Origin of the sequence: Burkholderia aenigmatica (assembly GCF_902499175.1) — a bacterium.
GTDB classification, from domain to species: domain Bacteria; phylum Pseudomonadota; class Gammaproteobacteria; order Burkholderiales; family Burkholderiaceae; genus Burkholderia; species Burkholderia aenigmatica.
The window spans coordinates 1-55,782 of sequence record NZ_CABVQC010000060.1 but is presented as its reverse complement, the minus strand read 5'-3'; the positions used below and the strand labels follow the sequence as shown (position 1 = coordinate 55,782).

Below are 55,782 nucleotides of genomic sequence, written 5' to 3'. Positions count from 1 at the left end.
CGTGCTGACCTCCGTGTGCGGGTTCGCGTCGATGCTGTTCTCCGGCTTCCCGGGCCTCGTGCAGCTCGGGCTGTATTCGATCGTCGGGCTGACGGCCGCCGCGCTCGTCACGCGCTTCGTGCTGCCGCACCTGCGCGGCGAACATGTCGCGATCCGCGACGTGTCGCGGGTCGGCGCCGTACTCGCGCGCGCGGCCGACGCCGCACCGCGGCTGCGCTGGCCGCTCGCCGTGCTGGTGATCGCCGCGGGCGCGACGCTCGTGCTGCATCGCGACGGCCTGTGGAGCCGCGAACTCGCCGCGCTGAGCCCCGTGCCGGCGCAAGCGCAGGCACTCGACGCGCGGTTGCGCGCCGATGTCGGCGCACCCGACGTGCGCTACCTCGTCGTGATTTCCGCCTCGACCGAACAGGCCGCGCTCGAAGGCGCCGAAAAAGTGGCCGCGCAATTGCAGCCGCTCGTCGACCGGGGCGCGCTCGCCGGCTTCGAAAGCCCCGCGCGCTACCTGCCGAGCGACGCCGCGCAGCGCGCGCGCCTGGCCAGCCTGCCGGATGCCGATGCGCTCGCCGGGCGGATGCACGATGCCGTCGCGAACCAGCCGATCGCGGTCAAGCCCGACCTGTTCGCGCCGTTCATCGCCGATGTCGAGGCCGCGCGCCACGCACCGCTGCTTGCGCGCGCGGACTTGCACGGCACGTCGATGGCGCTCGCCGTCGATGCGCTGCTGACCGAACGTGACGGCCGCTGGAGCGCGATGCTGCCGCTGCGCGCGCGGGACGCCGCCCGCACCGCGCAACCGGCATCGAGTCTCGATGCCACGCCGATTCGCGCGGCCGTCGCGCGCGCGGGCGTGCCCGATGCGCTGTTCGTCGACATGAAAGCCGAAGCCGATCGCCTGTACGTGAGCTACGTGCACGAGGACATCCGGCTGTCGCTCGCGGGTTTTGCCGCGATCGCCGTGCTGTTGCTGATCGCACTGCGCTCGCCGCGCCGCGTCGTGCGCGCGCTCGCGCCGCTCGTCGCGGCCGTGCTGGTCGTGACGGCCGGATTCGTGCTCGCCGGCGTGCAACTGACAATCCTGCATCTCGTCGGGATGCTGCTGATCGTCGCGGTCGGCTCGAACTACGCGCTGTTCTTCTGCAAGCGCGACGACGCGCAGCCCGTCACGCCCTACACGCTCGTGTCGCTGCTGATCGCGAACCTCGCGACGGTCGCCGGCTTCGGGCTGCTCGCGCTGTCGCGCGTGCCGCTGCTCGAAACCTTCGGGCTGACCGTCGGCCCGGGCGCGATGCTCGCGCTTGCGTTCGCGGCGATTCTCGCGCCGCGCGCGACTGAGGTCGCGGCCGTCAACCATCATCAAGGAAGCCGCGCATGAACGCGCCGTCGTCCGTTCCATCGCGACCGCCCGGCGACACGCGCCGCTGGAAACCCACGCCGCTGATCGCGGGCACGGCCGCGCTGCATGCAGGCGCGGCCGCCGCCGTCGTTGCGCAACCGGCCACGTGGCCGTGGGCCGTCGGCGGCGTGGTCGCGTCGCATCTCGCGCTGACCGCCGCCGGCCTGTGGCCGCGCAGCACGCTGCTCGGGCCGAACTGGACGCGCCTGCCGCCCGGTGCCGGCCGCCGGATCGCCCTGACGATCGACGACGGCCCGGACCCGGACGTCACGCCGCGCGTGCTCGACCTGCTCGACCGTTACGACGCGCGCGCGACGTTCTTCTGCATCGGCGATCTCGCGCGCCGTCATCCGCGCTGGATCGAGGCGATCGTCGCGCGCGGTCACGTGATCGAGAACCATAGCCAGCGACACCGACACACGTTCTCGCTGTCGGGGCCCGCCGCGCTGCGGCGCGAAATCGCGGCCGCGCAGCAGACGTTGACCGAGCTCGCCGGTACGCGCCCGCTGTTCTTCCGCGCGCCGGCCGGCCTGCGCAATCCATTTCTCGAGCCGGTGCTGTGCGAACTCGGCCTGCAACTCGCGAGCTGGACGCGGCGCGGCTTCGACACGCGCGCGCGCGATGCCGCGACCGTCACGCGCCGCCTGCTGCACGGTCTTGAAGCGCGCGACATCCTGCTCGTGCACGACGGCCACGCGGCGCGCGACGCACGCGGCGAACCGGTCGTGCTCGACGTGCTGCAAGCGGTGCTGCGCGCGGCCGCCGACGCGCAGTTGCACTGGACCACGCTGCGCGCGGCGCTCGCGCCGGAACTGCCCGGCAGGCCGGGCGAGCCGGCCGGTTCGGCACCCCCGTTTGATAAAATCTGACCTCGAACGGCGCGCCTGCCAGCCCTGCTGCGGCGCCCGTTCCGGCCACCGGATGCGACCCTCGTGAAACCTCTCCTGCTCTCGCACTTCACCGCCACCAGCTGCATCGGCCGCGGCCTCGATGCGACCCTCGATGCGCTGCGCCACGCGCGCGGCGGGCTCACGCGCTGCGACTTCGAGCGTGCGGATCTCGACACGTGGATCGGCGCAGTGGACGGCGTCGACGCGCAGCCCGTGCGTGCCGACCTCGCCGACTTCGAGTGCCGCAACAACCGCCTCGCGCAGCTCGGCCTCACGCAGGACGGCTTCGACGCAAGCGTCGCGGCGGCCGTCGCGCGCTACGGCGCGGCGCGCGTCGGCGTGTTCATCGGCACGAGCACGGCCGGCATCCTCGAAACCGAGCACGCGTACCAGCGCCGCGATCCGGCGAGCGGCGCGCTGCCAGCCGACTTCCGCTACGCACACACGCACAACCCGTATTCGCCGGCCGCATTCGTGCGCGCGTTTTTCGCGCTGCGCGGGCCGGCGATGGCGATCTCGTCCGCGTGCTCTTCCGGCGCGAAGGTGTTCGGCTCCGCGCGCCGCATGATCGAGGCAGGCTTGATCGACGCGGCCGTCGTCGGCGGCGTCGATTCGCTGTGCCTGACGACGCTGTACGGCTTCAATTCGCTCGAACTGCTGTCACGCCAGCCGTGCCGGCCGTTCGACGTCGCGCGCGACGGCATCTCGATCGGCGAGGCCGCCGCGTTCGCGCTCGTCGAACGCGTGCCCGACCGGCCCGCCGCACTCGACGCCGACGCGATCCTGCTGCTCGGCATCGGCGAATCGAGCGACGCACATCACATGTCGTCGCCGCATCCGGATGGGCTCGGCGCGCGCGTCGCGATCGAGCAGGCGCTCACGTCCGCCGGCCTCGGCGCGACCGACATCGACTACGTGAACCTGCACGGCACCGCGACGCCGAGCAACGACGCGGCCGAAAGCCGTGCGATCGGCGCGCTGTTCGCCAGCACGCCGTGCAGTTCGACGAAGGGGGCGACCGGCCATACGCTCGGCGCGGCGGGCGCGCTCGAGGCGGTCGTCGCCGCGCTCGCGCTGCGCGCGCAGTTCATGCCGGCCGGCGTCAACACGACGCAACCCGACCCGGCCCTCGCCGCCGACTACGTGCTCGCGAGCCGCGATGCGCGCGTACGCGCCGTCCTCTCCAATTCGTTCGGCTTCGGCGGCACGAATTGCAGCCTGATCCTCGGCCGCGCCGACCACGCCCGCCGTTGAGGCCCGCCATGACACTCACCGCCTTCATCGAAAGCATCGGCCTCGTCGGCCCCGGACTGCCCCACTGGCCGCACGCGGCCGACGTGCTCGCGGGCCGCACGCCGTATGCGCCGGCCCGCACCGAACTGCCGCCGCCGGCCGGCCTGCCGTCGGCCGAACGGCGCCGCACGGGCCCCGTCGTGCGCGTGGCGCTCGCGGCCGGCCACGAAGCCGTAGCCGCGAGCGGACGCGACGCCGCGACGCTCGCGACCGTGTTCAGCGCGTCGGGCGGCGACGGCCAGAATTGCCACGCGATCTGCGAGACCCTTGCCGGCGACGATCGCCAGCTGTCGCCGACGCGCTTCCACAACTCCGTGCACAACGCGCCGGCCGGCTACTGGAGCATCGCGACCCGCGCGATGGCGACGTCGAACGTGCTGTGCGCGCACGACGGCAGCTTTGCCGCGGGCCTGCTCGAAAGCCTGTGCCAGGTCGCGGTCGATCGCGTGCCGACGCTGCTGATCGCGTACGACACCGACTATCCGGAACCGCTGCGCGCGGTGCGGCCGATCGGCGACGCATTCGGCGTGGCGCTCGTGCTCGCGCCCGACGCAAGCGAACGCGCGCTCGCCCGCATCGACGTGCAACTCACCGACGCGCCCGCCACGACGCTCGCGCATGCCGAACTCGACGCGCTGCGCGCCAGCAATCCGGCCGCGCGCGTGCTGCCGCTGCTCGATGCACTCGCCGCGCAGCGTTCGACACGCGTCGTGCTCGACTACCTCGCCGACACACGCGTGCAGGTCGATGTCGCGATGCCGGATACGTTCACGGAGCGTGCGTGATGACCGCGACGATCCCGCTCGCGCCGCCGCTCGACCACGCGTGGATCGCCGCGCACATTCCGCACGACGGCGCGATGTGCGTGCTCGAGACGGTCGATGCGTGGAATGCCGACCGCATCCGCTGCACCGCGACGAGCCACCGCGATCCGCACAACCCGCTGCGCACGCACGGCCGGCTCGCATCGGTCTGCGGCATCGAATACGCGGCGCAAGCGATGGCCGTGCACGGCGCGCTGCTCGTTACGCACGACGCGCGCCCGCGTGTCGGCTATCTCGCGAGCGTGCGCAACGTCGATGCGTTCGTCGACCGGCTCGACACGTTCGCGCAGCCGCTCGTCGTCGAAGCGGAGCGCGTGAGCGGCGACGCCCGCTCGGTGCTGTACGGCTTCGCGCTGCGCTGCGGCGAGCGCGTGCTGCTGTCCGGCCGCGCGGCAGTGATGCTCGACGCGTCGGCAGCCGGCACGTTTCGCCCGGCCCCAGCCGGCAATGCGCATCGTCGATGAAGCCGCTTACTCAAGAGAAGGAAACCTGGTCGTGAAAATTCGTCAGTTCATTGGGACCGCGCTCGTTCTGGCGCTGATCAGCCCGATCGCGCACGCGGACATGTCGGAAGTGAAGCAGGACATCAAGCGCGATTCGAAGGAAGCTGCGCACAAGACCGGCGAGGCGGCCCGCAGCTTCGGCCACGCGACCGCGAGCGCCGCGAAGGCGGTCGGGCACGGGGTCGCACACGCGTCGCGCGAAGGCTGGGATGCCACCAAGCGCACGACGAAGCGGATCTTCCACAAGAACGACTCGGGCGAGTCGGGTGGAAAGAGCGATTGATCAAGGGCATCGCGCGCCTCGCCTATGGCATGCGCGCGATGCGTGACCGCTCGTCAATCGTGACGCGTCACTACCGCAATGCGGTCGTCAACGCGCGCCGCGCAGGCGGCGTGCCGGCCAGGCCCGCACACGCGCGAAGCACCTGCCGTACGCGACGAGCCAGCAATCGCGATGATCGAAGTTCCGCAGCAGCCGCGCACGGCGCCGCTCGAGCCAGTAGAGCGAGATCGCCATCGTCAGCGCGACGGCCAGTGCCGTGCCGCCGATCGCGAGTCCCATCCAGGTGTCGCCCATGCCTTCTCCGGAATGCAAAGCCGAAGCGGCGCACCTGCCGCCGCCCTGGCGCTGGATAGTGCGGAACGCGGCCCGGTACGTGCGCGCACGCCGCCGGAGCGCCGGACCGCCGCGCCACTGCGCGTCAGTGCATGTGCTGCCCGCCGTTGATCGCGATGTTGGAGCCCGTCACGAAGCCGGCCTCCTCCGAGCACAGGTAAGCGACCAGCGCCGCAACTTCCTCGGGCTTGCCGAGCCGGCCCGCCGGAATCTGCGGGAGGATCTTCGAGTCGAGGATGTCCTGCGGGATCGCCGTGACCATCTTCGTCGCGAGGTAGCCCGGCGACACCGTGTTCACCGTCACGCCCTTGCGCGCGATTTCGAGTGCGAGCGATTTCGTGAAGCCGTGCATGCCCGCCTTCGCGGCCGCGTAGTTGGTCTGGCCGACCGAGCCTTTGGAGCCGTTCACCGACGAGATGTTGACGATGCGGCCCCAGCCGCGCTCGACCATGCTTTCGCAGACCGGCTTCGTCATGTTGAACACGGAATCGAGGTTGGTGCGGATCACCGCATCCCAGTTGACCTTGTCGAGCTTGCGCAGCGTCATGTCGCGCGTGATGCCCGCGTTGTTCACGAGAATGTCGACCGGGCCGACGTCCCGCACGATCTTCTCGATGCATTGCTGGCACGAATCGTGATCGGCCACGTCCACCGGGTACGCGTGGAACTCGCGGCCGGCCGCATGCATCTCGGTCAGCCAGCGGTCCGCGCCGGTGTTGTTCGGCGAATACGTGACGACTACCCGGTGGCCCGCGTCGTTCAACCTGATGCTGACCGCTTCGCCGAGGCCGCCCATTCCACCAGTCACAACTGCAATTCGCTTAGTCATCCTATAAATTACCGACAGAAAAGTAATCGATGAAGGCGGGGCGACGGCATCGCACCTGCTGCCGCCCCGCCGCTTCGATGCGAGCCGCCCGCATCGCGGGCGCGGCACGCACCGGCACCTCGCGCTTGTTGTTCACGGCTTGTTGTGCGCGAAAACCGCTTCGCCCGCATGCGGCGCCGGCAGGCGCCACACGCGGGACGTGTGTCAGGCCCTGCTCACGCGCGCTCGACCGCGAGCGCGACGCCCATCCCGCCGCCGATGCACAGCGACGCCAGCCCGCGCTTCGCGTCGCGCTTGGCCATCTCGTGCAGCAGCGTCACCAGGATCCGGCAGCCCGACGCGCCGATCGGGTGCCCGATCGCGATCGCCCCGCCGTTCACGTTCACCTTCGACGTGTCCCAGCCCATCTGCTTGTGCACCGCCAGCGCCTGCGCCGCAAATGCCTCGTTGATCTCCATCAGGTCCAGGTCGCCCGGCGTCCAGCCCGCGCGCTCCAACGCACGGCGCGACGCCGGCACCGGGCCCATCCCCATCACGCTCGGATCCACGCCCGCGTTCGCGTACGCCTTGATCCGCGCCAGCGGCGTCAGACCCAGCGCCGCCGCCTTTTGCGCCGACATCACCAGCACCGCCGCCGCGCCGTCGTTCAGCCCCGACGCGTTCGCCGCCGTCACCGAGCCGTCCTTCGAGAACGCCGGCTTCAGCCCGGCCAGCGAGTCCGCCGTCACGCCGTGACGCACGAATTCATCGGTGGCGAACTGCAGCGGCTCGCCCTTGCGTTGCGGAATCGCCACCGGCACGATCTCGTCGTCGAAGCGACCGGCCTTCTGCGCGGCTTCCGCCTTGTTCTGCGACAGCGCCGCGAATGCGTCCTGCTCTTCGCGCGTGATCCCGTATTCCTTCGCGACGTTCTCCGCCGTGATGCCCATGTGGTATTGGTTGTACACGTCCCACAGGCCGTCGACGATCATCGTGTCGACCAGCTTCGCATCGCCCATCCGGAAGCCGTCGCGCGAGCCCGGCAGCACGTGCGGCGACGCGCTCATGTTCTCCTGGCCGCCCGCGATCACGATCTCCGCGTCGCCCGCGACGATCGCGTTCGCCGCCAGCATCACGGCCTTCAGGCCCGAGCCGCACACCTTGTTGATCGTCATCCCCGGCACGGCCGTCGGCAGCCCGGCCTTGATCAGCGACTGGCGCGCCGGGTTCTGGCCCGAGCCCGCCGTCAGCACCTGACCCATGATCACTTCGCTGACCTGCTCGGGCTTCACGCCCGCACGCTCCAGCACCGCGCGGATCACCGTCGCGCCCAGCTCCGGCGCCGCAATCTTCGCAAGCGAACCGCCGAATTTGCCGACCGCGGTCCGCGCGGCCGATACGATCACTACATCCGTCATGTCCAGTTCCTGCATTGAAATCAGTTCGTCGTTCCGACACCGGCTCTGACACCGGCGCGAGCCGGCCTCGGCTGGCGCTCGCGCATCCCGGGCCATCCGGCGCGAGAGCGGTCGCACGCCGCCGTACGGGCGAGCGGCACCCGTTCGCACGGACGGCACACCGGTACGGCTCGCCGGGTCACCGGCGCGTTGCGGCAAACCGGACGTTCGCCGAACGCCACGCGGCACACGCGGCGTCCGGCGCCATCCGGCGCCGATCAATCGTGTCGCGCGCGTGCGCGACACGTGCTTGCGTGGCTACGCGATTACGAAGCCGATTCGCGTGCGGCTGCTGCGTCCTTGCGTGCGGCGGCAGCCGTTTGCTTCGCGCCGCGCGTTGCCGTTTCGCTGACCGCATCGAAGCCGCTCTGGGCCGCTTCGATCGCCTGGCCCGTCGCTGCGCGCACGGAGTCGGCTGCGGCCGTCGCCGCGGACAGCGCCGAGTTCAGCGCGGCCACCACCGGCGCCGAGCCGGCCGGTGCATGCTTCGACAGCTCGCCCAGCACGTCCTTCAGGCGCTTGTCGTTCTGTTCGTATTGCGCTTGCGCGACCTTTGCCCATTCGGACTGCGTCGACACCGCGATGTCGAACAGATGGCGGCCATACGACACGGCCTTGCCGGCCGCTTCCTGCGGCGCGGCGACCTGCTGGGCGAAACCCGCGGCCGGATTGCTGCTGTTGAACGCGTTCTTCAGCTTGTCCTCATATTCCTCGAGCGCCGTCCGGGCCGCTTGCAGGTTGAGTTCGACGACAGCCTCGAAACCTTGGATCGCCGGACGGGCAATCGCGAACCACGCGGCGATACCGGATTGATATTCGGCGTTGAGTTTTTCGGGGGCAAATACGGACATCGGGCACGCTCCTGTTAGCAATGCGAGAGACGACGTAAAGAAAATTGGAAGCCGGATCGACAGCAGACTTCCTTATTGACAACCCGTCACTTATTTGAGTACGGGAAGTTGAAGGAGCCCATTCTAGATCGATTAATTGTCAATTAAATGGCATTAATACTAGGTGTAAACCCTTATTTATATTCGAGGCGACCGCTGGAACGCGCGATGCGCCGATAGCGCAGACAAAAAACGCATACCCCTCTGTCCCGCAATGTATTTTTACCTTTTTACAGGATAGCGGATCATGACGTCGCGCAACATTTACCAATCCATTATTCCATTTATTAGAAAACCGGGACGTATTGAAAATGGAGCGGTCGCTTATGTAATCGTTTTTTTCTGGATTTATTATGAAACCGTTTCCGCGATTATTAATGACGGGATCAATGATCGGATGAATTGCGGGTCGTAATGGAAAACGGCCGCGTGATGCAGCCGCGTCTCCAGCGGGCAGGCGCGAAATCAGCCGGCCAGTTCGCGATGCAGCGCGAGGAACTCCTGCGCGAGCTTGTGCCCGGGTTCCAGATGGATCACCGGCTTCGACTGCTGATGCGACTCGCGGATCTTCACCGACGCCGACAGCCTCGACGCGAGCACCGGCAGCCCTTCTTCGACGAGCTCGTCGACCAGCCGCTGCGGCAGGCTCGCCCGCGGCTGGAACTGGTTGATCACGATCCCTTCCACCTCGAGCGCCGCGTTGTGGTCCTGCTGGATTTCCTTCACGTTCTCGAGCAGCGTGTACAGCGCGCGGCGCGAGAAATCGTCGCAGTCGAACGGGATCAGGCAGCGCTCGACCGCGATCAACGCGGAGCGCGTATAGAAATTCAGCGCGGGTGGCGTGTCGATGTACACGGCGTCGTAGGTGTCGAGCTCGTTCAGCGCGTCGCGCAGCTTGTAGATCTTGTAACGCGATTCGAGCTTGCCGTGCAGCGTGTCGAGATCCGGATGCGCGGGCATCACGTCGAGCCCTTCGAACGGGGTCGGATGGATGAACGATGCGACGTCGACCGGACGGAAGTTGAAGGTCAGCGCGGTTTCGAAGAAATCGGCGACGCCCGGCTGCGCGTCGGCCGCGGCATCGCCGAGCAGGTAGCGTGTGGAGTTCGCCTGCGCATCGAGGTCGATGACGAGCGTGCGCAGCCCTTCGCTCGCGCTGATCGCCGCCAGGTTGCAGACGATCGTCGATTTGCCCACGCCGCCTTTCTGGTTGAATACGACCCGCCGCATGGTGTCCCCTCGATCGAACGTCGAAAGAACCAGCTTAGCCGGTCAATCATGGCGGCCGCGTGACGCAGGTCGAATTGCGTGCGACTGTGTACGGCACGCATCAGCTGCGCGGCAGGGCCCCCGACACGTACCGGTTGCCAGGCACGCACCACCGCCACGGAAGATCCTGGCCGACGCGAATGCCGATGCGCGGCCCGCCCGCCAGATTCGCGGGCGGCGCCATGCCGTCGTCGACGATCGCGAACCCTTCGCGCGCATCGACCAGATCGACGCCGTCCTGCGCGCCGCCGATCCCCATCGCCTGGGTCAGCCGCGCCGGCCCGCGGCACAGGTCGCGATCGGGCGTCTGCGGCGGCCGCGCCGCCTGCATCTGCTCGAGTCCGTGCAGCGGCTCCAGTGCGCGAATCAGCACACCCGTACCCGTGCCGTCCGGGCCGCACACACAGTTGCAGCACCAGTGCATGCCATACGTAAAATAGACGTACAGGTACCCCGGCGGCCCGAACATCGTCGCATTGCGCGGCGTCCTGCCGCGATAGGTATGCGCGGCCGGGTCGATCGCGCCGGCATAGGCTTCCACTTCGACGATGCGGCCGGCCCGGCCGTCCGCTGCCGCGAGGATCTTGTTGAGCAGTTGCGGCGCGACGTCGGTAGCCACGCGGTCGAAGAACGCACGCGGCAGCACGGAGCCCGGCCAGAGCGAAGCGGGCTTATTGCGCCGCATGCTGCGCCGCCGTCGTCGCGGCCAGATGAAGCTGGCGGTACGCATCGACCAGTTCGTCGAGGCTGAACGCGAGATTTCTCCCGCTCGGATTGGGAAGCACCCAGACACTCGCCCCCTGCATGCGGGCCGGTTGCAGCCCCCAAGCGATTTCGCGCTGCCCCGACAGCGTCGAGTACGCAACCTTGCCGAGAAAAGCGACGAAGCGCGGCTGGTAACGCCCGATCTTCTGCTCGAACGCCGCGGCCGCGGCGACAAATTCCGCGCGCGAAAGCTGATCGGCACTCGCGGTCGGCCGCTTCACCACCGCCGTCAGGCCGCAGCCATACCGGAGTATCGCGTGATCGTCCTGCGGCGAAATTTCCGCCGGCGTGAAGCCCGCGAGATGGATCACGCGCCAGAAGCGGTTGTTTCTCCCCGCGAAGTGATGCCCGGTCGCGGCCGCGGTCAGGCCCGGGTTGATCCCGCAGAACAGCACGTCGAGATGCGGAGCGATGAGGTCGGGGAGTTCGTCAGCCACGGTTTGCCTGGCGCGCAAGAAACATCGACGTAAACGAAACAAGGCCCGAAGACCCGGGCCAAGCAACTGGCTTGACTCGGACATTCGGGCCCATCGTGATGCTGGATGCCGGCTTGCCGATCAGAACGGGATATCGTCGTCCATCTCGTCGAAGCCGCCGCCTGCCGGTGCGCTCGGACGGCTCTGCGCGCCGCCGCCTGCACCGCCACGCGGTGCGCCGCCGGCACGACCGCCGCCGCCACCGCCGCGCTCCATCTGCTCGCCACGGCCGCCGCCGCCACCACCGTAGCCGCCGCCGTAACCGCCTTCGTCACCACCGCCGCCGCCGCCCGCACCGCCGCGGCCGCCGAGCATCTGCATCTGATCCGCGACGATTTCGGTCGAGTAACGATCCTGGCCGTCCTGGCCCTGCCACTTGCGCGTGCGGATGCGGCCCTCGATATAGACCGACGAGCCCTTCTTCAGGTATTCGCTGACGATTTCCGCCAGACGACCGAAGAACGCGACGCGATGCCACTCGGTCATTTCCTTGAAATCGCCGCTCGCCTTGTCCTTGTAACGGTCGGTCGTCGCGAGACGGATGTTCGCAACCGCGTCGCCGCTCGGCAGGTAACGGACTTCAGGATCGGCGCCGAGATTGCCGACGAGGATGACCTTGTTGACGGATGCCATGTGTTTCTCCAGTAAATTCGATGCCGGGCCGCCCGCGCATGCTGTCGGTGCGGCCCGCCGGGCAAGCCGGCGAACGCCGCCGGTGCCTGCCCGAAGTAAGTTCAGGCCTTGCGCGGCGGCGCTTTCATGCTGGCCGCGATTATAAGCCACGCGGCAACGAGCCCTGAGCAGGTGAAGAACACCGTATTGGCGCCACCGTGCTTCAACAGCCAGCCGCCCACGATGCCGCCGAGCGCGAGCCCGATCGACTGCGTGGTGTTGTAGACGCCCGTGGCCGCGCCCTTGCGCGAGCCGGGCGCGAGCTTCGATACGAGCGACGGCTGCGACGCTTCCAGGATGTTGAAACCCAGGAAGTACACGAAAAGAATCGCCGCCACCATCAGGATGGTATGCGGCGCGCTGCCCAACAACAATTGGCCGATCAGGATAGCCAGGATGCCGCCGAGCAGCACCGGCTTCATCTTGCCCCGTTTTTCCGCGACGATGATCGCCGGGACCATCATCACGAATGCGAGCCCCATCACCGGCAGGTAGACCTTCCAGTGCGAGGCGACCGGCAGGCCGCCATCGACCAGCAGGCGCGGCACGACGAGGAACAGCGCCGTCTGCGTCGCATGCAGCACCAGCACGCCGAAGTTCAGGCGCAGCAGTTCGACGTTGTGCAGCACCTCGGCGAACGGTGCCGGCACGTGCACGGGCTTCGCCGCGTCGGGCACGATCCACAGCACGACGCCGATCGCGAGGATCGACAGCACGCCGACGATCGCGAACAACCCGCTCATCCCGACCCAGTGGAACACGATCGGCGCGCCGACGATCGCGACCGCGAACGACACGCCGATCGACCCGCCGACCATCGCCATCGCCTTCGTGCGGTTCTGCTCGGAGGTCAGGTCGGCGATGAACGCGAGCACCGCGGACGACACCGCGCCCATCCCCTGGATCACCCGGCCGACGATGATCCACGTGATGTCGTGCGCGGACGCGGCGACGAAGCTGCCGATCGCGAAGATCACGAGGCCGGTAGCGATCACCGGCTTGCGGCCGAACTTGTCGGACGCCCAGCCGTAGAAGATATAGAACAGCGACTGCGTGACGCCGTAGGCCCCGAGCGCGATACCGACGAGCAGCACGTTGTCGCCGCCCGGGATGGTTTTCGCGTAGACCGAGAACACCGGCATGATCATGAACAGGCCGAGCATGCGCAGCGCGAAGATCGCCGCGAGCGACGTGGTCGCGCGCAATTCGGGCGCGGTCATGCGGGAAGACGTGGCAGACGGATTGGACATCGGGAATGAATTTCGAATGATCGGAATGTCCGCCCGACACCGGGCGGCGGAAGATCAGGACCAGCGGCCCGGGGGCTTGGCGGGCGACACGTCGGGGCAGGATTCAGGCAGCCCGCAGGCCACCCGGAACCACGCGGCGCGGCCGCTTTCCCGGCGCAGGTGCCACCTTGCTGCCACCTGCTGCTAAGGCTGGGGGCCCCAAACGACGGCCTCGAAAAGCCGTTATAGTAGCAGGTTTGGTTCCCTCCATTTTCGCCAGGTTCATGGAACAGATCCGTATCCGTGGGGCACGAACCCACAACCTGAAAAACGTCAATCTCGACCTGCCGCGCCACAAGCTGGTCGTGATTACCGGGTTGTCCGGGTCGGGCAAGTCGTCGCTCGCGTTCGACACCCTTTATGCCGAAGGCCAGCGCCGCTACGTCGAAAGCCTGTCTGCGTATGCCCGCCAGTTCCTGCAACTGATGGAGAAACCCGACGTCGACCTGATCGAAGGCCTGTCGCCCGCGATCTCGATCGAGCAGAAGGCGACGTCCCACAACCCGCGTTCGACCGTCGGCACGGTCACGGAAATCCACGACTACCTGCGACTTTTGTACGCACGTGTCGGCACGCCGTACTGCCCCGACCACGACATCCCGCTTGAAGCCCAGAGCGTGTCGCAGATGGTCGACGCCGCGCTGGCGCTGCCCGAGGAAACCAAGCTGATGATCCTCGCGCCCGTCGTCGCGAACCGCAAGGGCGAGCACGCCGAGCTGTTCGAGGACATGCAGGCGCAGGGTTTCGTGCGTTTTCGCGTGCGCTCGGGCGGCGGCGCCGCGAACGAAGGCATCGCGAAGATCTACGAAGTCGAGTCGCTGCCGAAGCTCAAGAAGAACGACAAGCACACGATCGACGTCGTCGTCGATCGTCTCAAGGTGCGCCCGGACATGAAGCAGCGCCTCGCCGAATCGTTCGAGACGGCGCTGCGCCTCGCCGACGGCCGCGCGATCGCGCTCGAGATGGACACCGACCACGAGCACCTGTTCAGCTCGAAGTTCGCGTGCCCGATCTGCTCGTACTCGCTGCAGGAGCTCGAGCCGCGCCTGTTCTCGTTCAACAACCCGATGGGCGCGTGCCCGGAATGCGACGGCCTCGGCCAGATCACGTTCTTCGACCCGAAGCGGGTCGTCGCGCACCCGTCGCTGTCGCTCGCCGCCGGCGCCGTGAAAGGCTGGGACCGCCGCAACCAGTTCTACTTCCAGATGCTGCAGAGTCTCGCGGCGTTCTACGAATTCGACATCGACGCCGCGTTCGAGGATCTCCCGGAAAAGATCCGGAAGGTGCTGCTGTTCGGCTCGGGCAAGCAGACGATCCCGTTCTCGTACATCAACGAGCGCGGCCGCACGACGATCCGCGAGCACGTGTTCGAAGGGATCATCCCGAACCTCGAGCGCCGCTACCGCGAGACCGATTCGGTCGCGGTGCGCGAAGAACTGTCGAAGTACCAGAACAACCAGCCGTGCCCGTCGTGCGACGGCACGCGCCTGCGCCGCGAAGCGCGCCACGTGCGGATCGGCACGGGCGACTACGCGCGCGGCATCTTTGAAATCAGCGGCTGGCCGCTGCGCGACGCGCTCGGCTATTTCGACGGCCTGACGCTCGACGGCGCGAAGCGCGAGATCGCCGACAAGGTGATCAAGGAAATCGTCGCGCGCCTCACCTTCCTGAACAACGTCGGCCTCGACTACCTGTCGCTCGAGCGCAGCGCCGAAACCCTGTCGGGTGGCGAGGCGCAGCGCATCCGGCTCGCGTCGCAGATCGGCTCGGGCCTCACGGGCGTGATGTACGTGCTCGACGAGCCGTCGATCGGCCTGCACCAGCGCGACAACGACCGCCTGATCTCGACGCTCAAGCACCTGCGCGACCTCGGCAACTCGGTGATCGTCGTCGAGCACGACGAGGACATGATCCGCACGGCCGACTACGTCGTCGACATGGGCCCCGGCGCCGGCGAGCACGGCGGCGTGGTGGTCGCCGAAGGCACGCCGAAGCAGGTGCAGTCGAACCCGCAGTCGCTCACCGGCCAGTACCTGGTCGGCAAGCGCACGATCGAGTATCCGGACGAGCGGATGGCCCCCGATCCCGAGCGGATGCTGCGCATCGTCGACGCGCACGGCAACAACCTGAAGCACGTCGATCTCGAGCTGCCGGTCGGCCTGCTGACCTGCATCACCGGCGTGTCGGGCTCCGGCAAGTCGACGCTGATCAACGACACGCTGTACCACGCGGTCGCGCGCCACCTGTACGGGTCGTCGGCCGAGCCGGCGGCGCACGAGGCGATCGAGGGTCTCGAACACTTCGATAAGGTGATCAACGTCGACCAGTCGCCGATCGGCCGCACCCCGCGTTCGAACCCGGCCACCTACACGGGCCTGTTCACGCCGATCCGTGAACTGTTCTCGGGCGTGCCGACCTCGAAGGAGCGCGGCTACGATCCGGGCCGGTTCTCGTTCAACGTGAAGGGCGGCCGCTGCGAGTCGTGCCAGGGCGATGGCGTGCTGAAGGTGGAAATGCACTTCCTGCCGGACGTCTACGTGCCGTGCGACGTGTGCCACGGCAAGCGCTACAACCGCGAAACGCTCGAAGTGCAGTACAAGGGCAAGAACATCAGCGAAGTGCTCGACATGACCGTCGAGCAAGCGTACGAGTTCTTCAGCGCGGTGCCGGTCATCGCGCGCAAGCTGAAGACGCTGCTCGACGTCGGCCTCGGCTACATCCGCCTCGGCCAGTCGGCCACGACGCTGTCGGGCGGCGAGGCGCAGCGCGTGAAGCTGTCGCTCGAACTCTCCAAGCGCGACACCGGCCGCACGCTGTACATCCTCGACGAGCCGACCACCGGCCTGCACTTCCACGACATCGCGCTGCTGCTCGAGGTGATCCACCGGCTGCGCGACCAGGGCAACACGGTCGTGATCATCGAGCACAACCTCGACGTGATCAAGACGGCCGACTGGGTGATCGACCTCGGCCCCGAAGGCGGTGCCGGCGGCGGCCAGATCATCGCGCAGGGCACGCCCGAGCAGGTCGCGAAGACCAAGGCCAGCTTTACCGGCAAGTACCTCGCGCCGCTGCTCAAGCGCCCGACCCGCAAGGTCGCCGCGGGCTGACGCGTCCCGCCCGCCCCTCCCGCGCGCGGCCGCCCGGCCGCGCGCGCCGCTGCGCACCGTACAACCGGCCTCTTCTCGTTTTCCCTTCTGCGTTTACACCATGCGCCAAACGGCCCCGTTGCGGACCATAATGGCGGCTATACTTTACGGTCGTAAGGTTCGCCGTGCGCACCAATCCGGTGCGGCGCCGGGCGAACACGGCTCTGCCGCGCATTCCGCGGCATGACACACGAACGACAGGAATCCACGATGGAGAAGCAACCCGACTCGTCTCGCGATGCGCAGAATCGCGAACCGCACCTGCGCAGCGTGCGGCTGACGAGCGATTTCAGCCTGCCGAAGCTGTCGGCACTCGAGATCGGCAGCTATGTGTTTGCGATCGTCGCGATGTGGCTCGTGATCGAGCTCAAGCTGCTCGGCGGGCTGCTGGCCGGCCTGCTCGTCTACCAGCTGATCCACACGATCGCCCCCGTGATCGAACGCCACACCACGAGCATGCGCGCGCGCTGGGTCGCCGTCGTGCTGCTGGCGATCGCGATCGTCGGCGGGCTGACGGGCCTGACGATCGGCATCATCGAACACTTCGAACGCACAGTGCCGAACCTGCAAAGCCTGCTCGACCAGCTGATGCAGATCGTCGAGCAGACCCGCGCCCGCACGCCGGCCTGGATCGCGAACCTGCTGCCCGTCGACGTCGAGCAGATGAAGACCAAGGCGGCCGTGCTGATGCATTCGCACATGGACCAGCTCCAGCAAAGCGGCAAGAGCGTCGCGCGCGGCTTCGGCCACGTGCTGTTCGGCATGATCATCGGCGCGATGATCGCGATCGGCGTCGAGCACGGCAAGGTGCGCCGGCCGCTGTCCACTGCACTTGTCACGCGCGTGTCGCGCTTCGCCGACGCCTTCCGCCGGATCGTGTTCGCGCAGATCAAGATCTCGGCGATCAACGCGATGTTCACCGGCATCTACCTGCTCGTCGCCCTGCCGATCTTCCACCAGCGGCTGCCGCTGTCGAAAACGCTCGTGCTCGTCACGTTCATCGTCGGCCTGCTGCCCGTGATCGGCAACCTGATCTCGAACACGCTGATCGTCGCCGTGTCGCTGTCGGTCAGCATGGGCACCGCGATCGCATCGCTGGCGTTCCTCATCATCATCCACAAGCTCGAATACTTCCTGAACGCGAAGATCATCGGCGGCCAGATCGAGTCGCGCGCGTGGGAGCTGCTGCTCGCGATGCTGATCATGGAAGCCGCGTTCGGGCTGCCGGGCGTGATCGCCGCGCCGATCTTCTATGCGTACCTGAAGCGCGAGCTGTACCTGCTGCGGCTGATCTGAAACAGCCCGCGCGTCAGAAGCGATAAAAAAACGCCGCGCCCCGTGAAGGGCGCGGCGTTTTTGTTTGTGGCGGCCGGCGATCCGGGGGCCGGCCATCCGGGGGCCGGCCATCCCGCAGCCGGCTGTCCAGCGCCCGACGAATCAGCGGAACACGACCGTCTTCGTCCCGTTCAGCACGATCCGGTGCTCGACGTGCCACTTCACCGCGCGCGCAAGCGTCACGCATTCGACGTCGCGGCCGATCGCGGTCAACTGGTCGGGCGTCATGCTGTGATCGACGCGCTCGACTTCCTGCTCGATGATCGGGCCTTCGTCGAGATCGGTCGTCACGTAGTGCGCAGTCGCACCGATCAGCTTCACGCCACGATCGAACGCCTGGTAGTACGGCTTCGCGCCCTTGAAGCTCGGCAGGAACGAATGGTGGATGTTGATCGCGCGGCCGGCGAGCTGCTGGCACATATTCGGCGACAGGATCTGCATGTAGCGCGCGAGCACGACGAGATCGGCCCGATGCTCGTCGATCACTTCCAGCACGCGTGCTTCCTGCGCGGCCTTCGCGGCGTCGGACGAGCCGCCGATCAGCGGGAAGTGATGGAACGGGATGTTGTAGCTCGCGGCGAGCTGGTAGAACTCCTTGTGGTTCGACACGATCGCCGGGATCTCGATCGGCAGCTGGCCGGTGCGATAGCGGAACAGCAGGTCGTTCAGGCAATGGCCGATCTTCGACACCATGATCACGACGCGCGGCTTCACGGCCGCGTCGTGCATTTCCCAGCGCATCGAGAACTGCTCCGCGAGCGGCGCGAACTCCCGGCGCAGCGTGTCGAGCGCCGTGGCGGCATCCACGCCGCCGCCGTCCTGCTCGAAGTGCACGCGCATGAAGAATTCGCTGGTGCGGCTGTCGCCGAACTGCGCCGAATCGAGGATGTTGTTGCTGCGCTCGAACAGGAAGCCCGAGACCGCATGGACGATGCCGTGCCGGTCGGGGCACGACAGTTTCAAGATAAAGCTGTGATCGGTCGGCATGACCGCTACTCCCTTCGTTTCCGTATTCGTCAAATTGCCCGTTCGCGCCGCCAGGCTGCGTGCGCGGCACGCGTCACGCGGCCGGTGCGAACAGTGCGTCGATACCCGCCGCGTCGGCCGCCGGGATCCAGCGATGGCGCAGCAGCGTGTCGAGCGTCGCGAGGCTCGCATCCATCGTCGCGCGGCCGTCGCGCAGCCAGCCGATCACCTCGGGCACACCGGCCAGCAGGTGCTCGGCCACTTCGCCGTCCTGGTTGCGCGGCGCGAAGTCGCGCGGCAACGGCAGGTCGTACACGAAGATCAGTTCGGACTGCGTGCCTTCCGGCAGCGAGCACAGCACCTGCACCGCGCGGCCCGCGATCGCGCGCGCCGCCAGTTCGGCCGGAATGCCGGCTTCTTCCCAGCATTCCTTCGCGAGCGTCTCGTGAACGCCCAGGCCCCAGCCGATGCCACCGGCAACGACGTTGTCGAGCATGCCGGGGTCGGTCGCCTTGGTCTCGCTGCGGCGGCCGAGCCACATCTGCGGGACAGCCGCCGCAGACAGCTCGCCCGGTGCAACCGCATATTCTACGATGCCGTTCAGATGCACCGCGTAAGTCTGTGTGCCGAAGAAGCGCGACGCGGCGCGCTCGATGTACGCGAGCGGCGGATCGTCGAAGCGGTTGCGGATCGCGTAGATCTCGTCGCGCCAGCCGGGAATCGCGCCTTCGGCCGCGAGCGCGCCGATCGCGCTCGCCAGCGCCATGCTGCGCGCATCGACCGAGTCGTAGCGCGCCGACAGCACGACGCGCTCGTCGGTCAGCTCGAACACGTCGGGCCAGCGGGCAAGCATCGCGACGTCCTGGCGACGCACCCAGCCGACCGCCTGGCCGGCGATCTCGAAACGCAGGTGCGCGGCCGGATCGAAGCGGCGCGCGGCCGCAATGCACGGAAACGTCATCGTCTATCAGTCCTTCAACGCCACGCGGATGCCGATCGCGATGAACGTCGCGCCGGCGATCCGGTCGAGCCACACGCCGGCCTTCGGGCGGCGCTTCAACCACGCGCCGATCATGCCCGCGCCGACGCCGAACAGCGAAAAGATCGCGGCCGTCTGCAGCATGAACAGCGCGCCGAGCTCGAACATCTGCAGCGTCACGCTCTGCCCGCCGTGCGGATCGACGAACTGCGGCAGGAACACGACGAAGAACAGCGTGACCTTCGGGTTCATCAGGTTGCCGATCACGCTCTGCCGGAAGATCGTGCCGAGCGGCTGCGGCGGACGCTCGTGCGCGTTCGCGAGGCCCTGGCTGCGCAGCGCCTTGATGCCGATCCACACGAGGTACGCGGCGCCCGCGAGCTTCAGGATCTCGAACGCGACCGGCGACGAACGCAGCACGGCCGCGACGCCGAGCGCCGCGAGCGTCGTGTGAAACAGGATCCCGGCGGTGAAGCCGAGCGCGGCGACGAAGCCGGCCGCGCGGCCCTGCGAGATGCCGCGAGCGAGCACCTGCAGGTTGTCGGGACCCGGCGCGAACGTAATCGCGATCGACGTGGCGAGAAACAGCATGAAGTTGGGCATCGTGACCTCGCTGCTAACGTGAACTCAGGTGGATTCAGGCTGGCCGGCGTTCAGTGGCCGGCGAATTCGGTGACGGTATAAACCGGCAGTCCCGCGTTGCGCAGCAGCGCCGAGCCGCCGAGATCGGGCAGGCCGATGATCGCCGCGCCTTCGACCACTTCCGCGCCGAGCCGCTGCAGCAGGTTGCGCCCCGCCATCATCGTGCCGCCGGTCGCGATCAGGTCGTCCATGATGATCACGCGGTCGCCGGGGCGGCACGCATCTTCATGAATCTCGACCGTCGCGCTGCCGTATTCGAGGTTGTACGATTCCGAGCGCGTCTTGTACGGCAGCTTGCCGACCTTGCGGATCGGCACGAAGCCGACGCTCAGTTCGTATGCGACGATCGGCGCGATGATGAAGCCGCGCGCGTCGAGGCCCGCGACATAGTCGAGCTTCGCATCGACATAGCGTTCGACGAACAGGTCGACGAGGATGCGCAGCGCCTTCGGGCTCTGCAGCAGCGTCGTAATGTCGCGGAACATCACGCCCGGCTGCGGCCAGTCCGGCACCGTGCGGATCTGGCTGTGGATGAAGGCGACCGGATCGAGCGGTGCGCCCGACGACGAATGCGGCATGAAACTCTCCAAAAAAAACGGTGCGCGAAGATCGGGCACCGTTTCGAGTAAATACGGGTCAGGTTATCAATCCGAGCACGGGCTCAGGCGGCTGCGGCCGGCGGATCGCGCCGATGGCGCGACAGCCGCTCCTCCGCGAGCGCGAGCGCCTCGGGCAGCCCGCGCAGCACGACGATGTCGCTCGCGCGCAGCTTGGTCTGCGGATCGGGTTCGACGCCGCGGATGCCGTGCCGGCGGATCGCCGTGACTTCCAACCCGAGCGCATACAGCCCCAGTTCTTCCAGCGAACGCCCGACCGCGTCCGCGCGCGCATCGACCGGCACCGATTGTAGCCGCACCTGCTCGTGGTCGTCGTCGTCCGCATCGTCCGCCCCGCGGAAATAGCCGCGCAACAGGCTGTAGCGTTCGTCGCGCATCTCCTCGACGCGCCGCACGACCTTGCGCATCGGCACGCCGACCAGCACCAGCGTGTGCGACGCGAGCATCAGGCTGCCCTCGACGATCTCCGGAATCACCTCGGTCGCGCCGGCCGCGAGCAGCTTCTCGAGATCGGCATCGTCGACGGTACGCACGATCGCGGGCAGCGTCGGCTCGAGTTCGTGCACGTGATGCAGCACGCGCAGCGCGGACGGCGTGTTCGCATAGGTGATCGCGACCGCCGCCGCGCGGTGGATACCGGCCGCGAGCAGCGACTCGCGGCGCGCCGCGTCGCCAAACACGACCGATTCGCCGGCCGCGCCGGCCGCGCTGACGCGATCGGGGTCGAGGTCGAGCGCGACGTACGAAATGCCTTCCTGTTCGAGCATCCGCGCCAGGTTCTGGCCCGCGCGGCCGTAGCCGCAGATGATCACGTGGCCGCGCTGCTTGAGGCTCTGCGTCGCGATCCGCGTCATCTGCAGCGACTGCTGCATCCATTCGGTCGACGACAGCCGCATCACGATCCGGTCGGCGTTCTGGATCAGGAACGGCGCGGCGAGCATCGACAGCAGCATCGACGCGAGGATCGCCTGCAGCAGCGTCGCATCGACGAGATGGCGGTCGAGGATCAGGTTCAACAGCACGAAGCCGAATTCGCCGGCCTGCGCGAGGCCGATGCCGGTGCGCATCGCGACGCCCGGCGTCGCGCCGAACAGCCGCGCGAGCCCGGCGATCATCGTTCCCTTGAACAGGATCTGCCCGACGAAGAACGCGAGCACGAGGAACGGGTGCTCCCAGATCACGCGCGGGTCGAGCAGCATCCCCGTGGTCACGAAGAACAGGCCGAGCAGCACGTCGCGGAACGGCTTGATGTCCTCCTCCACCTGGTGGCGGAACGGCGTCTCGGAGATCAGCATCCCCGCGATGAACGCGCCGAGCGCGAGCGACAGGCCGAACTTGTCGGTGATGAACGCGGCGCCGAGCGTGACGAGCAGCAGGTTCAGCACGAACAGCTCCTGCGAGCGTCGCCGCGCGACGACGTTGAGCCAGCGCGTCATGAAGCGCTGGCCGATGACCAGCAGCAGCGTGAGCGCGATCACGATCTTGACGGCCGCGAAGCCGAGCGTGATCGCGAGGTCCTTCGACGATTCGGCGCCGAACGCGGCGATCACGATCAGCAGCGGCACCACCGCGAGATCCTGGAACAGCAGCACGCCGAAGATGTTGCGGCCATGCTCGGTCTCGATCTCGAGCCGCTCGGCGAGCATCTTCGACACGATCGCCGTCGACGACATCGCGAGCGCGCCGCCGAGCGCGATACTGCCCTGCCACGTGATGTGTACCCAGTGCTCGAACAGCATGCCGAGCACGAGCGCGAGCACGAGCGTCGCGACGACCTGCAGCAACCCGAGCCCGAACACGAGCCGCTGCATCGCCCTCAGCTTCGCCAGCGAGAATTCGAGGCCGATCGAAAACATCAGGAACACCACGCCGAACTCCGCGAGATGCTCGGCTCGTTCCAGATCTGCCGCGATGCCGAACGCATGCGGACCGACCAGAATGCCGACGGTCAGGTAGCCGAGCATCGGCGGCAGGTTCAACGAGCGGAATACGACGACGCCCACCACTGAGGCCAGCAGCAGCAGCAGGGTCATTTCGAGCGGGGAAATCACAGGCGAAGCGTCCTCGTTCGTCGGGGCCACGGCAATGCGGGCGCGGGTGGTGGCGGTGGTCGGGCGACCTCGGACGAGTCCGAAGGCCCGGCGCGGCGAACAAACGCCTTTGCTATACTCCGCGCATGATAGCGAAAATCAATGATGATCGGGCGCTCGCGCTCGCCCGCGACGTGCTCGACATCGAGGCGGACGCCGTGCGCGCGCTGCGCGACCAGCTCGACGGCGGCTTCGTCCAGGCCGTCGCGCTGCTGCTCGGCTGCCGCGGCCGCGTGGTGGTGTCCGGTATCGGCAAATCGGGGCATATCGCCCGCAAGATCGCGGCCACGCTGGCCAGCACCGGCACGCCGGCCTTCTTCGTCCACCCTGCCGAGGCCAGCCACGGCGACCTCGGGATGGTCACCTCCGACGACGTCTTCATCGGCATCTCCTATTCCGGCGAATCCGAAGAACTCGTCGCGATCCTGCCGCTCGTGAAGCGGATCGGCGCGAAGCTGATCGCGATCACGGGCCGCGCGGAATCGAGCCTCGGCACGCTCGCCGACGTGAACCTGAACGCCGCGGTCTCGAAGGAGGCCTGCCCGCTGAACCTCGCGCCCACCGCGAGCACGACCGCCGCGCTCGCGCTCGGCGACGCGCTCGCCGTCGCCGTGCTCGACGCGCGCGGCTTCGGGTCGGAAGATTTCGCGCGCTCGCACCCGGGCGGCGCACTCGGCCGGCGCCTGCTCACCTACGTGCGCGACGTGATGCGCTCGGGCGACGACGTCCCGTACGTCGGGCTCGACGCGACGCTGTCGGACGCGCTGTTCCAGATCACCGCGAAACGCCTCGGCATGACCGCCGTGGTCGACGCCGACGGCAAGGTCGCCGGCATCTTCACGGATGGCGACCTGCGCCGCGTGCTCGCGCGCGACGGCGATTTCCGCGCGCTGCCGATCACCGACGTGATGACGCGCGACCCGCGCACGATCGCGCCGGATCACCTGGCGGTCGAGGCCGTGGAACTGATGGAGCGTCACCGGATCAACCAGATGCTGGTGGTCGATGCCAACGGCGCGCTGATCGGCGCGCTGAACATGCACGACCTGTTTTCGAAGAAGGTGATCTGATGAGCGCAGCGCTGACTGCGGCCGAACGCGCCAACCGCGTGAAGCTGATGATTTTCGACGTCGACGGCGTGCTGACCGACGGCGGCCTGCTGTTTACCGCGGCCGGCGACGCGATGAAGTCGTTCAATTCGCTCGACGGCCATGGCGTGAAGCTGCTCGGCGAAGCCGGCATCGCAACCGCGATCATCACGGGCCGCCGCTCGGAAATCGTCGCGGCGCGCGCGAAGGAAATGAAGATCGCGCACCTGTTCCAGGGCGTCGAGAACAAGCTCACCGTGTTCGCCGACCTGATCGCGTCGCTCGGCCTCACCGCCGACCAGTGCGGCTACATGGGCGACGACTGGCCCGACCTGCCCGTGATGCTGCGCTGCGGCTTCGCGACCGCCCCCGCGAATGCGCACCCCGAGGTGATCGCCCGCGCGCACTGGGTGGCCGAGGCCCGCGGCGGCCACGGCGCCGTACGCGAAGTCTGCGACGCGATCCTGCGCGCGCAGCGCCGCTACGACGCGCTGCTCGCGGCCGCCTGCGGAGCCTGACGGATGAACAAGCACTTCCGCTGGACCCAGTTGCTGCCGCTCGTCGCGGTCGCCGCGCTCGCGGGCATCACCTGGTGGCTGCTGCAGGCCACGCTGCCGCCGCCCGGCGAGGGCGCCGTGCAGCCGAAGCGCCATACGCCCGACTATTTCGCCGACAACTTCTCGGTCACCGAGCTCGACCAGTCCGGCGCGACCCAGTACCGGCTGACGGCCGCGAAGCTGATCCATTACGAAGACACTGAAGACAGCGACCTGACCGATCCGGCCGTGCGCGCGTTCCAGCCCGGCAAGCCGGTCGTCACAACCACCGCGAAGCGCGGCACCGTCAACGGCGACGTGTCGATCGTCGACTTGTACGACGACGCGCGCATCCTGCGTGCGGCCGGCGGCGGCGATCCGCAGATGCAGGCCGATTCCCAGCATTTCCGGATCTTCGTCAATGACGATGTGATCCAGACCGAAAAGCCGGTTAAACTTCAGCGCGGCCTGTCGCTCGTCAATGCGACCGACGGCATGAAGTACAACAACGTCACCCGGGTCATCGAGCTTTACGGCAACGTGCGCGGCACGATCGCCGCGGCGGACACGTCCGGCGGCTCGAAAGGTCAACCCAAGTGACGCTTCCCTCACGTGACTGCATGAACGAACCGTTCCCTCGACAGATTTCCGGCGGCGCTGCGCGCGCCGTCCGCGCCGCGCTTGCCGCGGCGCTCGTGGCGCTCCCGCTGGTCGGGCTGGCGCCGCTCGCCCATGCCGAGAAGGCCGACCAGAACAAGCCGATCAACGTCGAGGCCGACAACCTGACCTATGACGACCTGAAGCAGGTCACGGTCGCCACCGGCAACGTCGTGATCACGAAGGGCACGATCGTCATCAAGGGCGATCGCGTCGAAGTGCGCCAGGATCCGGAAGGCTATCAGTACGCCACGTCGTTCGGCAGCGGCAAGAAGCACGCGACGTTCCGCCAGAAGCGCGAAGGCATCGACGAGTACATCGACGGCGACGCCGAGCGCATCGACTACGACGGCAAGCAGGACCTGACCACGCTGACCACCGCCGCGACCGTGCGCCGCCTGCAGGGCACGTCGACGATTGCCGATACCGTGCACGGCAGCGTGATCACGTACGACGGCCAGCGCGACTTCTACACCGCGAAGGGCGGCAAGGACGTCGCCGCGCCGGGCAACCCGAACGGCCGTGTGCGCGCGATGCTGTCGCCGAAGAACGGCGGTCCTGCGCCGCTGAACGGCGCGCCGGCGAAGCTGTCGCCGTCGACCACGATCCAGGGGGCGCCGGGCCAATGAACGCGCTACCGAACCGCCAGCCGGCCGGCACCACGAGCTCGCTCGTCGTCCGCAACCTGAAGAAACGCTACGGCTCGCGCACGGTCGTCAAGGACGTGTCGCTCGACGTGAAGAGCGGCGAAGTCGTCGGCCTGCTCGGCCCGAACGGCGCGGGCAAGACCACGTCGTTCTACATGATCGTCGGCCTCGTGCCGCTCGACGCGGGCGAGATCTCGCTGAACGGCAGCTCGATCAGCCTGCTGCCGATCCACAAGCGCGCATCGCTCGGCCTGTCGTACCTGCCGCAGGAAGCGTCGGTGTTCCGCAAGCTGACCGTCGAGGAAAACATCCGCGCGGTGCTCGAGCTGCAGCACGGCGAAGACGGCAAGCGGCTGTCGAAGGACGCGATCTCGTCGCGCACCGAAGCGCTGCTCGACGAGCTGCAGATCGGCCACCTGCGCGAGAACCCCGCGCTGTCGCTGTCGGGCGGCGAACGGCGCCGGGTCGAAATCGCGCGCGCGCTGGCCACCAACCCGAACTTCATCCTGCTCGACGAACCGTTCGCCGGCGTCGACCCGATCGCGGTGCTCGAGATCCAGAAGATCGTCAAGTTCCTGAAGCAGCGCAACATCGGCGTGCTGATTACCGATCACAACGTCCGCGAAACGCTCGGCATCTGCGACCACGCCTACATCATCAGCGACGGCTCGGTGCTCGCCGCCGGTGCGCCGAGCGAAATCATCGAAAACGAAAGCGTGCGCCGCGTGTACCTCGGCGAACACTTCCGGATGTAACTCCCCCCTCGTGGCTGGCTGCACCCCGCCCGGCGTCGCCGCGCGGGGCCGCGCCCCGCTTCGCGGCCATGCCCGCGGCCGGGCGGCGCGCCGCGCGTAATCGCGGATGGCTCAACGCGCCTGGGTCGTGGCAAACTGCCGGTATGACTCCCTCCTTGCCATGAAAGCCAGCCTTCAACTCCGCCTGTCGCAACATCTGGCGCTGACGCCCCAGCTACAGCAGTCGATCCGGCTCCTGCAGTTGTCGACGCTCGAATTGCAGCAGGAAGTCGCGATGGCCGTCGCGCAGAACCCGCTGCTCGAGAACGACGACGAATGGATCGCGAGCCCGCTGCGCGTCGCAGCGGACGGATCGTTGATCGCGCAGACGCCGCCCGCGCAGAACACCGAGCCCACTTCGACGAACAGCAGCAGCTCGTCGAGCGATCGCGCCGAGCGCGACGAGCCGGCCGGCGCGGACGAGTACGACGGTTACGGGTCCGGTGACGGCAACGACGGCCCGCAGTGGAATCTCGACGAATTCGGCCGCTCGAGCGGCGCATCCGACGACGACGACCTCCCCCCGCTGCAGGTACAGGAAGCGGCGACGTCGCTGCGCGACCACCTGTCCGCGCAGTTGCGCGTCACGCAGGCCGGCCCGCGCGATCGTGCGCTCGTGATGTTCCTGATCGAATCGCTCGACGACGACGGCTACCTGACCGCGACGCTCGATGAAGTGCTCGCCGACCTGCCGCCCGAGCTGGAGATCGACTGCGACGAACTGAACGCGGCGCTCGCGCTGCTGCACAGCTTCGATCCGGCCGGGGTCGGTGCCCGCTCCGCCTCCGAATGCCTGAAGCTGCAGTTGCTGCGCCTCGATCCGTCCCCGACGCGCACGCTCGCGCTCGAGATCGTGTCGCAGCATCTCGAACTGCTCGCCGCCCGCGACTTCACGCGGTTGCGCAAGCACCTGAAGGCGAGCGACGACGCGCTGCGCGACGCGCACACGCTGATCCGCTCGCTGGAGCCGTTCCCCGGCGCCGCATACGGCAAGGCCGAGGCCGACTACGTCGTGCCCGACATCATCGTGAAGAAGGCCGGCCAGGGATGGCTCGCGGAACTCAATCCGGAGGTCGTGCCGCGCCTGCGGATCAACAACCTCTACGCGAACATCCTGCGCAACAGCCGCGGCGATCCGTCGGCCGGTTCGCTCAAACAGCAGCTCCAGGAAGCACGCTGGCTGATCAAAAACATCCAGCAGCGATTCGACACGATCCTGCGTGTCGCGCAGGCGATTGTCGAGCGTCAAAAGAACTTCTTTGCGCACGGTGAAATTGCCATGCGCCCCTTGGTTTTGCGGGAAATAGCTGATACGCTGGGCCTACACGAGTCGACTGTCAGCCGTGTGACAACCGGGAAGTACATGCTGACCCCGTTCGGGACGCTTGAATTTAAGTACTTCTTCGGATCTCACGTTTCGACCGACACCGGAGGCGCCGCTTCGTCGACAGCCATCCGAGCCCTCATCAAGCAACTGATAGGAGCTGAAGACCCTAAATCGCCACTTTCGGACAGCCGCATTGCCGAGCTGCTGGCAGAACAAGGATTCGTGGTCGCGCGCCGCACGGTTGCGAAGTACCGCGAAGCCCTCAAGATCCCGGCAGTGAATCTGCGCAAGTCTCTTTAAGCCTGCTGCCTGCCCGGCGGCAGGCGTGTTCCGGCCACCGCGCATACGGGGAACAGGCCGGGCGACCTGTCCGCGATACGCCGCCTCGTGCGGCACGGGCAAGTCGACCGGAGCGCCGCCTCGATGCGGCCGGGTGGTCACTCGCTTGGAGAAGCACTATGAACCTGAAGATCAGTGGACATCATCTCGAAGTCACGCCTGCAATTCGCGAATACGTGATCACCAAGCTGGACCGGGTGCTACGGCATAGCGATCAGGTGATCGATGGCACTGTGATCCTCTCGGTCGACAACCACAAGGAAAAGGACAAGCAGCAGCGCGCGGAAATCAACCTGCACCTGAAGGGCAAGGACATCTTCGTCGAAAGCGCCAACGGTAATCTGTATGCAGCGATCGATCTGCTGATCGACAAGCTGGATCGCCAGGTCGTCAAGCACATGGAGCGCCTGCAAACGCACGCGCACGACCCGATCAAGCTTCAACCGTCGATCGACCAGATCGAACTGCCGCCGCAGTAACCTTCACCGCAACACACACGTCGCCCGGTTCGCCGGGCGTTTTTTTTGCGACTCCGCGCAGTGGTGCAACCGGTCTGTCCGCGCTGCGCCACGCACGCGGCTGTGCTCTATAATGTTCCGGTTATCGCCGGGGGGCGCTGGACGCGGTAGCTGCCTTGCAGGTTGCCGATGCCGAACGCCTTGATATCGCCGAACATGGGTAATCAGTCTGCCGCCGCAAGGAGACCCCAGGCCGCCCAATCGCCTGCCAACATGAATCGCCTAGCCAAAATCCTGCCCATAGAGAACGTCGTCATCGACCTCTCAGTCACCAGCAAGAAACGCGTGTTCGAACAAGCCGGGCTGATGTTCGAGAATCAGAACGGCATCGCCCGCAGCACCGTCACGGACAACCTGTTCGCGCGCGAGCGCCTCGGCTCGACCGGGCTCGGCGAAGGCGTCGCGATTCCGCACGGGCGCATCAAGGGTCTCAAGCACCCGCTCGCCGCGTTCGTCCGGCTCGCCGATGCGATCCCGTTCGAAGCCCCCGACGGCCAGCCCGTCGGCCTCCTGATTTTCCTGCTCGTGCCCGAGCAAGCCACCCAGCAGCACCTCGAGATCCTGTCGGAAATCGCGCAACTGCTGTCCGATCGCGACGCGCGCGAGCGTCTGCACAACGAAACGGATGTCGCCGAGTTGCATCGCCTGCTCACTCAGTGGCAACCTTGAGTTGATCCGGGCGGAATATTTTCCCGTACGCGGCGGCACACGCCGCCGTTCAGGGCCGCCCGGCGCCGGCCCGGCATGGCGATGTCCGTCGCCGCACGCACGCACCGGTCCATTGGAGTGACGAAAGTCATGGATACGTCCAGCATCAACGCCCAGAGCATCTTCGACGACAACGCGGCCACGCTGAAACTGAGCTGGCTGACGGGGCATGAAGGCTGGGAACGCGGCTTTTCGGCCGACACCGTCGGCAATGCCACCTCGAGCGCCGACCTCGTCGGCCACTTGAACCTGATCCACCCGAACCGGATCCAGGTGCTCGGCGAAGCCGAAATCGACTACTACCAGCGGCAGACCGACGAAGACCGCTCGCGCCACATGGCCGAGCTGATCGCGCTCGAACCGCCGTTTCTCGTCGTCGCCGGCGGCGCCGCCGCGCCCCCCGAACTCGTGTTGCGCTGCACGCGCTCGTCGACCCCGCTGTTCACCACGCCGATGTCGGCCGCCGCGGTGATCGACAGCCTGCGGCTCTACATGTCGCGGATCCTCGCGCCGCGCGCGACGCTGCACGGCGTGTTCATCGACATCCTCGGGATGGGCGTGCTGCTGACGGGCGACTCGGGCCTCGGCAAGAGCGAACTCGGCCTCGAACTGATCAGTCGCGGCCACGGCCTCGTCGCCGACGACGCGGTCGATTTCGTCCGACTTGGCCCCGATTTCGTCGAAGGGCGTTGCCCGCCGCTGCTGCAGAACCTGCTCGAAGTGCGCGGCCTCGGCCTGCTCGACATCAAGACGATCTTCGGCGAAACCGCCGTGCGGCGGAAAATGAAGCTGAAGCTGATCGTCCAGCTCGTGCGGCGCCCGGACGGCGAATTCCAGCGCCTGCCGCTCGAAAGCCAGACCGTCGACGTGCTCGGCTTGCCGATCAGCAAGGTCACGATCCAGGTCGCGGCCGGCCGCAACCTCGCGGTGCTCGTCGAGGCGGCCGTCCGGAACACGATCCTGCAGTTGCGCGGAATCGACACGTTGCGCGATTTCATGGATCGGCAACGACTCGCGATGCAAGATCCCGACAGTCAGTTCCCCGGCAAACTGGTGTAACCCGCACGCGCCGGCCGCGCAACGCCGACGCGTCGAGCCGGTGCTATGATGAAACGTCAGGATTCTCTGCTTCCCATGCGCATCGTCCTTATCACTGGCATCTCCGGCTCAGGCAAGTCCGTCGCGCTGAACGCGCTCGAAGACGCAGGCTATTACTGTGTCGACAACCTGCCGCCGCACGTGCTCCCCGAACTTGCCCGCTACCTCGCCGAGGACGGCCAGCGCCGGCTCGCGGTCGCGATCGACGCGCGCTCGAGTGCGTCGCTCGACGAAATGCCCGGCCTGATCCGCGAGCTGTCGCGCGAACACGACGTGCGCGTCCTGTTCCTCAACGCAAGCACCCAGGCGCTGATCCAGCGCTTCTCCGAAACGCGCCGCCGCCATCCGCTGTCCGGTTCGGTGTCGCACGATGCGAACGTCGGCCTGCTGTCGTCGCTCGAGGAAGCGATCGAGCGCGAACGCCACCTCGTCGCGCCGCTCGCCGAATTCGGCCACCAGATCGACACGAGCACGCTGCGCGCGAACGCGCTGCGTACGTGGGTCAAGCGCTTCATCGAGCAGAAGAACAACGACCTGATGGTGATGTTCGAATCGTTCGGCTTCAAGCGCGGCGTGCCGCTCGACGCCGACCTGATGTTCGACGTGCGCGCGCTGCCGAATCCGTACTACGACCATGAGTTGCGCCCGCTCACCGGGCTCGACCAGCCGGTCATCGCCTTTCTCGACGCACTGCCGATCGTCCACCAGATGATCGACGACATCCATGCGTTCCTGATGAAATGGCTGCCGCACTTCCGCGATGACAACCGCAGCTACCTGACCGTCGCCATCGGCTGCACGGGCGGGCAGCATCGTTCGGTGTTCATCGCGGAAACGCTCGCCACGCGCCTTGCGCACGAGGCGAACGTGATCGTGCGGCATCGTGACGCGCCAGTGGATGTCGACGCGTCGTCGCGGCTCGTCTCCGAGGTCGACCGACCCTAGCGACGCACGCCCCAACGCCCGCGCGCCATGTCCTCCCTATCGACCACCCTGATCGACCTGCCGCTGTTTCCGCTGCACACGGTGCTGTTTCCGGGAGGCCTGCTCCCGCTCAAGGTGTTCGAGGCGCGCTATCTCGACATGTCCCGCGCGTGCCTGCGCGACGACGCACCGTTCGGCGTGTGCCTGCTGAAGAGCGGGCCCGAAGTCGCGCAGGACGGTGCTGTATCGGTGCCCGAGACCATCGGCTGCATGGCGCGCATCACCGAGTGCGATACCGGCGAATTCGGCATGCTGTACCTGCAGGCGGTCGGCACGCAGCGTTTCGAGCTGCTGTCGTATCGCGTCGAAGGCAACGGGCTGCTGGTCGGCATCGCGGAGCCGCTGCCCGACGACATCCCGCTCGAAGGCGAGCAGACGCTCGCGCAATTCGGCTCGTGCGCCGAGGTGCTCGAGCGCATCATCGACGCGCTGAAGAAGTCCGAACCGGGCAAGATGCCGTTCGGCGAACCGTTCCGCCTCGACGATCCGAGCTGGGTGTCGAACCGCCTTGCGGAACTGCTGCCGCTCGACCTGCGCGCGCGGCAGAAGCTGATGGAGTTTCCGGACGTCGGCGCGCGCATCGACGCCGTGCACCACGTGCTCGGCCGGCACGGCTGGTTATAAAGGCCCCCAGACCTGCCGCTCCGCGCCAGGCCCCCCGAGGGGGTCAAGAAAACTTGGGACGGCCCGGCGTTTTCTTGAGCGCGCCCCTTCCCCTTCGTTACAGCAGCGGCCCGCTCAGCGCATCGAGCAGCTTGCGCACCGGTGCCGGCACGCCATACGCGTCGAGCCGGCTCAGCGGCACCCAGGCGGTGTCCGCGTCCCGCGCGCCCGAAGGCAGCCCGCCACCGTCGGCCATGTCGCTCAGCCGCGGCTCGATCTCGAGCCGGAAATGCGTAAACGTGTGCGTGAGCGGCGCGAGCGGCACCGTGCCGCCGCCGCCGAAGCCGCGCGCGAGTTCCGCGAGCGCGGCGTCGCCGTCCGCTTGCGGCAGGCTCCACAGCCCGCCCCAGATGCCGGTCGGGGGCCGCCGCTCGAGCAGCACGGCGTCGCCGTCGCGCAGCACGAGCATCCAGGTCTTGCGCGTCGGCACGGCCTTCTTCGGCCGCGCGGCCGGCAGTTCGCGCTGGCGGCCCGTCGATTGCGCGACGCAGTCGCCCGCGAACGGGCAGCGCGCGCAATCGGGCTTGCCGCGCACGCACAGCGTCGCGCCGAGATCCATCAGCCCCTGCGTATAGGCGCTCACGTCGGCCGCGTTCGCGGCGTCGGGCAACAGCGATTCGGCGAGCGCCCACATGTCGTTCTCGACCCGCTTCTCGCCCGGAAAGCCCTCGACGCCGAACACCCGCGCCAGCACGCGCTTCACGTTGCCGTCGAGGATCGTCGCGCGCGCGCCGTATGCGAACGACGCGATCGCCGCGGCCGTCGAACGGCCGATGCCCGGCAGTTCGGCCAGCGCGTCGGGGGTCGCGGGAAACGCGCCACCGTGCTCGGCGACGACGACCTGTGCGCAGCGGTGCAGGTTGCGCGCGCGCGAGTAGTAGCCGAGCCCCGCCCACAGCGCCATCACGTCGTCGGTCGGCGCGGCCGCGAGCGCGGCGACGTCGGGGTAGCGTTCGAGAAAGCGCGTGTAATACGGGATGACGGTCGACACCTGCGTCTGCTGCAGCATGATTTCCGACAGCCAGATCCGGTACGGATCGCGGGTGTTCTGCCACGGCAGGTCGTGGCGGCCATGCTCGCGCTGCCACGCGACCAGGCGCGTGGCGAACGTGCGGTGCAGCGGCGTAACGGGGAACGGAGCGGGGGCGATGCGGGGCGGCTTCAAGTTATCTAATCGTGAAAAAAGGTTTCAACGCTGGCACGTCGGGCAGAAATAGGTCGACCGCTGGCCCTGCACGATCTGGCGGATCGGCGTGCCGCATACGCGGCAAGGCTGGCCCGCACGGTCGTAGACGAAGCAGTCGAGCTGGAAATAGCCGCTTTCGCCGTTGCTGCCGACGAAATCGCGCAACGTGCTGCCGCCGCGCTCGATCGCGTCGGCGAGCGTCGCGCGCACCGCATCGGCCAGCCGCTCGTAGCGCGGCAGCGAGACCTTGCCCGCGGCCGTCGTCGGCCGGATGCCCGCGCGAAACAGGCTCTCCGACGCATAGATGTTGCCGACGCCGACGACCATGTCGCCCGCGAGCAGCGCCTGCTTGACCGACACGGTGCGGCCGCGCGTGCGCGCATGCAGCAGCGCGCCGGTAAACGCCGGCGAGAACGGCTCGACGCCGAGGCTCGCGAGGAGCGGATGCGCATGCACGTCGCCCGCTTCGCGCGGGTGCCACAGCACCGCGCCGAAGCGGCGCGGATCGCGGAACCGCAGCACGAATTCGTCGAAGATCCAGTCGATGTGGTCATGCTTCGCGGCAGCCGGCACGCCGTCCGCGGGCAGCACGCGCAGCGTGCCGGTCATGCCCAGATGGACGATGAACCAGCCCGCATCGACCTCGAACAGCAGGTACTTGCCGCGACGCTCGACGGCGAGCACCTCGCGCGCGCGCAACTGCTCGGCGAGCCCGGCCGGCACGGGCCAGCGCAGCATCGCGGTACGGACGTCGACACGCTCGACGCGGCGGCCTGCGACAAAGGGCTCGATGCCCCGGCGCGTGACTTCGACTTCTGGCAACTCTGGCATTGTTTGCGGGTCTGAGACTGGATTACCGATCGTGCGTGTATTGTAGCGAGCGCGTTACAATCGGTTGAAACATCGAACGGATTTCCATGACCCTGCCCTCGAAGCTGCTTCAGAAGCGCCCCGCCGCCGAGCGCGGCGCACGCGCCTTCCCGGTCCGCCGTGCACTCGGCGCCGCGTTGTTTGCTGCCTGGACCCTTACCGCCTTCCCGGCCCACGCGCAGGATCCGGCATCGGACGACGCGGAGCCGCAGGGCGCGTTCGAGCACGTGATGCCGGACGAGCAGAAGAATCTCCCCAGCGTGCCGCTGACGAGCCAGATCGTCTACCAGGTGCTCGCCGCCGAGGTCGCGCTCCAGCGTAACCAGCCGGCGCCGGCCTACCAGACCTACCTCGCGCTCGCCCGCGACACGCGCGATCCGCGCATGGCGCAGCGTGCGACCGAGATCGCGCTCGGCGCGCAGAGCCCGGCCGACGCGCTGTCCGCCGCGAACCTGTGGCGCCAGTACTCCCCGGATTCGAACCGCGCATCGCAGGTCGACGCCGCGTTGCTGGTGCTCGCCGGCAAGCCGGCCGACGCGCAGCCGATGCTCGCGCGCGAGCTGGCACGGGCGACCGGCGAGACGCGCGGCCCGGCGATCCTCGCGCTGCAGGCGCTGCTCGTGCGCGGCTCCGACCGCGTCGGCGGCCTCGCGGTGCTGAAGGACATGCTGAAGAACGACCTGAACCGGCCCGAGGCCCAGCTCGCGATCGCGCGCCAGCAGCTTGCCGTCGACGACAAGGACGGCGCCGCGCAGTCGCTGAAGCAGGCGCTGCAGATCCGCCCCGACTACCTGCCGGCCGCCCTGATGCTGTCGCAGATGGGGCCCGCGGAACGTGCGGCGGGCATCGCGTCGTTCGAGAAGTATGTTCAGCAGAATCCGAAGTCGCGCGATGCGCGGCTCGCGCTGTCGCAGCTCTATCTCGCCGACGATCGCCTCGACGACGCGCAGAAGCAGTTCGAGACGATGCGCAAGCTCGACTCGAAGGATCCGACGCCGCTGATGGCGCTCGCGCTGATCAAGATCCAGCAGAAGAAGCTCGACGAAGCGACCGTCTACCTGAAGCAGTACGTCCAGCTCGGCGACAAGCAGCCGAACCTCGACGTCGGCCAGGGCTACATCTACCTCGCGCAGATCGCGATCGACCAGGACAACGACGCGCAGGCGTCGCAATGGCTCGACAAGGTCGACCAGACGAGCCAGCACTACCTCCCCGCGCAGATCACGCGCGCGCAACTGCTGCAGAAACAGGGCAAGACCGACGAGGCACGCAAGGTGCTCGACGACCTGCCGATCACGGATCCGCGCGATGCGGCCGTGGTCGCACGCACCGACGCGTCGATCCTGTTCACCGCGAAGCGCTACCCGGAAGCCGAGGCCCGGCTCGGGCAGGCGGTCCAGGACTTCCCCGACGATCCCGACCTGCGCTACGACTACGCGATGGCGGCCGAAAAGACCGGCCACTACACGACGATGGAAAAGCAGCTGCGCGAGCTGATCCGCACGCAGCCCGACAATCCGCAGGCGTACAACGCGCTCGGCTATTCGCTCGCCGACCGCAACCAGCGGCTGCCCGAAGCCAGCAAGCTGATCGACAAGGCGATGACGCTCGCGCCGAACGACGCGTACATCATGGACAGCCTCGGCTGGGTGAAGTACCGGATGGGCGATACGGCCGGCGCGGCGAAGGTGCTACGGCGTGCGTACGAACTGCAGCCGAACGCCGAAATCGGCGCGCATCTCGGCGAAGTGCTGTGGAAGAGCGGCGCGCAGGACGACGCGCGTACCGCGTGGCGTGCCGCGCAGAAGCTCGAGCCGGACAACGACACGCTCGTGCAGACGCTGAAACGCCTCCAGATCAACGGTCTCTGATGCAGATGTTCCCGATGTTTTCCCTGTCCTCCCGCGCGCAGCGCACGCTGGCCGCAGCCGGCGCGGCGCTCGCGCTCGCCGGCTGCGCGAGCACGCCGCCGTCGGCAAACGCGCCGACCGGCGCGGCGCTGCAGACTGCCGCAACGCACGCTTACCATGGCCGCTTCGCGGTGCAGTACGACGACCGTCTCGGCAAGCAGCAGAACGTGTACGGCAACTTCGACTGGCAGGAGCACGGCGACGACGTGTCGCTCGAGCTGCGCAGCCCGCTCGGCCAGACGCTCGCGGTCGTGAAGTCGACGCCGCAGGCGGCGTCGCTCGAATTGCCGAACCGTCCGACGCAATATGCGCCGGACGTCGGCGACCTGATGCAGAAAACGCTCGGCTTCGAACTGCCGCTCGCGGGCCTGCGCTACTGGCTGCTGCCGACCGCCGCGCCCGCGACGCACGCGGAGACGGTGCGCGATCCGGCCGACGGCACGCGCGTCAAGCAGATCCGCCAGGACGGCTGGACGATCGACTACCTCGCCTACGCGGATGCCCCGGCCACGGGCGTCAAACGCGTCAACCTCGTGCGCGCGACACCGCCGCTCGACATCAAGCTCGTGCTCGATCAGTGAGCACCCGCCTAGCCCAGACATACGCATGACCGATTCGACCCGCTCGCTGCGCAACTGCCTTGCGCCCGCGAAACTCAACCTGTTCCTGCACATCACCGGCCGCCGTCCGAACGGCTATCACGATCTGCAGAGCGTGTTCCAGCTGCTGAACTGGGGCGACACGCTGCACTTCACGCTGCGCGACGACGGTCGCGTCGCGCGCGTCACCGACGTGCCCGGCGTGCCCGAGGAAAGCGACCTCGTCGTGCGCGCGGCCAACCTGCTGAAAGCGCATACGGGCACCGCGCACGGTGTCGACATCGAGATCGACAAGTGCCTGCCGATGGGAGCCGGCCTCGGCGGCGGCAGTTCCGACGCGGCGACGACGCTGCTCGCGCTGAACCGCCTGTGGCAACTCGACCTGCCGCGTGCCGAGCTCCAGTCGCTCGCGGTAAAACTCGGCGCAGACGTCCCGTTTTTTATTTTTGGAAAAAATGCGTTCGCAGAGGGTATCGGAGAAGAATTAGCTGAGGTACAATTGCCGACTCGCTGGTTCTTGGTTGTAACGCCCCGCGTTCACGTCCCAACCGCTGAAATATTTTCAGATGAGTTGTTGACAAGAGATTCGAAGCGCGTCACAATTACGGACTTTCTTGCACAGCAAAGCAGCGATGCGGGATGGCCAGATAGTTTCGGTCGGAACGATATGCAGCAAGTTGTAACAAGTAAGTACGCGGAAGTTGCGCAGGTGGTCAAATGGTTGTATGATGTGACCCCCGCGAGGATGACCGGCTCCGGAGCAAGCGTGTTTGCAGCGTTTCACAGCAAACATGAGGCAGAAGCGGCGCAAGCCAAGCTGCCCACCGGTTGGAATGGTGCAGTTGCCGAGAGCCTGAACGAGCATCCGCTCTTCGCTTTCGCGTCATGAAGTTTTACTTTGCCGAACGGCCTACACGAGTTCGGTAAAGCAGTCAGTTAAGTGTAGGGGAGTCGCCAAGTTGGTCAAGGCACCGGATTTTGATTCCGGCATGCGAGGGTTCGAGTCCTTCCTCCCCTGCCAAAAATTTTCCCGCATTTCCCGCCCAAGCCTGAAGCAGGTGCACGATGAGCAGCCACAGCCATGATGGCCTGATGGTCTTTACTGGCAACGCGAATCCCGCGCTCGCCCAGGAAGTCGTCAATATCCTTGGTATTCCCCTCGGCAAAGCAATGGTCAGCCGTTTCTCCGACGGCGAGATCCAGGTCGAGATCCAGGAAAACGTGCGCGGCAAGGACGTCTTCGTCCTGCAATCCACGTGCGCACCGACGAACGACAACCTGATGGAACTGATGATCATGGTCGATGCGCTCAAGCGCGCATCCGCCGGCCGGATCACTGCAGCCATCCCCTACTTCGGCTATGCCCGTCAGGATCGCCGCCCGCGTTCGGCGCGCGTCGCGATCTCGGCGAAGGTCATCGCGAACATGCTGGAAATCGCCGGCGTCGAGCGGATCATCACGATGGATCTGCACGCCGACCAGATTCAGGGCTTCTTCGACATCCCGGTCGACAACATCTACGCAACGCCGATCCTGCTGGGTGACCTGCGCAAGCAGAACTACTCGGATCTGCTCGTCGTGTCGCCGGACGTCGGCGGCGTGGTGCGTGCCCGGGCACTCGCGAAGCAGCTCAACTGCGATCTCGCGATCATCGACAAGCGTCGCCCGAAGGCGAACGTCTCCGAAGTGATGAACATCATCGGTGAAGTCGAAGGCCGCACCTGCGTAATCATGGACGACATGGTCGATACGGCAGGCACGCTCTGCAAGGCCGCGCAAGTGCTGAAGGAACGCGGCGCGAAGCAGGTATTCGCCTACGCGACGCACCCGGTGCTGTCGGGTGGCGCAGCCGATCGCATCGCTGCGTCGGCACTCGACGAACTGGTCGTCACCGACACGATCCCGCTGTCCGCCGAATCGCTGGGCTGCTCGAAGATCCGTGCACTGACGAGCGCGAGCCTGCTGGCCGAAACGTTCTCGCGGATCCGCCGCGGCGATTCGGTGATGTCGCTGTTCGCGGAATCCTGATCGCGAATCGACTGAACAAAGCATGCGCAGAAAGCGAAGCGGCAACGCTTCGCTTTTTGCACAATCGGACGGGATAGACGAAACCCCGCCGTTTCATCGGGGGCCGCTGTTTGACGGCCCCGTTTTACTGCCTGGTCGCGGGCAGCTATTGGAGAATCACATGAAAGTCGTCGCTTTCGAGCGCCAAGAGCAAGGTACGGGTGCGAGCCGCCGCCTGCGCAACGCTGGTAAGACCACGGGTATCGTTTACGGTGGCGAAGCAGCCCCGCAAAAGATCGAACTCGATCACAACGCCCTGTGGCACGCCCTGAAGAAGGAAGCTTTCCACTCGTCGATCCTCGACCTCGAAGTGGCCGGCCAGTCGCAACAGGTTCTGCTGCGCGACGTGCAATACCACCCGTTCAAGCAACTGGTGCTGCACGTGGACTTCCAACGCGTTGACGCGAAGAAGAAGCTGCACACGAAGGCTCCGCTGCACTTCCTGAACGCTGAAGTCAGCCCGGCTGTAAAGCTGTCGAGCGCGATCGTTTCGCACGTCGCGACGGAAATCGAAATCGAGTGCCTGCCGGCTGACCTGCCGGAGTTCCTCGAAGTCGACCTGTCGAAGATCGAAGCGGGTCAATCGCTGCACGCGAAGGACATCACGCTGCCGAAGGGCGTCGCGCTGGTCGCGCACGTCGACGCGGAAAACCCGGTTGTCGCATCGGCGACGGTCCCGGCTGGTGCCGTGTCGGACGCAGCAGAAGGCGAAACGCCGGCTGCCTAAGCGGGCTGCTTACGCGCCCCATCGATCCGTTTCTCGAAACGGTCGACGCAACCCGCCGCGGCTTGCCCGGCGGGTTTTTCTTTTTCTGCGCCCAGGCGGCCGTTGCCGCCTTCGAAACGTCATGATCAAACTGATCGTCGGCCTCGGCAATCCCGGGGCGGAATACACCGCGACGCGCCACAATGCCGGCTTCTGGCTGATCGACCAGCTCGCCCGCGAAGCAGGCACGACGCTGCGCGACGAACGCCGCTTCCACGGCTTCTATGCGAAAGCGCGCCTGCACGGCGAGGAAGTCCACCTGCTCGAGCCGCAAACCTACATGAACCGCTCCGGCCAGTCGGTCGTCGCGCTCGCGCAATTCTTCAAGATCCTGCCCGACCAGATCCTCGTCGCGCACGACGAGCTCGACCTGCCGCCCGGCACCGTGAAACTGAAGCTCGGTGGCGGCAGCGGCGGCCACAACGGCCTGAAGGACATCACCGCGCACCTGTCGTCGCAGCAGTACTGGCGGCTGCGGATCGGCATCGGCCATCCGCGCGACCTGATTCCGGAAGGTGCTCGCGCCGGCGCGAAGCCCGACGTCGCGAACTTCGTGCTGAAGCCGCCGCGTCGCGAGGAACAGGACGTGATCGACGCGTCGATCGAACGCGCGCTCGCCGTGATGCCGATGGTCGTCAAGGGCGAACTCGACCGCGCGACGATGCAGCTGCATCGCAACTGACCGCGTCGCACCGCGACGGTGCATCGGGCCGTCCGGCGTCACCGGGCGGCTCCGCCCGCCCCACCCTGCGCGCACATGCGGTAATCTGGTCGCTTTGCCCGACAGGAGCCAAGCGGTGAGCCGTTACTGGAGCGACGTCGTTCAGCAACTCGTGCCTTACGTGCCGGGCGAGCAGCCCGCGCTCGCACACCCCGTCAAGCTGAACACCAACGAGAATCCCTATCCGCCGTCGCCGCGCGTCGTCGCGGCGATCGCGCGCGAACTCGGCGAGACCGGCGACACGCTGCGCCGCTATCCCGACCCGGTTGCGCGCGCGCTGCGCGAGACGGTCGCGGCCCATCATCGCATCAAGCCCGAGCAGGTGTTCGTCGGCAACGGCTCCGACGAGGTGCTCGCGCACACGTTCCAGGCGCTGCTCAAGCACGACCGGCCACTGCGCTTCCCCGACATCACGTACAGCTTCTATCCGACCTATGCGCGCCTGTACGGCGTCCAGACGTCGATCGTGCCGCTCGCGGACGACTTCTCGATCCGCGTCGACGACTATCTCGACGATGCCGGCGGCGTGCTGTTTCCGAATCCGAACGCGCCGACCGGGCGCGCGCTGCCGCTCGCGGACGTCGAGCGGATCGCGGCCGCGAATCCGTCGTCGGTCGTCGTGATCGACGAAGCCTATGTCGACTTCGGCGCGCAGTCCGCGATTACGCTGATCGACCGCCATCCGAACCTGCTCGTCGTGCATACGACGTCGAAGGCGCGCTCGCTTGCGGGCATGCGCGTCGGTTTCGCGTTCGGCGATGCCGCGCTGATCAACGCGCTGAACCGCGTGAAGGACAGCTTCAACTCGTACCCGCTCGACCGGCTCGCGCAGGTTGCCGCGCAGGCCGCGTACGAAGACACCGATTATTTCAGCGCAACCTGCCGGCGCGTGATCGACAGCCGGACGCGGCTCACGCACGCGCTCGACACGCTCGGTTTCGACGTCGTGCCGTCGGCCGCGAATTTCGTGTTCGCGCGCCATCCCGCGCACGACGCGGGCGCGATTACGGTAAAACTGAAGGAACGGGAAATTTTCGTGCGGCACTTCCGGCTGCCGCGGATCGACCAGCACCTGCGCATCACCGTCGGCACCGACGCCGAATGCGATGCGCTCGTCGCGGCGTTGCGCGAGCTGCTGGCCTGAGACGAAAGAACCGGCGCCAGGCGGCGCCGATCGGGATGCGTGACGTGCGTGCCGACGAACGAACGCGCGCGTCACCTCCGGGTCACGACGCGTCGTCGCCCTTCCCGGCGGTCAACGCGTGATACTTCTCCATCAATTGCGCGTGCGATTCGTCATGCTGCGGATCGCGCGGAATGCATTCGACCGGACACACCTGCTGGCACTGCGGTTCGTCGAAATGGCCGACGCACTCGGTGCACTTGTTCGGGTCGATCACGTAGATATCCGGGCCCATCGAAATCGCGCCGTTCGGGCACTCGGGCTCGCACACGTCGCAATTGATGCACTCGTCGGTAATCATCAAAGACATACTGATCTCACTTCTTCAGGCCAGCGGCCGGCTTCGCAACGAAACCGGCCGTCGCCGCATCACGCGGCAGGGCCTCCCATCGCAGCGACTTTCTCGGTCAGCCACTTCTCGACGGACGGGAACACGAACTTGCTGACATCGCCGCCCAACTGCGCGATTTCCCGCACGATCGTCCCCGAGATGAACTGGTACTGATCGGACGGCGTCATGAACATCGTCTCGACGTCGGGCAGCAGGTAGCGGTTCATCCCCGCCATCTGGAACTCATATTCGAAATCGGACACGGCGCGCAGGCCGCGCACGATCACGCGCGCATTGTTGGTGCGGACGAAATCCTTCAGGAGGCCGGTGAAACTCATCACCTTCACGTTCGGATAATGGCCGAGCACCTCGTTCGCAATCGTCAGACGTTCTTCCAGCGAGAAGAACGGCTTTTTCGCGCGGCTGTCGGCAACACCGACCACCAGCGTATCAAAAATGCTCGACGCACGCCGCACGAGGTCTTCGTGCCCGCGTGTCAGCGGATCGAACGTACCGGGATACACGGCGACTACCATGTCGCTCCTCCTGTCATCACGCAAACGGGATGGCAGCCGTGCGATGCGCACGCCGCTGCCGAGATGGGCATGCGTCGCCTTTGCGGCGCGCCGCCTCGTATGGAACGCGCATTATTCATCATTTTCGCGCCGCAGCAAATGATAGTGAACCGCACCGGCCTTGCCGTGCTTCACGACCTGCCAGCCGGCGAGCGCGTCGTGCGCGGCCGGATCGAGCTCCGCCCCCGTCTCGACGTACAGCGCGCCGCCCGCCGCGACGAGCGATGCCGCCAGCGCGATCGCGCGCTCGAGCACGGCCAGATCGCCGAACGGCGGATCGAGAAACACGACGTCGAACGCGCCCGGCGTGAGCCCGGCCGCGAGCCGCAATGCGTCCGCTTCCGCGACCTCGACCGCACGCGCGCCGAGCTTGTCCTTGATCGTGCGCAGCTGTTGCGCGGCACGCGGATGACGCTCGACCATCACGACGCTCACCGCGCCACGCGACGCGGCCTCGAAACCGAGCGCGCCGGTGCCCGCGAACAGGTCGAGGCAACGCCGGCCTTCGAGATCCTGGCCGAGCCAGTTGAACAGCGTCTCGCGCACGCGATCGGGCGTCGGCCGCAGGCCGTCGAGATCGAGCACCGCGAGCGGCGTGCGTTTCCAGTCACCGCCGATGATGCGGATCGTGTGCGGCTTGCCGCGGCTGGAAGGGGCCGCCGGGCGGCCGGAAGAGGAACGGGACATACGGAATATCGACGACGGAGGGACCGGGCGCGCGCGGGGGCGCACCGCCAAACAGGCGCACGTTACCACAGCGGCGGCGCACACTGACGCGAGCGCCCCGCCGCACTGATAAAATGCACGGTTTCGGCCGCCGTGCGCCGCGCCCGCGCGAACGCAGAACGGCCCGTCCGGTGCCCGCCCCTGGCGGCGGCCCACCCTCTTCCCGACGTCAGACCATGTTCAGCTTCTTCAAACGATTCAAGAAAACGCAGGAGCCCGATCCGGCGGAATCGCAATCGGCCGACGCGCAGCAAACGGACGAACCGTCCGATGCGTCCGCGCTCGAGGCTCCGCCTGCGGTCGAAGTGCCGCAAGCGCCCGCGCAACCGGCCGCGCCGGCCGTCGTGATGACGGTCACGCCGACCAACGACGGCCGCGACGAAGTCGTCGAGACGGTCGAAATCGTTCCGCCGCCGCTGCAGGACGCCACCGCGAAGAAATCGTGGCTCGCGCGCCTGAAAACGGGGCTCGCCAAGACGGGCTCGAGCATCACCGGCGTGTTCGTCAACACGAAGATCGACGAGGATCTGTACGAGGAGCTCGAAACCGCGCTGCTGATGTCCGACGCGGGTGTCGACGCGACCGAGTACCTGCTCGGCGCGCTGCGCGAAAAGGTGCGCGCAGGCCGCCTGACCGACCCGCAGCAGGTGAAGGCCGCGCTGCACGACCTGCTCGTCGAGCTGCTGACGCCGCTCGAGAAATCGCTGATGCTCGGCCGCGCGCAGCCGCTCGTGATGATGATCACCGGCGTGAACGGCGCGGGCAAGACGACCAGCATCGGCAAGCTCGCGAAGCACCTGCAGAGCTTCGACCAGTCGGTGCTGCTGGCCGCGGGCGACACGTTCCGCGCGGCCGCGCGCGAACAGCTGGCGGTCTGGGGCGAGCGCAACAACGTGACGGTCGTGCAGCAGGAAAGCGGCGATCCGGCCGCGGTGATCTTCGACGCGGTCAGCGCCGCGCGCGCGCGCAAGATCGACGTGATGATGGCCGACACGGCCGGCCGCCTGCCGACGCAGCTCCACCTGATGGAAGAGCTGAAGAAGGTGAAGCGCGTGATCTCGAAGGCACACGACGGCGCGCCGCACGAAGTGCTGCTGGTGATCGACGCGAACACCGGCCAGAACGCGCTCACGCAGGTCAAGGCATTCGACGACGCGCTCGGCCTCACCGGCCTGATCGTCACGAAGCTCGACGGCACCGCGAAGGGCGGGATTCTCGCCGCGATCGCGCGGCAGCGCCCGGTGCCCGTCTACTTCATCGGCGTCGGCGAGAAGGTCGAGGATCTGCAGCCGTTCAGCGCAGTCGAATTCGCGGACGCGCTGCTCGGCTGAACACCGCCGGCATCCGTCGCACAGGGCGCCTTCGGGCGCCCTTTTTCATGCGCGCCCGCTCGTCACCAAGAGCGCGCTCCGCTCACTCGGCGTCAGGCTGCACGCCGGGCTCGGCGGCCTTGAACGCATCGAGCGTCGACGCATGGTCGACGATCCGCTGGATCGTCGGATAACGCGTCGTGTCGATCGAGAAGCGGTTCGCATTGAACACCTGCGGCACGAGGCACACGTCGGCGAGCGTCGGCGTGTCGCCGAAGCACAGCTTGCCGGTGCGCGGATCGCTCGCGAGACGCGTCTCGAGCGATTCGAAGCCCGCCTCGATCCAGTGCCGGTACCACGCGTTCTTCGCCTCCTCGGGCACCTGCAGCGTGTGCTTCAGGTACTTCAGCACGCGCAGGTTGTTGAGCGGATGGATTTCGCACGCGATCTGCAGCGCGACCGCACGCACATACGCGCGATCGACCGGCTGCTTCGGCAGCAGCGCCGGTTCCGGATGGGTTTCCTCGAGGTATTCGATGATCGCGAGCGACTGCTGCAGCGTCGCGTCGCCGTCGGTCAGCGTCGGCACGACCGCGTCCGGATTCAGCGCGCGGTACGCGTCCTTCAGTTGCTCGCCGCCGTCGCGCAGCATGTGCACTGGCACGTAGTCGAACGGTAGCTGCTTCAGGTTCAGGGCGATCCGCACGCGGTACGACGCGGAACTGCGGAAATAGCTGTAGAGCTTCATGGGATGTCTCTCGTAGTCGTATTCGGCCGGCAACGGCACGGGCGCGGCGCAGCCGGCGCGCGCACCGCCGGGAACCAGAGTGTAGCGCGCCGCGCCGCGCGGGCTCGCTTGGCGACAGCCGCACCCGTGCGATACTCGGGGCATTCCTCACCGCTCACAGCGCGGCCCGATACCGGCCGCCCGCCCCACGCCCCGATGACCGCTTCCCACGATCCCGCTGCCGTTCCGTTCCCGTGCGCCCGCTTCATCAAGGAAATCGGCCGCGGCCCGCACGGCGCACGCGCGCTGTCCGCCGAGGACACGTTCGAGCTCTATCGTGCGATGCTCGACGCGCGCGTGTCGGACGTCGAACTCGGCGCGATCCTGATCGCCTATCGGCTGAAGGGCGAATCCGCCGACGAGCTGGCCGCGATGCTCGCCGCCGCGCAGGCGTCGTTCGCGCCGGTGCACGTGCAGGACGCCGCGTTCCGCCCCGTGTCGATCCCGAGCTACAACGGCGCGCGCAAGCAGCCGAACCTCGTGCCGCTGCTCGCGCTGCTGCTCGCGCGTGAAGGCGTGCCGGTGCTCGTGCATGGCGTCGAGCAGGATCCGGGCCGCGTGACGAGCGCCGAGATCTTTTCGGCACTGTCGCTCGCGCCGTCGGCATCGCACGATGCGATCGAGGACACGCTCGCCGAGCGCCGCGTCGCGTTCGCGTCGATCGAGGTGCTGGCGCCGCGCATCGCACATCTGCTGTCGATGCGCAGCGTGCTCGGCGTGCGCAACTCGACGCACACGCTCGTGAAGATCCTGCAGCCGTTCGCGCCGGCCGGCCTGCGGCTCGTCAACTACACGCACCCGCCGTACCGCGACAGCCTCGCGCAGCTGTTCCGCGACCATCCGGACGCCGCGCTCGGCGGCGCACTGCTGGCACGCGGCACCGAGGGCGAGGCCGTGGCCGATACGCGACGCCAGGTGCAGGTCGACTGGCTGCACGACGGCGTGTGCGACACGCTGATCGAAGCCGAACGCTCGTCGACCGATGCGTCCCCCGTCGCGCTGCCCGAATCGCGCGATGCGGCCGCGACGGCCGTGTGGACCGACGCCGTATTGCGCGGCGAAGTGCCGGTGCCCGACACGGTCGCCCGGCAGGTCGCGACGATCGTGCAGATCGCCCGCATCGCGCGCTGACGGCTCGCTCGCGAACCGGCCCCGCTTGCAGGGCATTTGACACGAGAACGCATCCTGACTTAGAGTTGTCCTCATGCGTTCCTTTCCGAACACCCTCCGAATTACCTCCGGCCGCCTAGCGCGGCCGCTATCGCTACGACTAGCCTAAGGCTTTCGTAGCGCCGTGTGCTGTCCGCACGGTCCCTCCCAGCAGTTCCTCGCAGTACCCCTCTCGCAGTTTTTACAACCCGAAGTCGTCAGCCTTCGTCCGTCTATCCGTCGGCCGATTCGCGAAGATCATCCGCATCCGCAGCGCGCTTACGTGCCGCGGAGCGAGGCAGCGCCAACCGTCGCCCATGCCGCCCGTCTTCGCTCGCGACTTGAGACCCGAGGTCCAGAAGATGCAGCGCAATCCGCAAGACAAGTACCGCCCGTTCGAGCCCGTCCGCCTCAATGGCCGCAAATGGCCGTCGCGCACCATCGAGCGCGCGCCCATCTGGATGAGCACCGACCTGCGCGACGGCAACCAGTCGCTGATCGAGCCGATGAGCATCGAGCAGAAGCTCGAATTCTTCGAGATGCTGGTGGCGATCGGGTTCAAGGAGATCGAAGTCGGTTTTCCGTCGGCGTCGCAAACCGACTTCGATTTCGTCCGCAAGCTGATCGACGACAAGCGGATTCCCGACGACGTGACGATCGAAGTGCTCGTGCAGGCGCGCGAAGACCTGATCGCCCGCACGTTCGACGCGCTCGAAGGCGTGCCGCGCGCGATCGTGCACCTGTACAACGCGGTCTGCCCGTCGTTCCGCCGCATCGTGTTCGGGATGTCGAAGGCCGACGTGAAAGCGCTCGCAATCGACGGCACGCGCATCATCAAGGAGCACGCCGCCGCGCGCCCCGACACGCAGTGGACCTTCCAGTACTCGCCAGAAACCTTCAGCATGACCGAGCTGACGTTCGCGCGCGAGATCTGCGACGCGGTCGCGCAAACCTGGCGCCCGACCCGCGATCACAAGATGATCGTCAACCTGCCGGCCACCGTCGAAGCCGCGAGCCCGAACGTATTCGCCGACCAGATCGAGTGGATGGACCGCAACCTCGCGTATCGCGACAGCATCGTGCTGTCCGTGCATCCGCACAATGACCGCGGCACCGCGGTCGCGGCGGCCGAACTCGCGCTGCTCGCAGGCGCCGACCGCATCGAGGGCTGCCTGTTCGGCAACGGCGAGCGCACCGGCAACGTCGATCTCGTCACGCTCGCGCTGAATCTCTACACGCAGGGCATCGATCCGGGCCTCGACTTCTCCGACATCGACGCGGTGCGCCGTGTCGTCGAACGCTGCAACCAGATTCCCGTGCATCCGCGCCATCCGTACGCGGGCGACCTCGTGTTCACCGCGTTCTCGGGCTCGCACCAGGACGCGATCCGCAAAGGCTTCGCGCAGCAGCGCCCCGACGCGGCCTGGGAAGTGCCGTACCTGCCGATCGACCCGGCCGACCTCGGCCGCAGCTATGACGCGGTGATCCGCGTGAACAGCCAGTCCGGCAAGGGCGGCGCGACGTTCCTGCTCGAACGCGGGATGGGCTTCACGCCGACGCGCCGGGTGCAGATCGAATTCAGCCATGCGGTGCAGACGCTCGCCGACGCGTCCGGCGAGGAAGTGACGGGCGACGCGATCTGCGCGCTGTTCGCACGCGAATTCTTCGACACCGACGGGCCGGCTGCGCGTCACGGCAGTGGCGCGCGCTGGCGGAACCGCGAGATCGCTGCTGCTGCGGCGATGGACACGACGCCCGACGATGCCGTGCGACGGTTGGCCGCGGCCTTCGCGGCGGCCGCCGACGCCGCGATCGACGTCGCGTCGTGCGAACACGCGCGCACGACGGACGGGCGGATCGCGGTATCGGTCGGCTGCCGGGTCGGCGATGCGCCGCTGCGGCACGGCGTCGGCCTGCACGCCGACGCGGCGAGCGCCGCGCTCGATGCTGTCGTCAGCGCGATCAACCGCTCGGCCTGGCACTGCGCGGATCGCCGCGCGGCGGCCTGAAGGCCGGGTTCCGTTTCAGGGTTCAAACGTCAGCGAGCGGGGCGTGACCGCCCGTGCGCCGCGCGATCCGCGCCGCACGAGGCAACAAAAAGCGGCCCAGAAGGCCGCTTCGGTCGGGACATGAAAAGGAGCGCCACGCGCGCTCATGTCTCGGTCGCGCACCGCGTCGCCTGCCACGCGAACAGGCACCAGCGGCCCTGCTCGTGGGTGTGGACGGAGGTATACGCAATCGGGAAGACCAGGCCGCCGTTGTTCGTTTCCATCTCGATCAACGCGCGCCCGGTGACGACGCAGGTTGCATCGCCGACGGGCAGCACGTCCTGCGACTGGATTTCGATCTGGCGATAGCGGCGGCGGCCGGCGACGATGGCGTCGATGAACTGCTGCTTGGTTTCGCGTTTGCCGTTGGTGTGCACGAAGAACACCTTGTCCGACAAAAGCGTGTCGAGCGCTTCGCCGTCCCCGTCCACCATCGCCCGGAACCGGTCGCGCTCGAGCGCGCGGACCGCATCGACCACCTTCGCCATCGCCTGACTCCTCGGCAACGCGCACGCCGTGCGCGGGCGTGCGGATCAGAAGTTGTACTGCAAGTAGAACTGGTGGAAATTTATACCAGGATTCGGCTCTTTGATACCCGCGTTAGACACATGTTCAAAACGGTAGCCGACCTGATACTGTTGCCGTTGGCCGAACTGCACGCCCACCCCCGCGGTCGGTGCGAACTGGAACGCGGTCCCCATCGAGAAACTGTCCGAGATCGTCGGGTGCGTCAGCAGCCGGACGCCGCCGCCGGCCTCGATGAACGGGCGGATCGCCCCGGCGCTCTTGATGAAGCGGAACATCGGCGTCACGCCGAATTCGCCGATGCTGCTGTGGACGTTGCCACCGGTATGCCAGTAGCCGGCGTGCCCTTCCACGACGAACGCGAAGTGCCAGCCGCCGATTTCCCACCAGTTCCAGCCCGGATCCCACACCACGCCGAGATCGGCCTTGTCGACCCCGCGGCGATCCGAAAAGCCGCCGCCCGCCTGAATCCCCCATCGATCCGCGCATGCCGCACCCGATCCACCCAGAAGGGACGCCGCCAGCATCGCGTGCAGCGCAAGCCGGCTGCGGGGCCGGCGATTCTTCTTATTGTTCATCTGACACTCCAACTTTATGGGTTGAATGGAGCCTGCCGCTTCGGCCGGCTCTAGCGAACTGAATGGTATGGTAAAGGACTTTTCGAATCGGCATCGCAAAGCGAAATGGCTTCCTTCCAAAACGACAAAAATTGAAATCGTCTACTGATTACCATCAGAAACAACGGCTTACGGAACTTCGCTTCACTCCCTCTGTCGCAGATTAGACTATCGGCTCGAGCGGCTCGATAGAAAAAGTGGGAACTCCGATGCCCACGCTTGCTCTAAGGAATTAGCACTCGTCTTGCGGGAGTGCTAAGATGGCCCACGGAATTTCATTCGAGACCGGGGGTTTGTCCCTGATTCCAAAGGAGTTTTTTTAGTGAGCAACGCCCTGACCCTCCCGAACACCCTGAGCCCGACGCCGGCCAAGGCCGCATCGGCAGGCTCGCTGGCGCTCGCAGCCCAATCGATGTTGCCGGGCCAGCTTGGCAACATCGACGCGTATATCCAGGCCGTCAACCGCATTCCGCTGCTGACCGCCGAAGAGGAACGCCAGTACGCAACCGAATTCCGCGAAGGCAACAACCTCGACTCGGCACGCCGCCTCGTGCTGTCGCACCTGCGGCTCGTCGTGTCGATCTCGCGCAACTATCTCGGCTACGGCCTGCCGCACGGCGACCTGATCCAGGAAGGCAACATCGGCCTGATGAAGGCCGTGAAGCGCTTCGATCCGGCCCAGAACGTGCGTCTCGTGTCGTATGCGATCCACTGGATCAAGGCCGAGATCCACGAGTACATCCTGCGCAACTGGCGCACGGTGAAGGTCGCGACGACGAAGGCGCAGCGCAAGCTGTTCTTCAACCTGCGCAGCCACAAGAAGGGCCTGCAGGCGATGACGCCCGAGGAAATCGACGGCCTCGCGAAGGAACTCAACGTCAAGCGCGAAGACGTGACCGAAATGGAAACGCGCCTGTCGGGCGGCGACATCGCGCTCGAAGGGCAGGTCGAAGACGGCGAGGAGTCGTACGCGCCGATCGCCTACCTGGCCGACTCGCACAACGAACCGACCGCCGTGCTCGCCGCGCGCCAGCGCGACACGCTGCAGACGGACGGCATCGCGCAGGCACTCGGCGCACTCGACGCACGCAGCCGCCGCATCATCGAGGCGCGCTGGCTGCACGTCGACGACGACGGTTCGGGCGGCTCGACGCTGCACGATCTCGCCGCCGAGTTCGGCGTGTCGGCGGAACGCATCCGCCAGATCGAAGCGAGCGCGATGAAAAAGATGCGCACTGCCCTCGCCGAATACGCGTAAATCGCTGCGATTTAGAGCGCTTCGTCAAAAACCGCTGCCCGCCCGGCAGCGGTTTTTTTTTGCCTGTCCTTTCCCCGGCATTTCATTCGTTTCTTCGTTCGTTTCTCCACCCGTTTCTTTGCCGATTAATTGACCTGATTCGTCAGGTAATAGGCCGTTTGCGGGCCCCTTCCGCATAACCTTGATCTGCCTCAAATTTCGGCCCGTGTTTCGCGACGGTCTGCCGCAGTGCAGCACTCGGCATTGGAAAGCCGTCCTTTTAAAATTGGCATGTCAGGCGCAGAAGGACTAAAACAGCTTCACAGCCGTCATAAATCCGACGTAAAGTCGCCCCAAATCCGACCTAAATCGATTCAGGATAATCGCCTTGATCTCGATCAATAAAGAGCCTGCGCCGCCTCCTCCGCGGCCGGCCGGCACGATCGGCTGGCGCGCGCGCATCGCCGCGTGGGCACGCGGACCGACCCTCGCCCGCGACATCACCCTGGTGCTGATCGTCAAGCTGATCCTCCTGATGTCGCTCAAATACGCATTCTTCAATCATCCGCAGGCCGAGCACATGTCGTTGCCGCCTGCCGCCGTCGCCGAGAAGCTGCTCTCGGTACCGGCGCCTGCAACTACCGAGGGAGACCACCATGATAAGTAGTGAAGTTGTCGATCTGTCACGTCTGCAGTTCGGCATCACGGCGCTCTACCACTTCCTGTTCGTGCCGTTGACGCTCGGCCTGTCCTGGCTGCTCGTCATCATGGAAGCTGTTTACGTGATGACCGGCAAACAGGTCTACAAGGACATGACCCAGTTCTGGGGCAAGCTGTTCGGCATCAACTTCGCGATGGGCGTGACCACCGGCATCACGCTCGAATTCCAGTTCGGTACGAACTGGTCGTACTACTCGCACTATGTCGGCGACATCTTCGGCGTGCCGCTCGCGGTCGAAGGCCTGATGGCGTTCTTCCTCGAATCGACGTTCGTCGGCCTGTTCTTCTTCGGCTGGAACCGCCTGTCGAAGGTCAAGCACCTGATGGTCACGTTCCTCGTCGCGCTCGGCTCGAACCTGTCCGCGCTGTGGATCCTCGTCGCGAACGGCTGGATGAACAACCCGGTCGGCGCCGAGTTCAACTACCAGACGATGCGCATGGAGATGACGAGCCTGTTCGACGTGCTGTTCAACCCGGTCGCCCAGGTGAAGTTCGTGCACACGGTGTCGGCGGGCTACGTGTCGGCGGCGATGTTCGTGCTCGGCGTGTCGTCGTGGTACCTGCTGAAGAAGCGCGACGTCGACTTCGCGCTGCGCTCGTTCGCGGTCGCGGCCGGCTTCGGCCTCGCGGCGACGCTCTGCGTGATCGTGCTCGGCGACGAATCGGGCTATACGACCGGCGAAGTGCAGAAGATGAAGCTCGCCGCGATCGAATCCGAATGGGAAACGCAGCCGGCCCCCGCATCGTTCACGCTGATCGGCATTCCGAACCAGGAAGAACAGCGCACCGACTACGCGATCAAGATCCCGTATGCGCTCGGCCTGATCGCAACGCGCTCGATCGACGAACCGGTGATCGGCCTGCGTGACCTCGCGAAGCACAGCGAGGAGCACATCCAGAGCGGGATGATCGCGTACGGCGCGCTGCAGAAGATCAAGCAGGGCGACACGAGCGACGCGACCCGCGCGCTGTTCGACCAGCACAAGCAGTATCTCGGCTACGGGCTGATGCTCAAGCAGTTCACGCCGAACGTGGTCGACGCGACGCCCGAGCAGATCAAGGCCGCCGCGAAGAAGACGATCCCGCCGGTCGCGCCCGTGTTCTTCTCGTTCCGGATCATGGTGGCCCTCGGCTTCCTGTTCGTCGCGACGTTCATCGCCGCATTCTGGTTCTGCGCGCGCCGCGAACTGCTGCAGAACAACCGCCGCTGGTTCCTCCGCTATGCGGTGTGGGCGATCCCGCTGCCGTGGATCGCGATCGAATTCGGCTGGATCGTCGCCGAGCTCGGCCGCCAGCCGTGGACGATCGCCGGCGTGCTGCCGACGCACCTGTCCGCGTCGAGCCTGCAGCCGAGCGACCTGTACCTGAGTCTCGCGGGCTTCATCCTGTTCTACACCGCGCTGTTCGTCATCGAGATCAAGCTGATGTTCAAGTACGCGCGCCTCGGCCCGTCGTCGCTGCATACCGGCCGCTATCACCACGAAATCGCGGCCGCCAGCGAGCGCGCCCCGGCGTGAGCACGCACCTGAAACGGAACAAGGAATCGCTATGGACTATGCAACTCTCAAGCTGATCTGGTGGCTGCTCGTCGGCGTGCTGCTGATCGGCTTCGCCGTCACCGACGGCTTCGACATGGGCGCGACCGCGCTGCTGCCGTTCCTCGGCAAGACCGACGAGGAGCGCCGCATCATCGTCAACACCGTCGGTGCGACGTGGGAAGGCAACCAGGTGTGGCTGATCACGGCCGGCGGGGCGATGTTCGCGGCCTGGCCGCTCGTCTACGCGGCGTCGTTCTCCGGCTTCTACTTCGCGATGCTGCTCGTGCTGTTCGCGCTGTTCTTCCGGCCGGTGGGCTTCGACTACCGCAGCAAGCGGCCTGACCCGCGCTGGCGCGCGGGCTGGGACTGGGGCCTGTTCATCGGCGGCTTCGTGCCGGCACTCGTGTTCGGCGTCGCGTTCGGCAACCTGCTGCAAGGCGTGCCGTTCAAGTTCGACAGCGACCTGCGCGTGACCTACTACGGCAGCTTCTGGGCGCTGCTGAACCCGTTCGCGCTGCTGTGCGGGCTCGTCAGCCTCACGATGCTCGTCGCGCACGGCGCGGCCTTCATCAAGATGAAGACGGAAGGCGTGATCGCACGCCGCGCATCGGTCGCTCTGCGCGTCGCGTCGTTCCTCGCGGTCGTCCTGTTCGTGCTGGCCGGCGTGCTGATCGCGTCCACCATCGGCGGCTTCCACATCACGCATGCCGCGCCGACCGATACGGTCGCGAACCCGCTGCTCAAGGACGTCGCCGCGGGCTCGGGCCTGTGGCTCGCGAACTACGGCGAATTCCCGTGGATGATCGCGGCGCCCGTCGTCGCGATTGCGGGCGGCCTGCTCGCGCTGCTGCTCGCCGGCTCGAAGCAGGAGAAGACGGCGTTCTTCTGTACGGGCCTGATGATCACTGGCGTGATCCTCACCGCCGGCTTCTCGATGTTCCCGTTCATCATGCCGTCGTCGCTCGACCCGCGCAGCAGCCTGACCGTGTGGGATTCGACGTCGAGCCACATGACGCTGCAGGTGATGCTGTTCGCGGTGATCGTGTTCCTGCCGCTCATCCTGCTCTACACGAGCTGGGTGTATCGCGTGATGCGCGGCAAGGTCACGCACGAAGTGCTCGAAGAGAACAAGCATTCGATGTATTGATGCTTTGAACCGGGACGGGGCGCGCACGCGCCCTCGCCCACCGTTTCGCAAGGAGTCGGATCATGTGGTATTTCAGCTGGATTCTCGGTATCGGCGTCGCGCTGTCGTTCGGCATCGTCAATGCGATGTGGCTCGAAGCGCGGCAGAAGACGCAGGAAGCACGCGTCCGCGACTGACGCGTACGGCCGGTCACGCGGCCACCGTCCGGAAGGAACCTCGCCTCGCGCGAGGTTTTTTTTCGCCCCGGCCGACCGGGCAGGCCCTGCGCGTCGATGCCAATTTAGCGCCAGATTGATACCACTTGAATACCAATAAAAGGTTTCATAAGATCTTTGGACACGGCCGCTGACAGGCCGAATCCATCTGGGTGGGGGAGACATGCGAATCCCGTATGTGGCGCGCGCTTGCGCGCTGTCTCGCTGTCGCCGTGCGGCGACCGGTTGCGCGTCGTCGGCGAGCGTCGCCATCATCGTCCGTATAGGTCGAACGCGCGCCTTTGCCACCGGCCGCGCCGCCACGGCATCAGCAGCAGGCGCTGCCGCGCGCCACCGATGAAGACACGCACCCGCCCGCGCCGATCCGACCGGCACGCCTGCCCGCCACCCGTTCCGTAACCGCACGCCCACGCGTGCCGACTGCGCGCAAGGCAGCTGCATCGCCCGCGCACCCCGTTGTCCCCGCAGCTCCGTTGAAAGACCCACCCGCAGCGACGTCATCCCGTGACGCCGCTACGCCCCTTTTTTCTCAGGAGTCCGCATGAACCGAACCTTGCCCACCCTGTTTACCGGCCTGCTGATCGCGGCACTGTCGCCGGTCGCGCTCGGCGCGCTGCCAGCGTCGAGCGCGGCGGTCGCGGCGGCCGGCACCGCCCGTCCCCCGGTGCCGCCGGCCGATCTCGCGGCGCGGCTGTCGAACGGCCTCGCGTTGCGCGTCGCCGTCGACAGCAATCACGCGGCCGTGGCCGGCGTGCCGTGCGCCGATCTCGGCGCCGACGGCGCGGCCTGCGCGACGGGCCGCCTGATCCTGCAGAACCGTGGCCACCAGGCGATCGCCGACGGCGGCTGGAAGCTCTACCTGCACAGCATCCGCCGCCTGCTGCGGATCGACCGTCCGGGCTTCGCGCTGCGGCGGCTCACCGGCGACCTGTACGAACTGACGCCGCAACCGGGCTCGGTGCGGCTTGCGCCGGGCGAGCGCCTCGAACTGCCGTTCGTCGCCGAATACTGGCTGCTGCGCTACAGCGACGTGATCCCGCGCCCGTACGTGGTCGTCGACGGCGCTCCGCCCGCCGTGCTCCGCTACAACGACACCGACGACGAGCTGCGCTACGTCGAATCGCTGCCGGCCGACGCGCAGAACAACTCGACCGGCAATGCGCCGCCGGTGGCCGCGCGGCCCGACGCGAGCCGCGCGCTGCCGAGCGTGAAGCGCGAGCAGCCGCTGCCCGGCACGCTCGACCTGCGCGGCGTCGAGCTCGCCCTGCCCGAC

At 66.9% G+C, this 55,782-nt stretch carries 57 protein-coding genes and 1 tRNA gene (1 of these 58 only partly in view); 36 read left to right on the top strand and 22 right to left on the bottom strand.

From position 1 onward, the window contains the following. The 6 genes from BDO18943_RS32240 to BDO18943_RS32215 all read left to right on the top strand — a co-directional run. A protein-coding gene (locus tag BDO18943_RS32240; protein WP_175025467.1) for an MMPL family transporter crosses the window boundary here: on the top strand, positions 1-1,372 show its 3' portion. 1,106 nt of this gene lie to the left of the window's left edge; only the last 1,372 of its 2,478 coding nucleotides appear in the window; its start codon lies beyond the left edge, outside the window; the stop codon is at positions 1,370-1,372. After that, positions 1,369-2,262, top strand: a complete 894-nt coding sequence (locus BDO18943_RS32235) for a polysaccharide deacetylase family protein (protein ID WP_175025466.1) — start codon at positions 1,369-1,371, stop codon at positions 2,260-2,262. Before BDO18943_RS32240 ends, BDO18943_RS32235 begins: the two co-directional genes overlap by 4 nt. A 63-nt stretch (positions 2,263-2,325) precedes the next feature. Then, the gene (locus tag BDO18943_RS32230) at positions 2,326-3,537 is read left to right on the top strand and encodes a beta-ketoacyl-[acyl-carrier-protein] synthase family protein (RefSeq protein WP_175025465.1); all 1,212 of its coding nucleotides are present in this window, start codon (positions 2,326-2,328) and stop codon (positions 3,535-3,537) included. Positions 3,538-3,545: 8 nt separating this feature from the next. Beyond that, on the top strand, positions 3,546-4,361 hold the full coding sequence (locus tag BDO18943_RS32225) for a beta-ketoacyl synthase chain length factor (RefSeq protein ID WP_175025464.1): 816 nt from the start codon (positions 3,546-3,548) through the stop codon (positions 4,359-4,361). Then, positions 4,361-4,864, top strand: a complete 504-nt coding sequence (locus BDO18943_RS32220; protein WP_175025463.1) for a hotdog family protein — start codon at positions 4,361-4,363, stop codon at positions 4,862-4,864. Before BDO18943_RS32225 ends, BDO18943_RS32220 begins: the two co-directional genes overlap by 1 nt. Continuing rightward, positions 4,848-5,186, top strand: a complete 339-nt coding sequence (locus tag BDO18943_RS32215) for a hypothetical protein (protein WP_175025462.1) — start codon at positions 4,848-4,850, stop codon at positions 5,184-5,186. The genes BDO18943_RS32220 and BDO18943_RS32215 overlap by 17 nt, the downstream gene beginning before the upstream one ends. An 87-nt stretch (positions 5,187-5,273) precedes the next feature. Here the strand turns inward: BDO18943_RS32215 and BDO18943_RS32210 are convergent, their stop codons facing one another. From BDO18943_RS32210 to BDO18943_RS32170, 9 genes are all read right to left on the bottom strand, one after another. Then, positions 5,274-5,480: a hypothetical protein gene (locus BDO18943_RS32210; RefSeq protein ID WP_175025461.1), complete on the bottom strand. Its 207-nt coding sequence runs from the start codon at positions 5,478-5,480 to the stop codon at positions 5,274-5,276. A 124-nt stretch (positions 5,481-5,604) separates the two neighbouring features. Beyond that, complete coding sequence (phbB, locus tag BDO18943_RS32205; RefSeq protein WP_043187380.1) at positions 5,605-6,348, bottom strand: acetoacetyl-CoA reductase; 744 nt, start codon at positions 6,346-6,348, stop codon at positions 5,605-5,607. Between the two features lie 215 nt (positions 6,349-6,563). Then, complete coding sequence (locus BDO18943_RS32200; protein ID WP_175025460.1) at positions 6,564-7,745, bottom strand: acetyl-CoA C-acetyltransferase; 1,182 nt, start codon at positions 7,743-7,745, stop codon at positions 6,564-6,566. Positions 7,746-8,050: 305 nt separating this feature from the next. Next, positions 8,051-8,635 (bottom strand): TIGR01841 family phasin, encoded by a 585-nt coding sequence (phaP, locus tag BDO18943_RS32195; protein WP_175025459.1) that lies wholly within the window; start codon positions 8,633-8,635, stop codon positions 8,051-8,053. 504 nt (positions 8,636-9,139) lie between these two features. Beyond that, on the bottom strand, positions 9,140-9,904 hold the full coding sequence (locus BDO18943_RS32190; protein ID WP_089451276.1) for a ParA family protein: 765 nt from the start codon (positions 9,902-9,904) through the stop codon (positions 9,140-9,142). A gap of 100 nt (positions 9,905-10,004) precedes the next feature. Next, on the bottom strand, positions 10,005-10,628 hold the full coding sequence (locus BDO18943_RS32185) for a DNA-3-methyladenine glycosylase (protein ID WP_175025458.1): 624 nt from the start codon (positions 10,626-10,628) through the stop codon (positions 10,005-10,007). Beyond that, a complete protein-coding gene (gene mug / locus BDO18943_RS32180) occupies positions 10,615-11,145 on the bottom strand; it encodes a G/U mismatch-specific DNA glycosylase (RefSeq protein WP_175025457.1) in 531 nt (176 codons plus the stop codon). The genes BDO18943_RS32185 and mug overlap by 14 nt, the downstream gene beginning before the upstream one ends. Positions 11,146-11,265: 120 nt before the next feature. Continuing rightward, complete coding sequence (locus BDO18943_RS32175) at positions 11,266-11,817, bottom strand: single-stranded DNA-binding protein (protein ID WP_043187351.1); 552 nt, start codon at positions 11,815-11,817, stop codon at positions 11,266-11,268. 101 nt (positions 11,818-11,918) lie between these two features. Then, positions 11,919-13,106 (bottom strand): MFS transporter, encoded by a 1,188-nt coding sequence (locus tag BDO18943_RS32170; protein WP_175025456.1) that lies wholly within the window; start codon positions 13,104-13,106, stop codon positions 11,919-11,921. A gap of 263 nt (positions 13,107-13,369) precedes the next feature. On the opposite strand from BDO18943_RS32170, the gene uvrA reads away from it, so the two are divergent. Both uvrA and BDO18943_RS32160 read left to right on the top strand, forming a co-directional pair. Further along, entirely contained in the window at positions 13,370-16,255 is a 2,886-nt protein-coding gene (uvrA, locus tag BDO18943_RS32165) for an excinuclease ABC subunit UvrA (protein WP_175025455.1), read from the top strand. Positions 16,256-16,504: 249 nt separating this feature from the next. Further along, positions 16,505-17,590, top strand: coding sequence for an AI-2E family transporter (locus tag BDO18943_RS32160; RefSeq protein ID WP_175025454.1), 1,086 nt, complete (start codon positions 16,505-16,507; stop codon positions 17,588-17,590). Positions 17,591-17,731: 141 nt separating this feature from the next. Here the strand turns inward: BDO18943_RS32160 and purU are convergent, their stop codons facing one another. The 5 genes from purU to BDO18943_RS32135 all read right to left on the bottom strand — a co-directional run bounded on the left by purU (position 17,732) and on the right by BDO18943_RS32135 (position 22,884). Further along, positions 17,732-18,616 (bottom strand): formyltetrahydrofolate deformylase, encoded by an 885-nt coding sequence (gene purU / locus BDO18943_RS32155; protein ID WP_175025453.1) that lies wholly within the window; start codon positions 18,614-18,616, stop codon positions 17,732-17,734. Between the two features lie 73 nt (positions 18,617-18,689). Beyond that, positions 18,690-19,556, bottom strand: coding sequence for an NUDIX hydrolase (locus BDO18943_RS32150; protein WP_175025452.1), 867 nt, complete (start codon positions 19,554-19,556; stop codon positions 18,690-18,692). A gap of 6 nt (positions 19,557-19,562) precedes the next feature. After that, positions 19,563-20,177, bottom strand: a complete 615-nt coding sequence (locus BDO18943_RS32145; RefSeq protein ID WP_089451298.1) for a LysE family translocator — start codon at positions 20,175-20,177, stop codon at positions 19,563-19,565. A 50-nt stretch (positions 20,178-20,227) separates the two neighbouring features. After that, a complete protein-coding gene (locus BDO18943_RS32140; protein ID WP_175025451.1) occupies positions 20,228-20,794 on the bottom strand; it encodes an adenine phosphoribosyltransferase in 567 nt (188 codons plus the stop codon). An 83-nt stretch (positions 20,795-20,877) separates the two neighbouring features. Further along, positions 20,878-22,884 (bottom strand): monovalent cation:proton antiporter family protein, encoded by a 2,007-nt coding sequence (locus BDO18943_RS32135; RefSeq protein ID WP_175025450.1) that lies wholly within the window; start codon positions 22,882-22,884, stop codon positions 20,878-20,880. Positions 22,885-23,009: 125 nt separating this feature from the next. Here BDO18943_RS32135 and kdsD point away from each other — a divergent pair, with 125 nt between their 5' ends. From kdsD to BDO18943_RS32080, 11 genes are all read left to right on the top strand, one after another. Beyond that, entirely contained in the window at positions 23,010-23,993 is a 984-nt protein-coding gene (gene kdsD / locus BDO18943_RS32130; RefSeq protein ID WP_043187332.1) for an arabinose 5-phosphate isomerase KdsD, read from the top strand. Continuing rightward, positions 23,993-24,529, top strand: coding sequence for a KdsC family phosphatase (locus BDO18943_RS32125; protein WP_175025449.1), 537 nt, complete (start codon positions 23,993-23,995; stop codon positions 24,527-24,529). The genes kdsD and BDO18943_RS32125 overlap by 1 nt, the downstream gene beginning before the upstream one ends. A gap of 3 nt (positions 24,530-24,532) precedes the next feature. After that, positions 24,533-25,147: an LPS export ABC transporter periplasmic protein LptC gene (gene lptC / locus BDO18943_RS32120; protein ID WP_175025448.1), complete on the top strand. Its 615-nt coding sequence runs from the start codon at positions 24,533-24,535 to the stop codon at positions 25,145-25,147. A 20-nt stretch (positions 25,148-25,167) separates the two neighbouring features. Continuing rightward, positions 25,168-25,833, top strand: coding sequence for a lipopolysaccharide transport periplasmic protein LptA (gene lptA, locus BDO18943_RS32115; protein WP_175025447.1), 666 nt, complete (start codon positions 25,168-25,170; stop codon positions 25,831-25,833). After that, entirely contained in the window at positions 25,830-26,606 is a 777-nt protein-coding gene (gene lptB, locus BDO18943_RS32110; RefSeq protein ID WP_034189275.1) for an LPS export ABC transporter ATP-binding protein, read from the top strand. Before lptA ends, lptB begins: the two co-directional genes overlap by 4 nt. Before the next feature lie 160 nt (positions 26,607-26,766). Further along, entirely contained in the window at positions 26,767-28,272 is a 1,506-nt protein-coding gene (locus BDO18943_RS32105) for an RNA polymerase factor sigma-54 (protein WP_043187322.1), read from the top strand. A gap of 158 nt (positions 28,273-28,430) precedes the next feature. Then, positions 28,431-28,790 carry a ribosome hibernation-promoting factor, HPF/YfiA family gene (hpf, locus tag BDO18943_RS32100; RefSeq protein WP_006477786.1) on the top strand — a complete coding sequence of 120 codons (360 nt, stop codon included), beginning with the start codon at positions 28,431-28,433 and terminating at the stop codon, positions 28,788-28,790. A gap of 168 nt (positions 28,791-28,958) precedes the next feature. Continuing rightward, positions 28,959-29,498, top strand: a complete 540-nt coding sequence (locus BDO18943_RS32095; RefSeq protein ID WP_080741751.1) for a PTS sugar transporter subunit IIA — start codon at positions 28,959-28,961, stop codon at positions 29,496-29,498. Between the two features lie 129 nt (positions 29,499-29,627). Continuing rightward, positions 29,628-30,596 carry an HPr(Ser) kinase/phosphatase gene (gene hprK, locus BDO18943_RS32090; protein WP_011353227.1) on the top strand — a complete coding sequence of 323 codons (969 nt, stop codon included), beginning with the start codon at positions 29,628-29,630 and terminating at the stop codon, positions 30,594-30,596. A 75-nt stretch (positions 30,597-30,671) separates the two neighbouring features. Then, on the top strand, positions 30,672-31,580 hold the full coding sequence (gene rapZ / locus BDO18943_RS32085; RefSeq protein ID WP_175025446.1) for an RNase adapter RapZ: 909 nt from the start codon (positions 30,672-30,674) through the stop codon (positions 31,578-31,580). Positions 31,581-31,607: 27 nt separating this feature from the next. Beyond that, entirely contained in the window at positions 31,608-32,243 is a 636-nt protein-coding gene (locus tag BDO18943_RS32080; RefSeq protein WP_043187316.1) for an LON peptidase substrate-binding domain-containing protein, read from the top strand. Positions 32,244-32,340: 97 nt separating this feature from the next. Here the strand turns inward: BDO18943_RS32080 and mutY are convergent, their stop codons facing one another. After that, positions 32,341-33,447 (bottom strand): A/G-specific adenine glycosylase, encoded by a 1,107-nt coding sequence (gene mutY / locus BDO18943_RS32075; RefSeq protein ID WP_060348972.1) that lies wholly within the window; start codon positions 33,445-33,447, stop codon positions 32,341-32,343. A gap of 24 nt (positions 33,448-33,471) precedes the next feature. After that, entirely contained in the window at positions 33,472-34,299 is an 828-nt protein-coding gene (mutM, locus tag BDO18943_RS32070; RefSeq protein ID WP_175025445.1) for a bifunctional DNA-formamidopyrimidine glycosylase/DNA-(apurinic or apyrimidinic site) lyase, read from the bottom strand. 86 nt (positions 34,300-34,385) lie between these two features. Here mutM and BDO18943_RS32065 point away from each other — a divergent pair, with 86 nt between their 5' ends. From BDO18943_RS32065 to hisC, 8 genes are all read left to right on the top strand, one after another. Then, positions 34,386-36,209 carry a tetratricopeptide repeat protein gene (locus BDO18943_RS32065; protein ID WP_043187307.1) on the top strand — a complete coding sequence of 608 codons (1,824 nt, stop codon included), beginning with the start codon at positions 34,386-34,388 and terminating at the stop codon, positions 36,207-36,209. Further along, on the top strand, positions 36,209-36,829 hold the full coding sequence (gene lolB, locus BDO18943_RS32060) for a lipoprotein insertase outer membrane protein LolB (RefSeq protein WP_043187304.1): 621 nt from the start codon (positions 36,209-36,211) through the stop codon (positions 36,827-36,829). Before BDO18943_RS32065 ends, lolB begins: the two co-directional genes overlap by 1 nt. Before the next feature lie 25 nt (positions 36,830-36,854). Then, the gene (gene ispE, locus BDO18943_RS32055) at positions 36,855-37,736 is read left to right on the top strand and encodes a 4-(cytidine 5'-diphospho)-2-C-methyl-D-erythritol kinase (RefSeq protein ID WP_174937826.1); all 882 of its coding nucleotides are present in this window, start codon (positions 36,855-36,857) and stop codon (positions 37,734-37,736) included. A gap of 55 nt (positions 37,737-37,791) precedes the next feature. Further along, a tRNA-Gln gene (locus BDO18943_RS32050) sits at positions 37,792-37,868 on the top strand. Between the two features lie 44 nt (positions 37,869-37,912). Further along, the gene (locus BDO18943_RS32045; RefSeq protein ID WP_043187297.1) at positions 37,913-38,875 is read left to right on the top strand and encodes a ribose-phosphate pyrophosphokinase; all 963 of its coding nucleotides are present in this window, start codon (positions 37,913-37,915) and stop codon (positions 38,873-38,875) included. A 160-nt stretch (positions 38,876-39,035) separates the two neighbouring features. After that, positions 39,036-39,641, top strand: coding sequence for a 50S ribosomal protein L25/general stress protein Ctc (locus BDO18943_RS32040; protein WP_043187294.1), 606 nt, complete (start codon positions 39,036-39,038; stop codon positions 39,639-39,641). Between the two features lie 121 nt (positions 39,642-39,762). Next, entirely contained in the window at positions 39,763-40,362 is a 600-nt protein-coding gene (gene pth / locus BDO18943_RS32035) for an aminoacyl-tRNA hydrolase (RefSeq protein WP_089451303.1), read from the top strand. Between the two features lie 115 nt (positions 40,363-40,477). Then, the gene (hisC, locus tag BDO18943_RS32030) at positions 40,478-41,545 is read left to right on the top strand and encodes a histidinol-phosphate transaminase (RefSeq protein WP_175025444.1); all 1,068 of its coding nucleotides are present in this window, start codon (positions 40,478-40,480) and stop codon (positions 41,543-41,545) included. Positions 41,546-41,627: 82 nt separating this feature from the next. Here the strand turns inward: hisC and BDO18943_RS32025 are convergent, their stop codons facing one another. From BDO18943_RS32025 to rsmD, 3 genes are all read right to left on the bottom strand, one after another. Next, positions 41,628-41,894 (bottom strand): YfhL family 4Fe-4S dicluster ferredoxin, encoded by a 267-nt coding sequence (locus tag BDO18943_RS32025; protein ID WP_175025443.1) that lies wholly within the window; start codon positions 41,892-41,894, stop codon positions 41,628-41,630. A gap of 59 nt (positions 41,895-41,953) precedes the next feature. Continuing rightward, positions 41,954-42,451 carry a pantetheine-phosphate adenylyltransferase gene (coaD, locus tag BDO18943_RS32020; RefSeq protein WP_031403077.1) on the bottom strand — a complete coding sequence of 166 codons (498 nt, stop codon included), beginning with the start codon at positions 42,449-42,451 and terminating at the stop codon, positions 41,954-41,956. 111 nt (positions 42,452-42,562) lie between these two features. Next, entirely contained in the window at positions 42,563-43,177 is a 615-nt protein-coding gene (rsmD, locus tag BDO18943_RS32015) for a 16S rRNA (guanine(966)-N(2))-methyltransferase RsmD (protein ID WP_175025442.1), read from the bottom strand. Positions 43,178-43,392: 215 nt separating this feature from the next. Between rsmD and ftsY the strand changes: the two genes are divergently transcribed. Continuing rightward, positions 43,393-44,547, top strand: a complete 1,155-nt coding sequence (gene ftsY / locus BDO18943_RS32010) for a signal recognition particle-docking protein FtsY (protein WP_175025441.1) — start codon at positions 43,393-43,395, stop codon at positions 44,545-44,547. Between the two features lie 82 nt (positions 44,548-44,629). Here the strand turns inward: ftsY and maiA are convergent, their stop codons facing one another. Further along, complete coding sequence (gene maiA / locus BDO18943_RS32005; protein WP_175025440.1) at positions 44,630-45,274, bottom strand: maleylacetoacetate isomerase; 645 nt, start codon at positions 45,272-45,274, stop codon at positions 44,630-44,632. 195 nt (positions 45,275-45,469) lie between these two features. On the opposite strand from maiA, the gene ybiB reads away from it, so the two are divergent. Together ybiB and leuA are read left to right on the top strand one after the other, a co-directional pair. Then, entirely contained in the window at positions 45,470-46,444 is a 975-nt protein-coding gene (gene ybiB, locus BDO18943_RS32000; protein WP_175025439.1) for a DNA-binding protein YbiB, read from the top strand. A 380-nt stretch (positions 46,445-46,824) separates the two neighbouring features. Next, complete coding sequence (leuA, locus tag BDO18943_RS31995) at positions 46,825-48,471, top strand: 2-isopropylmalate synthase (RefSeq protein ID WP_175025438.1); 1,647 nt, start codon at positions 46,825-46,827, stop codon at positions 48,469-48,471. A gap of 143 nt (positions 48,472-48,614) precedes the next feature. Here the strand turns inward: leuA and BDO18943_RS31990 are convergent, their stop codons facing one another. Further along, positions 48,615-48,998, bottom strand: coding sequence for a nuclear transport factor 2 family protein (locus BDO18943_RS31990; RefSeq protein ID WP_043187274.1), 384 nt, complete (start codon positions 48,996-48,998; stop codon positions 48,615-48,617). Positions 48,999-49,043: 45 nt separating this feature from the next. Further along, entirely contained in the window at positions 49,044-49,613 is a 570-nt protein-coding gene (gene pagL, locus BDO18943_RS31985) for a lipid A 3-O-deacylase PagL (RefSeq protein ID WP_043187272.1), read from the bottom strand. A gap of 361 nt (positions 49,614-49,974) precedes the next feature. Between pagL and rpoH the strand changes: the two genes are divergently transcribed. The 6 genes from rpoH to BDO18943_RS31955 form a co-directional block, all read left to right on the top strand. Then, positions 49,975-50,910, top strand: coding sequence for an RNA polymerase sigma factor RpoH (rpoH, locus tag BDO18943_RS31980; protein ID WP_043187270.1), 936 nt, complete (start codon positions 49,975-49,977; stop codon positions 50,908-50,910). A 367-nt stretch (positions 50,911-51,277) separates the two neighbouring features. Next, positions 51,278-51,556, top strand: coding sequence for a cytochrome oxidase putative small subunit CydP (gene cydP / locus BDO18943_RS31975; RefSeq protein ID WP_374101815.1), 279 nt, complete (start codon positions 51,278-51,280; stop codon positions 51,554-51,556). Next, complete coding sequence (locus BDO18943_RS31970) at positions 51,546-53,126, top strand: cytochrome ubiquinol oxidase subunit I (RefSeq protein ID WP_175025437.1); 1,581 nt, start codon at positions 51,546-51,548, stop codon at positions 53,124-53,126. Before cydP ends, BDO18943_RS31970 begins: the two co-directional genes overlap by 11 nt. A 31-nt stretch (positions 53,127-53,157) precedes the next feature. Next, complete coding sequence (gene cydB, locus BDO18943_RS31965) at positions 53,158-54,294, top strand: cytochrome d ubiquinol oxidase subunit II (protein ID WP_175025436.1); 1,137 nt, start codon at positions 53,158-53,160, stop codon at positions 54,292-54,294. 62 nt (positions 54,295-54,356) lie between these two features. Then, on the top strand, positions 54,357-54,470 hold the full coding sequence (gene cydX, locus BDO18943_RS31960; RefSeq protein ID WP_043187264.1) for a cytochrome bd-I oxidase subunit CydX: 114 nt from the start codon (positions 54,357-54,359) through the stop codon (positions 54,468-54,470). A 580-nt stretch (positions 54,471-55,050) separates the two neighbouring features. After that, positions 55,051-55,782 (top strand): carbohydate-binding domain-containing protein (locus BDO18943_RS31955; RefSeq protein ID WP_175025435.1); only part of this gene is annotated, 732 nt, incomplete at its 3' end.

Excerpts from the sequence above, each read along its gene's own strand:
- BDO18943_RS32235 (WP_175025466.1), top strand. The coding sequence starts at position 1,369 with ATGAACGCGCCGTCGTCCGTTCCATCGCGACCGCCCGGCGACACGCGC.
- BDO18943_RS32225 (WP_175025464.1), top strand. The coding sequence starts at position 3,546 with ATGACACTCACCGCCTTCATCGAAAGCATCGGCCTCGTCGGCCCCGGA.
- BDO18943_RS32220 (WP_175025463.1), top strand. The coding sequence starts at position 4,361 with ATGACCGCGACGATCCCGCTCGCGCCGCCGCTCGACCACGCGTGGATC.
- BDO18943_RS32215 (WP_175025462.1), top strand. The coding sequence starts at position 4,848 with ATGCGCATCGTCGATGAAGCCGCTTACTCAAGAGAAGGAAACCTGGTC.
- BDO18943_RS32210 (WP_175025461.1), bottom strand. The coding sequence starts at position 5,480 with ATGGGCGACACCTGGATGGGACTCGCGATCGGCGGCACGGCACTGGCC.
- phbB (WP_043187380.1), bottom strand. The coding sequence starts at position 6,348 with ATGACTAAGCGAATTGCAGTTGTGACTGGTGGAATGGGCGGCCTCGGC.
- BDO18943_RS32200 (WP_175025460.1), bottom strand. The coding sequence starts at position 7,745 with ATGACGGATGTAGTGATCGTATCGGCCGCGCGGACCGCGGTCGGCAAA.
- phaP (WP_175025459.1), bottom strand. The coding sequence starts at position 8,635 with ATGTCCGTATTTGCCCCCGAAAAACTCAACGCCGAATATCAATCCGGT.
- BDO18943_RS32190 (WP_089451276.1), bottom strand. The coding sequence starts at position 9,904 with ATGCGGCGGGTCGTATTCAACCAGAAAGGCGGCGTGGGCAAATCGACG.
- BDO18943_RS32185 (WP_175025458.1), bottom strand. The coding sequence starts at position 10,628 with ATGCGGCGCAATAAGCCCGCTTCGCTCTGGCCGGGCTCCGTGCTGCCG.
- BDO18943_RS32175 (WP_043187351.1), bottom strand. The coding sequence starts at position 11,817 with ATGGCATCCGTCAACAAGGTCATCCTCGTCGGCAATCTCGGCGCCGAT.
- BDO18943_RS32170 (WP_175025456.1), bottom strand. The coding sequence starts at position 13,106 with ATGTCCAATCCGTCTGCCACGTCTTCCCGCATGACCGCGCCCGAATTG.
- uvrA (WP_175025455.1), top strand. The coding sequence starts at position 13,370 with ATGGAACAGATCCGTATCCGTGGGGCACGAACCCACAACCTGAAAAAC.
- BDO18943_RS32160 (WP_175025454.1), top strand. The coding sequence starts at position 16,505 with ATGGAGAAGCAACCCGACTCGTCTCGCGATGCGCAGAATCGCGAACCG.
- purU (WP_175025453.1), bottom strand. The coding sequence starts at position 18,616 with ATGCCGACCGATCACAGCTTTATCTTGAAACTGTCGTGCCCCGACCGG.
- BDO18943_RS32150 (WP_175025452.1), bottom strand. The coding sequence starts at position 19,556 with ATGACGTTTCCGTGCATTGCGGCCGCGCGCCGCTTCGATCCGGCCGCG.
- BDO18943_RS32145 (WP_089451298.1), bottom strand. The coding sequence starts at position 20,177 with ATGCCCAACTTCATGCTGTTTCTCGCCACGTCGATCGCGATTACGTTC.
- BDO18943_RS32140 (WP_175025451.1), bottom strand. The coding sequence starts at position 20,794 with ATGCCGCATTCGTCGTCGGGCGCACCGCTCGATCCGGTCGCCTTCATC.
- kdsD (WP_043187332.1), top strand. The coding sequence starts at position 23,010 with ATGATAGCGAAAATCAATGATGATCGGGCGCTCGCGCTCGCCCGCGAC.
- BDO18943_RS32125 (WP_175025449.1), top strand. The coding sequence starts at position 23,993 with ATGAGCGCAGCGCTGACTGCGGCCGAACGCGCCAACCGCGTGAAGCTG.
- lptC (WP_175025448.1), top strand. The coding sequence starts at position 24,533 with ATGAACAAGCACTTCCGCTGGACCCAGTTGCTGCCGCTCGTCGCGGTC.
- lptA (WP_175025447.1), top strand. The coding sequence starts at position 25,168 with ATGAACGAACCGTTCCCTCGACAGATTTCCGGCGGCGCTGCGCGCGCC.
- lptB (WP_034189275.1), top strand. The coding sequence starts at position 25,830 with ATGAACGCGCTACCGAACCGCCAGCCGGCCGGCACCACGAGCTCGCTC.
- BDO18943_RS32105 (WP_043187322.1), top strand. The coding sequence starts at position 26,767 with ATGAAAGCCAGCCTTCAACTCCGCCTGTCGCAACATCTGGCGCTGACG.
- hpf (WP_006477786.1), top strand. The coding sequence starts at position 28,431 with ATGAACCTGAAGATCAGTGGACATCATCTCGAAGTCACGCCTGCAATT.
- BDO18943_RS32095 (WP_080741751.1), top strand. The coding sequence starts at position 28,959 with ATGCCGAACGCCTTGATATCGCCGAACATGGGTAATCAGTCTGCCGCC.
- hprK (WP_011353227.1), top strand. The coding sequence starts at position 29,628 with ATGGATACGTCCAGCATCAACGCCCAGAGCATCTTCGACGACAACGCG.
- rapZ (WP_175025446.1), top strand. The coding sequence starts at position 30,672 with ATGCGCATCGTCCTTATCACTGGCATCTCCGGCTCAGGCAAGTCCGTC.
- BDO18943_RS32080 (WP_043187316.1), top strand. The coding sequence starts at position 31,608 with ATGTCCTCCCTATCGACCACCCTGATCGACCTGCCGCTGTTTCCGCTG.
- mutM (WP_175025445.1), bottom strand. The coding sequence starts at position 34,299 with ATGCCAGAGTTGCCAGAAGTCGAAGTCACGCGCCGGGGCATCGAGCCC.
- BDO18943_RS32065 (WP_043187307.1), top strand. The coding sequence starts at position 34,386 with ATGACCCTGCCCTCGAAGCTGCTTCAGAAGCGCCCCGCCGCCGAGCGC.
- lolB (WP_043187304.1), top strand. The coding sequence starts at position 36,209 with ATGCAGATGTTCCCGATGTTTTCCCTGTCCTCCCGCGCGCAGCGCACG.
- ispE (WP_174937826.1), top strand. The coding sequence starts at position 36,855 with ATGACCGATTCGACCCGCTCGCTGCGCAACTGCCTTGCGCCCGCGAAA.
- BDO18943_RS32045 (WP_043187297.1), top strand. The coding sequence starts at position 37,913 with ATGAGCAGCCACAGCCATGATGGCCTGATGGTCTTTACTGGCAACGCG.
- BDO18943_RS32040 (WP_043187294.1), top strand. The coding sequence starts at position 39,036 with ATGAAAGTCGTCGCTTTCGAGCGCCAAGAGCAAGGTACGGGTGCGAGC.
- pth (WP_089451303.1), top strand. The coding sequence starts at position 39,763 with ATGATCAAACTGATCGTCGGCCTCGGCAATCCCGGGGCGGAATACACC.
- BDO18943_RS32025 (WP_175025443.1), bottom strand. The coding sequence starts at position 41,894 with ATGTCTTTGATGATTACCGACGAGTGCATCAATTGCGACGTGTGCGAG.
- coaD (WP_031403077.1), bottom strand. The coding sequence starts at position 42,451 with ATGGTAGTCGCCGTGTATCCCGGTACGTTCGATCCGCTGACACGCGGG.
- rsmD (WP_175025442.1), bottom strand. The coding sequence starts at position 43,177 with ATGTCCCGTTCCTCTTCCGGCCGCCCGGCGGCCCCTTCCAGCCGCGGC.
- ftsY (WP_175025441.1), top strand. The coding sequence starts at position 43,393 with ATGTTCAGCTTCTTCAAACGATTCAAGAAAACGCAGGAGCCCGATCCG.
- maiA (WP_175025440.1), bottom strand. The coding sequence starts at position 45,274 with ATGAAGCTCTACAGCTATTTCCGCAGTTCCGCGTCGTACCGCGTGCGG.
- ybiB (WP_175025439.1), top strand. The coding sequence starts at position 45,470 with ATGACCGCTTCCCACGATCCCGCTGCCGTTCCGTTCCCGTGCGCCCGC.
- leuA (WP_175025438.1), top strand. The coding sequence starts at position 46,825 with ATGCAGCGCAATCCGCAAGACAAGTACCGCCCGTTCGAGCCCGTCCGC.
- BDO18943_RS31990 (WP_043187274.1), bottom strand. The coding sequence starts at position 48,998 with ATGGCGAAGGTGGTCGATGCGGTCCGCGCGCTCGAGCGCGACCGGTTC.
- pagL (WP_043187272.1), bottom strand. The coding sequence starts at position 49,613 with ATGAACAATAAGAAGAATCGCCGGCCCCGCAGCCGGCTTGCGCTGCAC.
- BDO18943_RS31970 (WP_175025437.1), top strand. The coding sequence starts at position 51,546 with ATGATAAGTAGTGAAGTTGTCGATCTGTCACGTCTGCAGTTCGGCATC.
- cydB (WP_175025436.1), top strand. The coding sequence starts at position 53,158 with ATGGACTATGCAACTCTCAAGCTGATCTGGTGGCTGCTCGTCGGCGTG.
- cydX (WP_043187264.1), top strand. The coding sequence starts at position 54,357 with ATGTGGTATTTCAGCTGGATTCTCGGTATCGGCGTCGCGCTGTCGTTC.